At 59.7% G+C, this 55,309-nt stretch carries 58 protein-coding genes (2 of these 58 running past the window's edge); 26 read left to right on the forward strand and 32 right to left on the reverse strand.

Annotation, left to right across the window (positions count from 1 at the left end):
* The 8 genes from FIV03_RS16860 to ttcA form a co-directional block, all read left to right on the forward strand.
* Positions 1-271 carry the 3' end of a DeoR/GlpR family DNA-binding transcription regulator gene (locus FIV03_RS16860; protein WP_031269240.1) on the forward strand. It extends 536 nt beyond the left edge of the window, so the window shows 271 of its 807 coding nt (coding positions 537-807); its start codon lies off the left edge, out of view; its stop codon occupies positions 269-271.
* A gap of 55 nt (positions 272-326) precedes the next feature.
* Positions 327-1,319 carry a rhamnose ABC transporter substrate-binding protein gene (rhaS, locus tag FIV03_RS16865; protein WP_077292528.1) on the forward strand — a complete coding sequence of 331 codons (993 nt, stop codon included), beginning with the start codon at positions 327-329 and terminating at the stop codon, positions 1,317-1,319.
* 101 nt (positions 1,320-1,420) lie between these two features.
* Entirely contained in the window at positions 1,421-2,974 is a 1,554-nt protein-coding gene (locus tag FIV03_RS16870) for a sugar ABC transporter ATP-binding protein (protein WP_152510370.1), read from the forward strand.
* Positions 2,971-3,954: an ABC transporter permease gene (locus tag FIV03_RS16875; protein ID WP_055655090.1), complete on the forward strand. Its 984-nt coding sequence runs from the start codon at positions 2,971-2,973 to the stop codon at positions 3,952-3,954. The genes FIV03_RS16870 and FIV03_RS16875 overlap by 4 nt, the downstream gene beginning before the upstream one ends.
* Positions 3,951-4,967 (forward strand): ABC transporter permease, encoded by a 1,017-nt coding sequence (locus tag FIV03_RS16880; RefSeq protein ID WP_152510371.1) that lies wholly within the window; start codon positions 3,951-3,953, stop codon positions 4,965-4,967. The genes FIV03_RS16875 and FIV03_RS16880 overlap by 4 nt, the downstream gene beginning before the upstream one ends.
* A 3-nt stretch (positions 4,968-4,970) precedes the next feature.
* Entirely contained in the window at positions 4,971-5,285 is a 315-nt protein-coding gene (gene rhaM / locus FIV03_RS16885; protein WP_152510372.1) for an L-rhamnose mutarotase, read from the forward strand.
* Between the two features lie 6 nt (positions 5,286-5,291).
* Positions 5,292-6,674 (forward strand): FGGY-family carbohydrate kinase, encoded by a 1,383-nt coding sequence (locus FIV03_RS16890; RefSeq protein WP_152510373.1) that lies wholly within the window; start codon positions 5,292-5,294, stop codon positions 6,672-6,674.
* Positions 6,675-6,781: 107 nt separating this feature from the next.
* A complete protein-coding gene (ttcA, locus tag FIV03_RS16895) occupies positions 6,782-7,720 on the forward strand; it encodes a tRNA 2-thiocytidine(32) synthetase TtcA (protein ID WP_152510374.1) in 939 nt (312 codons plus the stop codon).
* 463 nt (positions 7,721-8,183) lie between these two features.
* Here ttcA and FIV03_RS16900 read toward each other — a convergent pair whose 3' ends face one another.
* Positions 8,184-9,062 carry a LysR substrate-binding domain-containing protein gene (locus FIV03_RS16900; RefSeq protein WP_152510375.1) on the reverse strand — a complete coding sequence of 293 codons (879 nt, stop codon included), beginning with the start codon at positions 9,060-9,062 and terminating at the stop codon, positions 8,184-8,186.
* 114 nt (positions 9,063-9,176) lie between these two features.
* On the opposite strand from FIV03_RS16900, the gene FIV03_RS16905 reads away from it, so the two are divergent.
* Both FIV03_RS16905 and FIV03_RS16910 read left to right on the forward strand, forming a co-directional pair.
* Complete coding sequence (locus FIV03_RS16905; RefSeq protein ID WP_152510376.1) at positions 9,177-10,172, forward strand: NAD(P)-dependent oxidoreductase; 996 nt, start codon at positions 9,177-9,179, stop codon at positions 10,170-10,172.
* Complete coding sequence (locus FIV03_RS16910) at positions 10,169-11,593, forward strand: aldehyde dehydrogenase family protein (RefSeq protein WP_152510377.1); 1,425 nt, start codon at positions 10,169-10,171, stop codon at positions 11,591-11,593. Before FIV03_RS16905 ends, FIV03_RS16910 begins: the two co-directional genes overlap by 4 nt.
* Before the next feature lie 93 nt (positions 11,594-11,686).
* On the opposite strand, the gene FIV03_RS16915 is transcribed toward FIV03_RS16910, so the two are convergent.
* From FIV03_RS16915 to FIV03_RS16930, 4 genes are all read right to left on the reverse strand, one after another.
* Complete coding sequence (locus FIV03_RS16915; protein WP_152511958.1) at positions 11,687-12,277, reverse strand: L,D-transpeptidase; 591 nt, start codon at positions 12,275-12,277, stop codon at positions 11,687-11,689.
* 79 nt (positions 12,278-12,356) lie between these two features.
* On the reverse strand, positions 12,357-12,821 hold the full coding sequence (locus tag FIV03_RS16920; RefSeq protein WP_173013875.1) for a DUF411 domain-containing protein: 465 nt from the start codon (positions 12,819-12,821) through the stop codon (positions 12,357-12,359).
* Positions 12,814-13,095, reverse strand: coding sequence for a hypothetical protein (locus FIV03_RS16925; RefSeq protein ID WP_152510378.1), 282 nt, complete (start codon positions 13,093-13,095; stop codon positions 12,814-12,816). The genes FIV03_RS16920 and FIV03_RS16925 overlap by 8 nt, the downstream gene beginning before the upstream one ends.
* 118 nt (positions 13,096-13,213) lie before the next feature.
* A complete protein-coding gene (locus tag FIV03_RS16930) occupies positions 13,214-13,567 on the reverse strand; it encodes a hypothetical protein (protein WP_152510379.1) in 354 nt (117 codons plus the stop codon).
* A gap of 177 nt (positions 13,568-13,744) precedes the next feature.
* Between FIV03_RS16930 and FIV03_RS16935 the strand changes: the two genes are divergently transcribed.
* On the forward strand, positions 13,745-15,352 hold the full coding sequence (locus tag FIV03_RS16935; RefSeq protein ID WP_209009686.1) for a DUF427 domain-containing protein: 1,608 nt from the start codon (positions 13,745-13,747) through the stop codon (positions 15,350-15,352).
* A 157-nt stretch (positions 15,353-15,509) separates the two neighbouring features.
* On the opposite strand, the gene FIV03_RS16940 is transcribed toward FIV03_RS16935, so the two are convergent.
* The 4 genes from FIV03_RS16940 to purL form a co-directional block, all read right to left on the reverse strand.
* Entirely contained in the window at positions 15,510-15,791 is a 282-nt protein-coding gene (locus FIV03_RS16940) for an antitermination protein (protein WP_152510380.1), read from the reverse strand.
* Between the two features lie 654 nt (positions 15,792-16,445).
* Complete coding sequence (grxD, locus tag FIV03_RS16945) at positions 16,446-16,781, reverse strand: Grx4 family monothiol glutaredoxin (protein ID WP_023000869.1); 336 nt, start codon at positions 16,779-16,781, stop codon at positions 16,446-16,448.
* Between the two features lie 89 nt (positions 16,782-16,870).
* The gene (locus FIV03_RS16950) at positions 16,871-17,104 is read right to left on the reverse strand and encodes a BolA family transcriptional regulator (protein ID WP_006932469.1); all 234 of its coding nucleotides are present in this window, start codon (positions 17,102-17,104) and stop codon (positions 16,871-16,873) included.
* Between the two features lie 42 nt (positions 17,105-17,146).
* A complete protein-coding gene (purL, locus tag FIV03_RS16955) occupies positions 17,147-19,345 on the reverse strand; it encodes a phosphoribosylformylglycinamidine synthase subunit PurL (RefSeq protein WP_023000870.1) in 2,199 nt (732 codons plus the stop codon).
* Between the two features lie 534 nt (positions 19,346-19,879).
* On the opposite strand from purL, the gene FIV03_RS16960 reads away from it, so the two are divergent.
* Complete coding sequence (locus FIV03_RS16960) at positions 19,880-20,857, forward strand: cyclase family protein (protein WP_152510381.1); 978 nt, start codon at positions 19,880-19,882, stop codon at positions 20,855-20,857.
* Positions 20,858-20,953: 96 nt separating this feature from the next.
* Here FIV03_RS16960 and FIV03_RS16965 read toward each other — a convergent pair whose 3' ends face one another.
* From FIV03_RS16965 to FIV03_RS16980, 4 genes are all read right to left on the reverse strand, one after another.
* Entirely contained in the window at positions 20,954-21,919 is a 966-nt protein-coding gene (locus FIV03_RS16965; RefSeq protein WP_173013876.1) for a calcium/sodium antiporter, read from the reverse strand.
* A 126-nt stretch (positions 21,920-22,045) separates the two neighbouring features.
* Positions 22,046-22,558 carry a hypothetical protein gene (locus FIV03_RS16970; protein ID WP_152510383.1) on the reverse strand — a complete coding sequence of 171 codons (513 nt, stop codon included), beginning with the start codon at positions 22,556-22,558 and terminating at the stop codon, positions 22,046-22,048.
* A gap of 105 nt (positions 22,559-22,663) precedes the next feature.
* A complete protein-coding gene (locus FIV03_RS16975) occupies positions 22,664-23,140 on the reverse strand; it encodes a hypothetical protein (RefSeq protein ID WP_152510384.1) in 477 nt (158 codons plus the stop codon).
* A gap of 23 nt (positions 23,141-23,163) precedes the next feature.
* Complete coding sequence (locus FIV03_RS16980; RefSeq protein ID WP_152510385.1) at positions 23,164-24,675, reverse strand: PLP-dependent aminotransferase family protein; 1,512 nt, start codon at positions 24,673-24,675, stop codon at positions 23,164-23,166.
* A 201-nt stretch (positions 24,676-24,876) separates the two neighbouring features.
* Here FIV03_RS16980 and FIV03_RS31890 point away from each other — a divergent pair, with 201 nt between their 5' ends.
* The gene (locus FIV03_RS31890; protein WP_229597942.1) at positions 24,877-25,017 is read left to right on the forward strand and encodes a DUF1127 domain-containing protein; all 141 of its coding nucleotides are present in this window, start codon (positions 24,877-24,879) and stop codon (positions 25,015-25,017) included.
* Positions 25,018-25,140: 123 nt separating this feature from the next.
* Here FIV03_RS31890 and FIV03_RS16990 read toward each other — a convergent pair whose 3' ends face one another.
* Complete coding sequence (locus FIV03_RS16990) at positions 25,141-25,677, reverse strand: peroxiredoxin-like family protein (RefSeq protein WP_152510386.1); 537 nt, start codon at positions 25,675-25,677, stop codon at positions 25,141-25,143.
* A 107-nt stretch (positions 25,678-25,784) separates the two neighbouring features.
* On the opposite strand from FIV03_RS16990, the gene FIV03_RS16995 reads away from it, so the two are divergent.
* Positions 25,785-26,585 (forward strand): AraC family transcriptional regulator, encoded by an 801-nt coding sequence (locus FIV03_RS16995; protein ID WP_152510387.1) that lies wholly within the window; start codon positions 25,785-25,787, stop codon positions 26,583-26,585.
* A gap of 463 nt (positions 26,586-27,048) precedes the next feature.
* On the opposite strand, the gene FIV03_RS17000 is transcribed toward FIV03_RS16995, so the two are convergent.
* The 6 genes from FIV03_RS17000 to purC form a co-directional block, all read right to left on the reverse strand.
* Positions 27,049-27,303, reverse strand: a complete 255-nt coding sequence (locus FIV03_RS17000; RefSeq protein WP_006932460.1) for a DUF2164 domain-containing protein — start codon at positions 27,301-27,303, stop codon at positions 27,049-27,051.
* Between the two features lie 20 nt (positions 27,304-27,323).
* Positions 27,324-27,989: a phosphoribosylformylglycinamidine synthase subunit PurQ gene (gene purQ / locus FIV03_RS17005; protein ID WP_152510388.1), complete on the reverse strand. Its 666-nt coding sequence runs from the start codon at positions 27,987-27,989 to the stop codon at positions 27,324-27,326.
* Between the two features lie 18 nt (positions 27,990-28,007).
* Entirely contained in the window at positions 28,008-28,115 is a 108-nt protein-coding gene (locus tag FIV03_RS31895; protein WP_023000881.1) for a phosphoribosylformylglycinamidine synthase-associated small membrane protein, read from the reverse strand.
* Between the two features lie 28 nt (positions 28,116-28,143).
* Positions 28,144-28,386 (reverse strand): phosphoribosylformylglycinamidine synthase subunit PurS, encoded by a 243-nt coding sequence (gene purS, locus FIV03_RS17015; RefSeq protein ID WP_031269246.1) that lies wholly within the window; start codon positions 28,384-28,386, stop codon positions 28,144-28,146.
* Between the two features lie 106 nt (positions 28,387-28,492).
* A complete protein-coding gene (locus FIV03_RS17020; protein ID WP_062488383.1) occupies positions 28,493-29,032 on the reverse strand; it encodes a hypothetical protein in 540 nt (179 codons plus the stop codon).
* Between the two features lie 121 nt (positions 29,033-29,153).
* On the reverse strand, positions 29,154-29,918 hold the full coding sequence (purC, locus tag FIV03_RS17025; RefSeq protein ID WP_006932454.1) for a phosphoribosylaminoimidazolesuccinocarboxamide synthase: 765 nt from the start codon (positions 29,916-29,918) through the stop codon (positions 29,154-29,156).
* Positions 29,919-30,225: 307 nt separating this feature from the next.
* Here purC and FIV03_RS17030 point away from each other — a divergent pair, with 307 nt between their 5' ends.
* The 3 genes from FIV03_RS17030 to FIV03_RS17040 all read left to right on the forward strand — a co-directional run bounded on the left by FIV03_RS17030 (position 30,226) and on the right by FIV03_RS17040 (position 31,975).
* Positions 30,226-30,549 (forward strand): DUF1476 domain-containing protein, encoded by a 324-nt coding sequence (locus FIV03_RS17030; RefSeq protein WP_023000884.1) that lies wholly within the window; start codon positions 30,226-30,228, stop codon positions 30,547-30,549.
* Positions 30,550-30,767: 218 nt separating this feature from the next.
* Entirely contained in the window at positions 30,768-31,574 is an 807-nt protein-coding gene (locus FIV03_RS17035; RefSeq protein WP_152510389.1) for an aldolase/citrate lyase family protein, read from the forward strand.
* A 185-nt stretch (positions 31,575-31,759) separates the two neighbouring features.
* Entirely contained in the window at positions 31,760-31,975 is a 216-nt protein-coding gene (locus FIV03_RS17040) for a hypothetical protein (RefSeq protein WP_055655054.1), read from the forward strand.
* 6 nt (positions 31,976-31,981) lie between these two features.
* Here FIV03_RS17040 and FIV03_RS17045 read toward each other — a convergent pair whose 3' ends face one another.
* The 5 genes from FIV03_RS17045 to purB form a co-directional block, all read right to left on the reverse strand.
* Complete coding sequence (locus tag FIV03_RS17045) at positions 31,982-32,536, reverse strand: alpha/beta fold hydrolase (RefSeq protein WP_152510390.1); 555 nt, start codon at positions 32,534-32,536, stop codon at positions 31,982-31,984.
* Positions 32,537-32,776: 240 nt separating this feature from the next.
* A complete protein-coding gene (locus FIV03_RS17050) occupies positions 32,777-33,313 on the reverse strand; it encodes a BA14K family protein (RefSeq protein WP_353622173.1) in 537 nt (178 codons plus the stop codon).
* A 73-nt stretch (positions 33,314-33,386) separates the two neighbouring features.
* Positions 33,387-34,136, reverse strand: coding sequence for a metallophosphoesterase family protein (locus FIV03_RS17055; RefSeq protein WP_152510391.1), 750 nt, complete (start codon positions 34,134-34,136; stop codon positions 33,387-33,389).
* 3 nt (positions 34,137-34,139) lie between these two features.
* Positions 34,140-34,541 (reverse strand): DUF4260 domain-containing protein, encoded by a 402-nt coding sequence (locus FIV03_RS17060; RefSeq protein ID WP_062488387.1) that lies wholly within the window; start codon positions 34,539-34,541, stop codon positions 34,140-34,142.
* Between the two features lie 224 nt (positions 34,542-34,765).
* The gene (purB, locus tag FIV03_RS17065; RefSeq protein WP_023000891.1) at positions 34,766-36,094 is read right to left on the reverse strand and encodes an adenylosuccinate lyase; all 1,329 of its coding nucleotides are present in this window, start codon (positions 36,092-36,094) and stop codon (positions 34,766-34,768) included.
* Positions 36,095-36,252: 158 nt separating this feature from the next.
* On the opposite strand from purB, the gene FIV03_RS17070 reads away from it, so the two are divergent.
* Positions 36,253-36,735 carry an NUDIX domain-containing protein gene (locus FIV03_RS17070; protein ID WP_031269247.1) on the forward strand — a complete coding sequence of 161 codons (483 nt, stop codon included), beginning with the start codon at positions 36,253-36,255 and terminating at the stop codon, positions 36,733-36,735.
* Positions 36,736-36,753: 18 nt separating this feature from the next.
* Here the strand turns inward: FIV03_RS17070 and FIV03_RS17075 are convergent, their stop codons facing one another.
* The 5 genes from FIV03_RS17075 to FIV03_RS17100 all read right to left on the reverse strand — a co-directional run bounded on the left by FIV03_RS17075 (position 36,754) and on the right by FIV03_RS17100 (position 41,904).
* Positions 36,754-38,331, reverse strand: coding sequence for an APC family permease (locus tag FIV03_RS17075; protein WP_152511962.1), 1,578 nt, complete (start codon positions 38,329-38,331; stop codon positions 36,754-36,756).
* 317 nt (positions 38,332-38,648) lie between these two features.
* Positions 38,649-38,948 (reverse strand): GIY-YIG nuclease family protein, encoded by a 300-nt coding sequence (locus FIV03_RS17080; protein ID WP_152510392.1) that lies wholly within the window; start codon positions 38,946-38,948, stop codon positions 38,649-38,651.
* Positions 38,949-39,293: 345 nt separating this feature from the next.
* Positions 39,294-39,965, reverse strand: coding sequence for a ribulose-phosphate 3-epimerase (gene rpe / locus FIV03_RS17090; protein ID WP_077292552.1), 672 nt, complete (start codon positions 39,963-39,965; stop codon positions 39,294-39,296).
* A gap of 121 nt (positions 39,966-40,086) precedes the next feature.
* Positions 40,087-40,869, reverse strand: a complete 783-nt coding sequence (locus FIV03_RS17095) for a DUF2259 domain-containing protein (protein ID WP_152510394.1) — start codon at positions 40,867-40,869, stop codon at positions 40,087-40,089.
* 69 nt (positions 40,870-40,938) lie between these two features.
* A complete protein-coding gene (locus FIV03_RS17100) occupies positions 40,939-41,904 on the reverse strand; it encodes a sodium:proton symporter (protein WP_173013877.1) in 966 nt (321 codons plus the stop codon).
* A gap of 101 nt (positions 41,905-42,005) precedes the next feature.
* On the opposite strand from FIV03_RS17100, the gene FIV03_RS17105 reads away from it, so the two are divergent.
* Positions 42,006-43,274 (forward strand): FAD-binding oxidoreductase, encoded by a 1,269-nt coding sequence (locus tag FIV03_RS17105; RefSeq protein ID WP_152510395.1) that lies wholly within the window; start codon positions 42,006-42,008, stop codon positions 43,272-43,274.
* A 33-nt stretch (positions 43,275-43,307) separates the two neighbouring features.
* Here FIV03_RS17105 and FIV03_RS17110 read toward each other — a convergent pair whose 3' ends face one another.
* Positions 43,308-43,787 (reverse strand): Lrp/AsnC family transcriptional regulator, encoded by a 480-nt coding sequence (locus FIV03_RS17110; RefSeq protein WP_006939550.1) that lies wholly within the window; start codon positions 43,785-43,787, stop codon positions 43,308-43,310.
* 147 nt (positions 43,788-43,934) lie between these two features.
* Here FIV03_RS17110 and FIV03_RS17115 point away from each other — a divergent pair, with 147 nt between their 5' ends.
* The gene (locus FIV03_RS17115) at positions 43,935-47,456 is read left to right on the forward strand and encodes an indolepyruvate ferredoxin oxidoreductase family protein (protein ID WP_152510396.1); all 3,522 of its coding nucleotides are present in this window, start codon (positions 43,935-43,937) and stop codon (positions 47,454-47,456) included.
* 113 nt (positions 47,457-47,569) lie between these two features.
* On the opposite strand, the gene FIV03_RS17120 is transcribed toward FIV03_RS17115, so the two are convergent.
* Positions 47,570-47,800: a hypothetical protein gene (locus FIV03_RS17120; protein WP_152510397.1), complete on the reverse strand. Its 231-nt coding sequence runs from the start codon at positions 47,798-47,800 to the stop codon at positions 47,570-47,572.
* A 450-nt stretch (positions 47,801-48,250) separates the two neighbouring features.
* On the opposite strand from FIV03_RS17120, the gene FIV03_RS17125 reads away from it, so the two are divergent.
* From FIV03_RS17125 to FIV03_RS17150, 6 genes are all read left to right on the forward strand, one after another.
* Positions 48,251-49,336, forward strand: a complete 1,086-nt coding sequence (locus tag FIV03_RS17125) for a DUF2336 domain-containing protein (RefSeq protein WP_152510398.1) — start codon at positions 48,251-48,253, stop codon at positions 49,334-49,336.
* Between the two features lie 162 nt (positions 49,337-49,498).
* Positions 49,499-51,916, forward strand: coding sequence for a mechanosensitive ion channel domain-containing protein (locus FIV03_RS17130; protein WP_152510399.1), 2,418 nt, complete (start codon positions 49,499-49,501; stop codon positions 51,914-51,916).
* A gap of 96 nt (positions 51,917-52,012) precedes the next feature.
* On the forward strand, positions 52,013-52,579 hold the full coding sequence (locus FIV03_RS17135; RefSeq protein ID WP_152510400.1) for a hypothetical protein: 567 nt from the start codon (positions 52,013-52,015) through the stop codon (positions 52,577-52,579).
* Between the two features lie 181 nt (positions 52,580-52,760).
* Positions 52,761-53,636, forward strand: coding sequence for a hypothetical protein (locus FIV03_RS17140; protein ID WP_152510401.1), 876 nt, complete (start codon positions 52,761-52,763; stop codon positions 53,634-53,636).
* Between the two features lie 466 nt (positions 53,637-54,102).
* Positions 54,103-54,876, forward strand: a complete 774-nt coding sequence (locus FIV03_RS17145) for an amino acid ABC transporter substrate-binding protein (RefSeq protein WP_152510402.1) — start codon at positions 54,103-54,105, stop codon at positions 54,874-54,876.
* A 99-nt stretch (positions 54,877-54,975) separates the two neighbouring features.
* Positions 54,976-55,309: the 5' portion of an amino acid ABC transporter permease gene (locus tag FIV03_RS17150; RefSeq protein ID WP_031269252.1), read on the forward strand. Its footprint extends 347 nt past the window's final position; the window shows 334 of its 681 coding nt (coding positions 1-334); the start codon lies at positions 54,976-54,978; the stop codon falls past the right edge of the window.

Below are 55,309 nucleotides of genomic sequence, written 5' to 3' on the forward strand. Positions count from 1 at the left end.
TGGGCCGCTTGGGCTCATGGAGGCCGATCCGTTGCTCATTCAGGCCGAGCAGAAGCTGATCGGCCAGGCGGATGAACTGGTGGTTCTGGCGGATTCATCGAAATTCAGCGCACGTTCCAGCCTGATCCTGTGCCCGCTCGAGCGGATTTCCACCGTCATCACCGATGACAGGATCCCCGACAGCGCGGCCAACATGCTGGAACAGGCCGACATCCATCTGATCGTGGCGGAAACAAGCGCCGCACAGACCAAGGCAACCTCGAACGGGTAGCCGGCACACTGTCCGGACCTTGGGAGGGGCCGGCAGCACTTTAGGGAGGAAGACCATGAAATTGCTCAAGTCACTTCTGGCGGCAACAGCAGTCGCCGCCGTCTGCATCGCCGCACCGGCCAGTGCCGCGGAAAAACGCATCGCCCTTGTCGTCAAGGCGCTCGGCATCGGCTTCTTTGAAGCTGCCGCCAAGGGCGCTGAAGAAGCTGCCAAGGAACTCGGCGATGTCGAGATCATCTACACCGGCCCGACCGACACGACCGCAGAAGGTCAGATCGAGGTCATCAACGCGCTGATCGCCCAGAAGGTGGATGCCATTGCTATCTCCGCCAACGATCAGGACGCCCTGGTGCCGGCACTGAAGAAAGCCATGGACCGCGGCATTACCGTGATTTCCTGGGACAGCGGCGTTGCGCCGGAAGGTCGCCAGCTTCACCTCAATCCGTCGTCCAATCCGCTGATCGGCAACATGATCATCAAGCTGGCCGCCGATCATCTGCCCGATGGCGGTGATGTCGCCGTCCTGTCCGCGTCCGCAACCGCCACGAACCAGAACATCTGGATCGAGGAAATGAACAAGGTGAAGGATAACTATCCGGGCATCAACGTGGTCGCCACCGTCTATGGTGATGACCTTGCCGACAAGTCCTACCGTGAAGCCCAGGGCCTTATGCAGACCTATCCGGATCTGAAGGCGATCATCGCTCCGACGTCCGTGGGCATTGTTGCGGCCGCTCAGGCAGTCTCTGACGCCGAAAAAGCAGGACAGGTCAACGTGACCGGGCTCGGCCTGCCGTCAGAAATGGCTGGCCACATCGAATCCGGTGCATCCAAGTCGTTCGCCATCTGGAACCCGATCGACCTTGGCTATTCGGCAACCATGCTGGCCTACAACCTGTCCACCGGCGCCGCGGAAGCAAAGCCGGGCGCGGAAATCCCGATGGGACGTATGGGCACGCTGACGCTCAACGACAGCAACGAAGGCGCGATGGCGGACCCGTTCGTCTATGACAGCTCCAACATCGACGACTTCAAGGACATTTTCTAAGCTGGTCGCCAGGACCGGACGATAGAAACATGTCAGACCCGGTGCCATGCGCACCGGGTCTTTGAAACCAGCAACGAAACTCCAGGCTCCGGGAAATGGTCATGCTTGCGAACACGCAGGGCATAGCGGACACGCATCCGCAAACGGAAGACGGCACGGGGCCGGTACTGACGCTCAGCGGTATCTCCAAATCGTTCCCGGGCGTGAAGGCGCTTTCCGAAGTATCGCTGGAGCTGTTCCCGGGGGAAGTTACCGCCCTGGTGGGTGAAAACGGCGCGGGTAAATCCACCATCGTGAAGATCCTGACCGGCATCTATCAGCCGGACGAGGGCGCAATCGCGATCAATGGCACGCCGGTTTCCTTTCCCACCGCCCAGGACGCGGGCCGGGCAGGGGTGACGGCGATCCATCAGGAAACCGTCCTTTTCGATGATCTGTCTGTGGCGGAAAACATTTTCATCGGCCATGCGCCGAAAACGCGTTTCGGGCTGATCGACCGCAAGGAAATGCTGCGCAAGGCACAAGCGCTGCTCGACCGGATCGGCGCCAGGATCGATCCGAATGTCACGCTGAAGGATCTCGGTATTGCCAACAAGCACCTGGTGGCGATTGCCCGGGCGCTCTCCATCGACGCCAAGATCGTCATCATGGATGAGCCGACCGCCTCGCTCTCCCACAAGGAAATCGAGGAAACCTACGAGCTGGTGGAACGCCTGAAGGCGGAAGGCAAGGCGATCCTCTTCATCAGTCACAAGTTCGACGAGATCTTCCGCATCGCGGACCGCTACACGGTTTTCCGGGACGGCCAGATGGTCGGCAAAGGCAAGATCGAGGCTGTTTCCGAACAGGAGCTGGTCAAGCTCATGGTCGGCCGGTCAGTCGACCAGGTTTTCCCGAAACGAGCACCGCAACTGGGTGAGGAAGTGCTGAAGGTTGTCGGCTATTGCCACCCGACGGAATTCGAGGACATCGGCTTCACGCTTCGTGCGGGAGAGATCCTTGGGTTTTACGGCCTTGTGGGTGCCGGGCGCAGCGAATTCATGCAGGCGCTGTTCGGGGTGACCAGGCCTTCCAAAGGGGCTATCCGGATCGACGACAGGATCGCCGTCATTCGCGATCCCAACGAGGCCATCCGGCAGGGCATCGTCTATGTCCCGGAGGACCGGGGTAAACAGGGCGCGATCAAGGGCCTGCCCATTTTCCAGAATGTCTCGCTGCCGTCGCTCAAGGAAACCTCACGCAAGGGGTTCCTGCGGCTTGCGGAGGAATTCAAGCTGGCCCGTGACTACATGCGGCGGCTGGACTTGCGCGCAGCAGCTCTTGACCAGGATATCGGCGAACTGTCCGGCGGCAACCAGCAGAAGGTTGTCATCGCCAAATGGCTTGCGACCAAACCTCGGGTGATCATCCTGGACGAACCCACCAAGGGCATCGACATCGGGTCCAAGGCCGCGGTGCACGAATTCATGGCGGAACTGGCCGCCGAAGGTCTGGCGGTCATCATGGTGTCGTCCGAAATTCCGGAAATTCTCGGCATGTCCGACCGGGTGATTGTGATGCGGGAGGGGCGTATCGCCGCCGAATTTGAAGGCGCTGACCTGTCGCCCGAACATCTGGTGCGGGCGGCTGCCGGCATCACGGAGGTGCGCACATGATCCGCTCGCTGATGAAATCGCGCGAGACCATTCTCGCCGGAGCTATCCTGGTTCTGGTGCTGGCCATTGCCACTCGCTTTCCCGGCTTCGTCGCACCGTCCAACCTGGCGAATGTCTTCAACGACACGGCTCCGCTGATCATTCTGGCACTCGGCCAGATGGTGGTGATCCTCACCCGGTGTATCGATCTGTCCGTTGCCGCCAACCTTGCGCTCACCGGCATGGTGGTCGCCATGCTCAACATGGCCATGCCCGGTCTGCCGGTGCCGGTTATCCTGGCCTTGGCGATCTGTCTTGGAGCCTTGATGGGGCTTGCAAACGGACTGCTTGTCTGGAAGCTGGATATTCCGCCCATTGTCGTCACCCTTGGCACGATGACCATCTACCGGGGCATCATCTTCGTCATTTCCGGCGGGGAGTGGATCAACGCCCATGAGATGAGTGACGCCTTCAAGGCCTTCCCGCGTGAGGTCGTGCTCGGTCTGCCGGTTCTGTCGTGGATAGCGATCGCCGTCGTAATCGGGTTCATCGTTCTGGTCGGGCGAACACCACTTGGCAGGGCTTTCTTTGCCGTTGGCGGCAATCCGCACGCGGCGGTCTATACGGGCATCAATGTCGGCCTTACCCAATGCGCGGCCTATGTCATTTCCGGCGCGCTTGCCGGCCTTACCGGCTATCTCTGGGTTGCCCGCTATGCCGTTGCCTATGTCGATATCGCAGGCGGTTTCGAACTTGAGGTGGTCGCAGCCTGCGTCATCGGCGGGATCTCGATTGCCGGCGGCATCGGGTCTGTCGGCGGGGCCCTGCTCGGTGCGCTGTTCCTCGGCATCGTCAAGAACGCTCTTCCGGTCATCAATATCTCCCCCTTCTGGCAGCTCGCGATTTCCGGCAGCGCAATCATCATCGCCGTAGCCTTCAACGCCACGTCCAACCGGACCAAGGGCCGGGTGATCCTGAAAAAAGCGGAGCACGCAGCATGAGCCTCGCCACCCCAGACACCGGCGCGCAGGGGCGTCAGATTCCGGACAGGCTGAAGTCGCCGCTGCAGCGGTTTCTGGTGAGCTGGGAACTGCTGCTACTCGTGGTCGCCGTCGCCGTCTTCACGCTGAACAGCTTTGCCTCGCCTTATTTCCTCGATCCGTGGAACCTCTCCGACGCGACCTTCAACTTCACCGAAAAGGCGATGATCGCCTTTGCCATGGGATTGTTGATCATTTCCGGCGAGATCGACCTTTCGGTTGCCTCGATCATCGCACTGTCGTCCACGGCCATGGGCTTTGCCGTCCAGATGGGGGCCGATACGCCGCTTCTGGTCATGATCGGCCTGGGTACAGGGCTGCTGTGCGGTGCCTTCAACGGCTTCCTGGTGACCGGCTTCGGCCTGCCGTCCATCGTGGTGACCATCGGCACCATGAGCCTTTTCCGTGGCATTTCCTATATCGTGCTCGGCGACAAGGCCTACACCGGCTATCCGTCCGACTTTGCCTTTTTCGGGCAGGGCTACGTCTGGTGGGTGATCTCTTTCGAGTTCGTCCTGTTCGCTTTGCTTGCCATCGTCTTTGCCGTCATCCTGCACAAGACGAACTTTGGCCGCGCGGTCTATGTCGTCGGCAACAACCCTGTCGGCGCGCTTTTTTCCGGTATTCGCGTGCCGCGGGTCAAATTTGCGCTCTTTCTGCTCACGGGGCTTATGTCCGGTGTTGCCGCCATCTGCCTGACCTCGCGCCTCGGGGCGACAAGACCATCGATTGCTTTCGGCTGGGAGCTTGAGATCGTGACAATGGTGGTGCTGGGCGGCGTCAATATTCTCGGTGGCTCCGGCTCCATTCCGGGCGTGGTGATCGCTGCCTTCGTCATGGGCATGGTCACCTTCGGGTTTGGCCTGCTCAACGTACCGGGCATCGTCATGTCGATCTTCATCGGTCTGCTGCTGATTGCCGTCATTGCCCTGCCGCGCATCGCCCACCGGGTTCTCGCAAAGCGGAAGGCCTGAACCATGGAAAAATATGCCTTCAAGATGAAGCTCAACCCGGGCATGGAAGCGGTATACCGGAAGCGCCACGACGAAATCTGGCCGGAACTGGTAGCCTTGCTGAAAGACGCAGGCATCAGCGACTATTCAATTCATCTGGATCCCGAGACCGACATCCTCTTCGGCGTGCTTTGGCGTCAGGATGGCCACAAGATGGACGATCTGCCGAACCACCCGGTGATGCGGAAATGGTGGGCACATATGGCCGATGTGATGGCGACCAAGCCGGACAACCAACCGGTGGCAACACCGCTCACAACCGTCTTTCATATGGATTGAGCGTTGATGGCAGCGATCCGGAATGTGGGCGTCATCGATATCGGCAAGACCAATGCCAAGGTTGCCGTGGTCGATCTGGACCAGCGCAGGGAGCTTGGCGTCCTGACGCGGCCCAACACGGTCCTGCCGGGCCCTCCTTATCCGCATTTTGACCTGGAAGGCCACTGGGATTTCATCTGCGACGCGCTGGCGGAGCTGCACAAGGCCCATGGTATCGATGCCCTGTCGGTGACGACACATGGTGCCAGCGCCGTGCTTCTGGACGCGGAAGGGAACCTTGCCGCGCCGATGCTGGACTATGAATTCACCGGCCCGGACGACCTGGCGGCCGCCTATGATGCGATCCGGCCGGACTTCGCCGAAACCGGGTCACCCAGGCTCGGCATGGGCCTCAATCTGGGAGCGCAACTCCACTGGCAACTGAAAACGGACCCGGGTCTGCTTGACCGGGTGGCGACGGCTCTGACCTATCCGCAATACTGGACCTGCAAGCTCACCGGGGTTCTGTCCAACGAGGTGACTTCGCTCGGCTGCCATACCGACCTCTGGTGCCCGTCCGAAAACCGGTTCTCCTCGCTGGTGAACCGGCTCGGGCTGGAGGAGAAGATGGCTCCCGTGCGCAAGGCGGGTGATCGTCTCGGGTCCGTCCTGCCGGAGGTTGTGACCCGGACCGGATTGCCGAAGGATACTCCGGTCGCCTGCGGCATTCACGATTCCAACGCGTCGCTTTATCCGCATCTGATCCGGCGACAGCCTCCGTTTTCGGTCGTCTCCACCGGCACCTGGGTGATCGTGCTGGCGATAGGAGGCGGCCGGGTGTTCCTCGATCCGTCCCGCGACACGCTGATCAATGTCAACGCTTTCGGGGATCCGGTGCCTTCGGCAAGGTTCATGGGGGGACGTGAGTTCGACATGATCCTGAAGGGACGTGAAAAGGGCTGTTCGGAAGAACAGATTGATACCGTGCTTTCTCGCGAGATCATGCTTTTTCCCGCTGTCGATCCGCGCTCCGGCCCTTTTCAGGGACGGGAGTATCACTGGAGCGTGGATGAGACGCTCCTGAGCGACGGCGAACGCTTTGCGGCTGTGTCCTTCTATCTGGCGCTGGTGACGGCGGAGTGCCTGGCAATGACCAGTGCGGAAGGTCCAATCGTCGTGGAGGGGCCGTTCGCGCAGAACGGGCTTTACCTTGACATGCTGGAGGCTGCGACAGGGCGGCCGGTTGAAGCGTCGGCTGGGTCGCTCACCGGAACCAGTATCGGCGCCGCGTTGCTGGTGGCGGACGGTGATACGGAAAAACGGCAGCAGGCTGGCCCACGCGGAAACGGCGGCGAACGTCTTTCTCGGCTAAAGCGATATGCAGGGAAATGGCAAGAACAGCTCCAGTGAGCGAACTGCCATCCCCTGATACGCACGGCTTTTCCCTTTTCCCGGCAGCCTTGATCCGCTATGTCAGCGCAAAGACAGCGAACCCAACAAGCCGCCGAGCTTCTCAAATGAACGATATTGCCGACAGCACCGACATCGACGTACCCGCATTGCTTCGCAATGCACCTGCGAGCGTCGAATTCAAGAAGCTGCGAAAGCGCCTTTTGCGCCAGGCGCGTGAGGCGATTGCCGACTTCGGGATGCTGCCGGAAGGGGCTTCCCAGGAAAAGCGGCCGAAGTGGCTGGTCTGCCTGTCGGGTGGCAAGGACAGTTACACGCTGCTGGCGGTGTTGATCGAACTGAAATGGCGTGGTCTGCTGCCGGTCGACCTGATTGCCTGCAATCTGGATCAGGCTCAGCCCGGTTTTCCGGCGGACATCTTGCCGAAATTCTTCGAGGACAACGGTATCGAGCACATCATCGTGCGCGAAGACACCTATTCCATTGTCACCGACAAGATCCCCGAGCACCGCACCTATTGTTCGCTGTGTTCGCGCCTGCGCCGCGGAATTCTCTACCGCATCGCACGGGAGCAGGGCTGCGAGGCCATTGTGCTCGGCCATCACCGGGAAGATATTTTGGAGACGTTCTTCATGAACCTCTTCCACGGTGGCCGTCTGGCCTCCATGCCGCCCAAGCTGGTCAACGACGAGGGCGATCTTCTGGTGCTCCGCCCGCTTGCTTATTCGGCTGAAAGCGACATCGCACGCTTTGCCAATGGCATGCAGTTCCCGATCATTCCCTGCAATCTCTGTGGCTCGCAGGACGGTCTGCAGCGCGAGGAAGTCAAACGCATGCTGCAGGGCTGGGAAAAGGCAACGCCGGGACGCCTCGGCGTCATGGCCCGCGCTCTCGGCCACACCCGGCCGTCGCATCTCCTCGACCGCTCGCTCTACGACTTCGTCAACCTGCGCCCGGCTGAGGGCGTGTCCGAGGAGAGCGGTGACGCGGAAGAACCCTGTGGCGCAAGCCTGGCGATGACGGCAAAGCTGTTCGCCGCCGAGTGACCTTCTGAGGCGCATCCGCGGTAACAACGGCGTTCTGATAGCCCCATTCCTTATCCCCACGCTCCCCGTCATTGCCGGACTTGATCCGGCAATCCAATCCCTGGCCATTCCAAATGGATAGGAGTTGCCGTGTCGTGTTGCATCGGCATGGATGCCATGGTCGAGCCATGGCATGACGTGGTTTGGGGAGCGGCATCAGGAAAGTGCTCAGACTCAGCCTGCTCCGTCATTGTCACACGTCCTTGGCTTGTCATCCCGGTTTGTCGCACCAGCGACAAGACCGGGATCCAGTATGCCCAGCGATTGGGCTTCTAAGAAGAAATGTATTTCAATACCCTATCGGGTTTCCGCTGAGGTGAGTGCCTGTGAGCGCGGAGACGTGCATCTATTGAAATCGATATGAGCCTCTTGCCCACTTCCAGCGCGCAGGTGAGCGTTTGACCTCACCGGAATAGCCACCGGCCTATGCTGCAAACAGGTCTCGCAGCCAGGTTTCCACCCGTTGAACCGCCGGTTTTCGCGGTGAGGAATTATCCCGGTTCAGCAGGTAATGGGTGCGCATGGAAGGCAGCCCCGGGTCCAGAGGGGTCGTCAGCCGTCCGCTTCCCGCCAGCCGGGCTGCAACCTTGCCCAGCAGCAGGGCGACACCGCCGCCGGCAGCCGCCAGTTCAACCGCGGCGAGGGAGGTGTCGACGGTGACGCCTGAGTGTCCGGATGGCTGCGTGAGGTACTGAGCTTCGAAAAAACGTGGCCAGTGATCGTCGAACCCCAGAATGTGAATGCGTGGAACATCCATCAGATCCGCCGGTTCCTTCAATCTTTCGGCCAGCCTCGGATGACAGACCGGAACGATCTTTTCCGGTCCCAGCGGTTCTGCATGCGCACCGGGCCAGTTGCCCGTGCCGAGGCGGATCTCGATGTCGGTGCCGGTCTCAAGAGCCGTGTCGGCCCAGATTGCCGACAAGAGCCGGATGTCCAGTTCAGGATTGACCTTCTGAAACTCCGCCAGGGCTGGGGCGATGATGAGAACAGTTTCGGAAATCGGCGCCCGAATGGTTACGGAGCCGGCCGTTCGGTTGCCGAAGAGGCTGTCCGTGGAGACGGCAAGGTCCTGCAAGGCCTTGCGTACCGACGGCAGATAAGCCCGGCCACTGGCGGTAAGCTCCAGCTTTCGTGTCGTGCGTTCGAAAAGCTGATGGCCGAGCTGGCTTTCCAGTGCGCTGATGTGCGTGCTGACAGCGGCCTGGGTGAGGCCGAGTTCCGCGCCTGCTGCGGTGAAGCCACCCAGCCGGCTGACGGCTTCGAAGCTTCTCAGCCAAACGAGATTGGGGAGTGCCGACATTCTCTTCATTCATAAAAATAGTTTGGTAATTGGCTGAATTAATATCATTTCTCTATTTCATAGGCGAGGCGCAAAGTGAGGGCATCAAACCCTGCTTCACGAAAGGCGCTTCTCATGCGGGTCGGTTTCATCGGATTGGGCAACGTCGGCGGCAAACTGGCCGGCAGCCTGCTGCGTAATGGTCTTGACGTCATGGTGCTGGACCTCAATCCGCTGCTCATGGAAAGCTTTGCGGCCAGGGGAGCCCTTCGCGGTGAAAGCCCGAAGGAGCTTGCAGAAAGCTGCGATGTCGTCATCACCTGCCTGCCCAGTCCGGCAGCCTGTGCAGCGGTCGTGGAAGGTCCGGACGGTCTTCTGGAAGGTATTGGCCCGGGCAGGATCTGGGCGGAAATGTCGACAACGGATGCCGGCGAAGTGCGCCGCCTGGCAGGGCTTGTTGTCGCCAGAGGGGCGGAGGCGATCGAATGCCCGGTTTCGGGCGGCTGTCACAGGGCTGCTACCGGAAATATCTCGATCTTTGCCGGGTGTCCGCGGGAAACCTTCGAGCGCATGCTGCCGCTCCTGACCGTTCTGGGGCGGCGCGTGCTGCACACCGGCGAGATCGGCTCGGCATCTGTTCTGAAAGTCGTCACCAACTATCTGGCAACGGCCAATCTGGTGTCTTTGGTCGAAGCACTGACCACCTGCAAGGCAGCCGGAATGGATCTTGGCACGGCATACGAGGCGATCCGGATTTCCTCAGGTAATTCGTTCGTCCATGAAACGGAGAGCCAGGTGATCCTCAACGGCTCGCGCGACATCTCCTTCACCATGGATCTTGTTGCCAAGGACATCGGCCTGTTCCAGAAAATCGCAGACGATCATCAGGTGCCGCTGGAAGTGTCGCCGCTTCTCAACCGGATTTTTGCAGACGGGATCGACCGCTATGGTCCGCGGGAAATGTCGCCCAACATCATCAAACGCCTTGAAGAAGCAACCGGTCTTGATATCCGGGCACCGGGTTTTCCGGATGAGATGGTTGACGAGGAGCCGGAAGAAGCCGGATATGAGGTTACGCCAAGAAGTGGCGACGACATGAATCTGAACAGACGGGAAGCAGCAGGCGGATGATTGAAAAGCGGCAGTTCTATATCGGTGGATCCTGGGTCGATCCGGTCGAGGCAAAAACGCTCGAGGTGATCAACCCGGCGACGGAAAAGCCGGTTGCCGTGATCTCCCTGGGCAGTGCCGCCGATGTGGACAAGGCGGTTGCTGCAGCCAAGGCCGCTTTTGCAGGCTGGTCGGAAACAAGTGTCGAGGAACGTGCCGCGCTTCTTGAGCGTGTCATCGCGATCTACCAACGTCGGTCGGAGGAAATGGACGAGGCGATCCGGCTTGAAATGGGGGCGCCGCGCAGCTTTGCGCGCGGCAGCCAGACGCCTGCCGGATCCGGCCACCTGGAAGCGACGCTGGAAGCCCTGAAGCATCATGTGTTCGAACGTCCCAGCCCGCGTGGCGGCAGCGTGCTGCGGCACGAGCCGATTGGCGTTTGTGGCTTGATCACGCCCTGGAACTGGCCGATCAACCAGATTGCGGCAAAGGTCGCGCCCGCGCTCGCTGCCGGTTGCACCATGGTGCTGAAGCCAAGTGAAATTGCGCCGCTCTCCGGGCTTCTCTTCGCCGAGATCCTGGATGAGGCCGGCTGCCCGGCTGGTGTTTTCAATCTGGTAAATGGCGATGGGCCGGGTGTCGGATCTGCAATGTCCTCGCATCCGGATATCGACATGATGTCCTTTACCGGTTCGACCCGTGCCGGCGTCGCGGTCAGTCAGAATGCTGCACCGACCGTCAAGCGTGTTGCGCTGGAGCTCGGCGGCAAGTCGGCCAATCTGCTCTTTGCAGATGCGGACCTGGAAACGGCCCTGCGCACGTCGCTGTCGGGCTGCTTTTCCAACACGGGTCAGTCCTGCGATGCTCCGACCCGTCTACTTGTCGAGCGAAGCGTCTATGACGAGGCTATTGCGCTTGCCGGAAAGATTGCGGCGGAAACCAAGGTCGGGGATCCGGCGGAGGAAGGGGATCACATCGGGCCGGTGATCAGCGATCTGCAATACGAAAAGATCCAGGGCCATATCGAGCGCGGTCTGGCAGACGGCGCTCGCCTTGTTGCCGGTGGTCCAGGCAAACCGAAGGGGTTCGAGACAGGGTATTTCGTTCAGCCGACAGTGTTTGCCGATGTTACCAACCAGATGTCGATTGCCCGTAACGAGATCTTCGGGCCCGTGCTGGTGATGATCCCGTTCGAGACGGAAGAGGAGGCTGTCGCGATTGCCAACGATACGCCTTACGGCCTTGCCGCCTATATCCAGACCGGCGATCCGGAACGGGCGAAGCGCGTAGCCCGCAAACTGCGTGCGGGCAGCGTCTATATCAACGGCAACAGTCCGGACTGGGATGTGCCGTTCGGCGGGTACAAGCAGTCCGGCAATGGCCGCGAATATGGCGAATTCGGCCTGGAAGACTTTCTGGAACTGAAAGCCATTACAGGCTGATACCAGGCAGCGGACGCACCAGCCATTGCTGACGGCTGGAGATGGCGAAGGGACCGGCTGGCCGGCCCCTTTTCCGCAAGCGTGTCTTGAACCTTACAAAACGACGATCTGGGATCCGTCAGCAACCCGGCCGTAAAGATCGATGACGTCCTGGTTGATCAGGCGGACACAGCCACTGGAAACGGCAGAACCGATTGTCCAGTATTCGCTCGTGCCGTGGATACGGTAGAGCGTGTCCTTGTTGCCCTGGAAGATGTAGAGCGCTCGTGCACCCAGCGGGTTTTCGATGCCCGGGGGCATGCCGCCGTTACGCCAGCTCCATTTTTCCAGTTCCGGCTGCCGCTGGATCATCTCTTCCGGCGGTGTCCATTTGGGCCAGGCGGCCTTGCGGGCGATCCGCGCACGGCCGGACCATTCGAACCCGGCACGACCAAGGCCGACGCCGTAGCGCATCGCCTTGCCGTTTTCCTGGACGAGGTAGAGGTAGTAGTTGCTGGTATCGACGACCAGCGTACCGACCTTCTCGCTGGTCTGATAATCGACCTGTTTGCGGTAATAGCGTTCCGGTACCTTCTTCAAATCCGGAGCAGGGATCGGAAACTGCTCTTCCGGCATCGCACGGTACATGGCAAGGACGGACGGATCCTGCCAGGGGGCGAGTGGTTGCTGGGGAGCGGTCGTCATACAGCCGCTGACGGCGAGCCCTGTAAGGCTCGCCGACCCGGCAAGAAATGATCTTCTTGTAAGGTTCGTCATTTGAAGGCTACTGGCCTGTTTCTAGATAAGGGACGGGAGGATCGGCCGGATTTTGGCCGAGGGTGTAAACCGTGTATTGCGCCGTCGGGTCGTCGCCCATGCCGAGCGACCCCTGGGGCATGCCCGGAACCGCGATGCCGCGAATGTCCGGACGCTCCGACAGCATTTTTTCAACCGCTTCCAGCGGCACATGTCCTTCGATGATGTATTTCCGGTCACCACCGGTCACCGCCGTGTGGCAGGCCTGCATGTCATCGGGAATGCCTGCCTGCGCCTTGATGGAGCTCAGGTCTTCCATATCGTGAACGGCGACCTTGTATCCGGCAGCCTCGACAGCCTCGGTCCACAGCTCGCAGCAACCGCACCAGGGTGTCTTGTAGACCGTGATCGTGTTGTCTTCCGCAGCCCAGGCGACCGAGGACAAGGCCAGGAACCCACCGGCAAGTGCAAAAGCGAAAGGTCTCCTAGACATGATCGGCCTCCTTTCGTGCGTGCGCATGGCATGGCTTGCCCATGACACGATGCAGAATCACATGCATGGCGACGCAGCCGAACATCGGCACGGCCAGCAGCAACGCTTCACCAGCCGTCAGTCCGGTCGGTGCGGACACGATCAGGAGACCGGTCACCACCGCCATCAGCAGGCAGCAGCCGAGCATGAAGAGCTTGTTCCTGTTCAGATTTTTCCGAGTTCGATATGCAGGCGCCGCATAGGATGCCTGTGTACCGTTTTCCTGAAGACTCATGATTTTTTCCTGTCTTTCAGGCGAACTGTTCTCATGCCGGTCAAATGTGCCCCGGCAAGATATCGTTCAACCTTCCAATAGTGTTGGCTAAGCCGGAACATCGTGTTCCGTTGGATTGTCAGCCTTTAATGGGAGGTTGATCTTCCGCAGACGGCAGAGCGTCCGTCAGGACGGGAGGTGACGTGGTTTCCGGCCCGGTCACCGTGGATTGGAATTGCAGTGCCACATTGGAGAAATGAGACAGGCAATCCGGGCCGCACCCGAAGGGTTTGGTGGTTTTTCCAGCCTGGCTGTCCGGTTGGCAACATTGGGCATGATGCGCGGTAAATTGCACCGTCTTTGCGACCAGGTCCGTTTCCACCGCCATCGAGCGTTCCAGAGCGCGAATGCTCTTTGGAACATGCGTGTAGGCTGCGGCGGTTGTGACCCCGGCAAAAAAGCAGATCAACAATGTGATCAAGACGTTGCGCATTCAATCTCAGTACCCGACAGGGGGCTCAATTTCCATACCTTGGCTGCTCACAAGCGCGTAATCGCGAATTGAGGTCAAACCGTGGCTTGCCCCGAAGTCTGCCCCGGGTACCACCTATGCGTTTTTTGCAAGTGTCGGCGGCTGGGGGCGCCACACAGGTGTGAGCAGGGGAGGCGCATGCAAGTGCACTGGACAGCTCGCCATGTGTTCCATATCTCTTTTTTCATGACCGTGCGAGCGCAGCAAACCTCGAACGACTACGGGATCCTTGTGGAACCGCTTGCCGGCGAAGTGACAGCCTGGCGGGGGGACCAGTTGCTGGCGCGGTCTTCAAAGGCGCGGGTGATGTATGAAACCCGGCTTGCACCTGCGATCTATTTCCCGCGCAACGACGTTCTGGCAGACCTCGAACCTGCTCCGGAGCGCAGAACCTTCTGCCCGTTCAAGGGAACGGCTAGCTACAGCCACGTCCGGGTCGGCAATGAGACGCTGGAGAACGGCGCCTGGAGTTATCTCAATGCGTTGCCTGAAGGTAAGGCGGTTGATGGCCTTGTGGCCTTCATGCCGGGTGTGGCGAGCCGGGTCGATTTTCAGGGTGCCCCGATTGATCCGCTGCCTGTCGGGAACATCACGGGGCCGACGGTCGATTGGCTGCTGCGCGAAGCCTGGGCTGCGAAAACGCCAGAAGAACTTACAGCCGCCCTTGGCCGAAAACTGGTGGAGGACGGGATAGCTGTCTGCCGAATCAGCATCCTGATCTGGTCACTGCACCCGATGATTGCCGGCCGTCATTATGTGTGGACGCGCGACGACGATACCGTGCAGAGCTTTGCTCCGTCCTACGAGACACTGGAGAGCCCGGCCTTTCGCCTGAGCCCGCTTCAGCATGTGGCCGACGGTTTGGGAGGCATTCGGCAAAAGATCGATTCGAACCCCGACGAGTTCAATTTCCCGATCATGGAAGACCTGAGGCAGCAGGGCGTTACCGACTATGTCGCCATGCCGCTGCCTTTTTCCGACGGGCGGATCAATGTGATGACCCTCGCTTCGGATCATCCTGCCGGTTTCACCACGGCAAACCTCGGACTGGTGTTCGAATGTTCGGCCCTTATCAGCCGGCTATTCGAAGTATTTGCACTGACCTCCAATGCGACATCCCTTCTGGAAACCTATCTGGGCAAGCGGACAGGCGCGCGGGTTCTGGGCGGCGATATCCGGCGTGGGGACGGCGATGTCATCGACGCGGCGATCCTGTTCTGCGACCTCAGGCATTCCACCAGGCTGGAAACGGAGCTTGGCCGGCAAGTCTATGTCGGTGAACTCAACCGGTTCTTCGAGGTCACGACCGACATCGTCAATGCGCATGAAGGCGAGGTCCTGAAGTTCATTGGCGATGCAGTGCTGGCGATTTTCCCCGCGGGCGTCGGCCTGGATGAGGCCTGCCGGCAAGCAGTTGCCAGTGCCGAGGAGATCGTTCGCCGTCTGAAGGTGCCGGACCCGGACACACAGGGCATCTCCATGCACTGTGCCATCGGCATCGCCTTTGGCGAGGTCACCTACGGCAATGTCGGGTCAAGGGAACGGCTTGATTTCACGGTGATCGGCCATGCAGCCAACATCGCGGCGCGACTTGGGGATTACGGCAAGGTTATCGGTCAGGAGATCGTTGCGACGGAGGAAGTGGCGCTGGAAGCAGGGCTGCCGTCGATCCCGCTCGGATCGGTCGACCTGCACAATGTCGCCGGGCCAGTGGCTGCGCATGCGGTCACGACGCTGGATGACTGAGCAATAGACCTGAATTCCTCAAGTCGGCCAGCTTACAAAGACCTTTGCCGCTCTTGTTTCGAAGATTTTTTCGGGATGCAGCAACGTTTCAGGGGATGCCTGTCGCCATCTGCCAAGCGCTGAGCGAGCGAACGCTCAGCCTGAAGCACGCCGGAATTCAGCGGACGGTGTGTTCTCCGTCAAATCCGCCCATCGGCTGGTTGCGGACAAGGATTACGAGGCCTTCCTTGCTGGGCTCGGCATCCTTCAACGCAACACCGCCGTAGTTGGCGCAAAGTTCTTCGGCGCTCTTGGCTTTGGCTGGTGTGAACATGGTGAGCGCCTGGCAATCGACGCGGCGCAGTTCTCCGTCGGTCTTCACGCTACCGGACATGACGATGCCGGCTCCGACAAGTGCCAGAACGAAAGTGGAGGTGGCAGCAACTGCAATCTTGTTCATTGTCCCCGGTCCCATTTCCCGGCTCCGTTGTTTGATGGAGCCCTGCGATATGGTCGGAGAATGGCGGAACGCACCTGTACTCACCCTGAAATCCGCATTCACCTTGCGTTCAGCTTAGGTGATTCGGCAATTTTTGCCGAGATGGCGCCTGCATTCGACCGCAACTGATTCCGGTTAACATTGGATAAAGTGCAAGTCTAAGTGGTTTTGACGGGGTGGGAAGGCTGATTTGTGTCATTCCGGACAAGTGCAGCGAAACTGCGCGCTGATCCGGAAACCAGATGTCATCGTGAGCTAAGCGAACTCTTTATTTCAATGGAAGGCTGCACCTCCGGCGCGAAATATGTCTGGATTCCGGATCGGCGTTCGGCGTTGCCTCACTTGTCCGGAATGACGTGAGGGGACGAAACTCAACACGCCCGAAAAGAGCATCTTCCACCATCGCCCGGCTCGTTCCCTCACCATCGTCATACCGGACAAGCGAAACGCGAGCCGGGATCGGATAGCCGCCTGCGGCCAGGGATCCTGGTCGTTTCAAGCCGGAGCCTGGCTCTCCAATTCCCGATAATTACGCTCGTTGGGAACCCCCGCAGACACGAAAAAGGGGCGGTAGAACCGCCCCTTGGAAAGCTGTCTTCAGAAATCGATTCAGGCTCAGGCGGTCTGCTGAGTGGTCTCGATGCCTTTTTCCGTGAGAAGGCCCTGCAGTTCCTGGTTCTGGAACATTTCGCGGATGATGTCACAGCCGCCGACGAATTCACCTTTCACGTAAAGCTGCGGAATGGTCGGCCAGTTGGTGAATTCCTTGATGCCCTGGCGCAGATCGTCGTCTTCCAGAACGTTGATGCCTTTGTAAGGAGCGCCAACATAGTCAAGGATCTGTACGACCTGACCGGAAAAACCGCACTGCGGGAAGTTCGGCGTGCCTTTCATGAAAAGCACAACGTCGTTGGTGTCGACTTCGTTCTTGATCCAGTCCTGGATGCTCATGGGTCCGTCCTTTGTCTCTTTGCCGCCTATCTGGCGAGATCCGGCGGCAGATTCAAGTGCTCGCGCTGCCTGCGCGGCAATGTGTCAACTCAATCCGGTGCCTTGGTCTGAAGGGCGAGGGCGTGCAAAGCGCCGCCCATGTTGCCTTTCAGTGCCTCGTAAACCAGCTGATGCTGCTGCACGCGACTCTTGCCGCGGAAGGATTCCGAGACAACATTCGCTGCGTAGTGATCGCCGTCTCCAGCCAAATCCCGGATCTCGACCTGAGCATCGGGCAAAGCCGCCTTGATCAGGGTCTCGATCTCATTTGCGTTCATCGGCATCGTGCGTCCGTCCTGTTGTTAAGTTCCTGAAGGTCAAACGGCTTATGCCGTTGCCATGTAATTCGGGAACCAATCTTCGTGCGCTTTTTTCAAGTTTGCAACGGATATGGTGAGTATGCCTTCAACAGTCAAATCCGTGCCACCGGTGGTGCCGATTTGTTGAACGTCGATACCGCCGTCCAGAATGTCTTCCAGAACGGCTTCCACCTTGTCCTGGGAAACAGTGACGACGTAGCGTCCCTGGTCTTCACCGAAGAGCGCGGCATGGGCCGGCCCATCGATCTTGACCGTTGCGCCGATGCCGCCGGACATCGCCATCTCGGCGAGAGCGACACCCAGGCCGCCGGAAGAAATATCGTGTACAGCCGTCAGACGGGCTGCGCCGATGAGCTGGCGAACCAGCGTGCCGCGGCGCTTTTCTGCCGCCAAGTCGACCGGCGGCGGAGCGCCTTCCTCACGACCCAGAATATCCGCGAGATATTGGGATGCGCCCAGATGGGTGCCCTTGCCACCGATGAGCAGGATTGCGTCGCCTTCGTTTACGAAGGCTGCGCCCGCACGCACCGTGACGTCCGGCAGCAGGCCGACACCGCCAATGGCCGGGGTCGGCAGGATCGCTTCGCCATGGGTCTCGTTATAGAGCGACACGTTGCCGGAGACTATCGGGAACTCTAGCTCCCGGCAGGCTTCGCCGATGCCTTTGATGCAGCCGACGAACTGGCCCATGATTTCCGGCTTTTCCGGGTTGCCGAAATTCAGGTTGTCGGTTGCAGCCAGCGGTTCGGAGCCGACGGCGGTCAGGTTGCGCCACACTTCGGCAACGGCCTGCTTGCCACCTTCAAACGGGTCCGCCTCGCAATAGCGCGGTGTCACGTCAACGGAGAAGGACAGGCCTTTGCGGGTGCCTTCCACGCGGATGACACCGGCATCACCGCCCGGCGTCGCGGCCGAATTGCCCTGGATCAGCGTGTCGTATTGTTCATAGACCCAGCGGCGGGACGAGCCGTTGGCGTTGCCGACCAGGGTCTTGAGAGCTTCGGCATAGTCCGCCGGTTCCTCGATTTCGGACGCCGACAGAACGGGGCGCTTTTTCGGCTCGACCCAGGGACGATCATATTCGGGGGCTTCGTCACCGAGTTCCTTGATCGGCAGATCGGCGACGACTTCGCCTTGGTGCTTGACGATGAAACGCAGCGTGTCGGTGGTCTTGCCGACGATGGCGAAGTCGAGGCCCCATTTCTTGAAGATGGCTTCGGCTTCGTGTTCCTTTTCCGGACGCAGGACCATGAGCATGCGCTCCTGGCTTTCCGAAAGCATCATTTCGTAGGCGCTCATCTGTTCTTCGCGCACCGGAACCTTGTCCAGGTCCAGCTCGATGCCGAGGTCGCCGCTGGCGCCCATTTCAACGGCAGAACAGGTAAGACCGGCCGCACCCATGTCCTGGATGGCGATGACCGCACCGGTCTCCATGAGCTCAAGGCAGGCTTCCAGCAGGCACTTTTCGGTGAAGGGATCGCCAACCTGAACGGTGGGGCGCTTTTCTTCGATCGTATCGTCGAATTCCGCCGAAGCCATGGTCGCGCCGCCGACACCGTCACGGCCGGTCTTGGCGCCGAGATAGACGACCGGCAGGCCGACGCCTTCGGCCTTCGCCAGGAAGATCGCATCCGATTTTGCAAGGCCTGCCGCAAAGGCGTTGACCAGGCAGTTGCCGTTGTAGCGGGCGTGGAACTCGACTTCGCCGCCGACTGTCGGAACGCCAAAGGAGTTGCCGTAGCCGCCAACACCGGAAACGACGCCGGAGACGAGGTGACGGGTGCGCGGATGATCGGGTTCGCCGAAGCGCAGGGCATTCATGGCCGCAACCGGACGCGCGCCCATGGTGAAGACGTCACGCAGGATGCCGCCGACACCGGTTGCAGCGCCCTGGTAAGGCTCGATGTAGGACGGGTGGTTGTGGCTCTCCATCTTGAAGACCACGGCTTGGCCATCGCCGATATCGACCACACCCGCGTTTTCACCCGGGCCCTGAAGCACGCGCGGACCTTCGGTCGGCAGGGTCTTCAGCCATTTCTTGGAGGATTTGTACGAGCAGTGCTCGTTCCACATGGCTGAAAAGATGCCCAGCTCGGTGAAGGTCGGCTCGCGGCCGATCAGTTCCAGGATGCGCTCATATTCATCCGGCTTCAGACCGTGGGAAGCAATCAGGTCGGGCGTGATCTTGATGTCGTTCGGGATCATGACGTTTCACTGTTTTTGGCCAGTGTTTCTGGCCAATGGGTGGGGCCGCGACGGCACGGGCAGACGATGATGCCGCCGTTTAGCAGATTGTCCCCCAATTTGGGAGCCTTGCGGTGCAAAGAAATTCGACAAATTTGATCGCGGGCGATGCGATTGGCCTTGCAGACGTTCTTCCACCTGACAGCGCAGTGCATTCCAACCGGCGCAAGTTCGAATTCAAGCCCGGTATCAAGGGAAAATAAGGTTCGTAAAAGTCTCACCGGCAAAGCGGAGATGGCTGCAATACGGGTGTTTCAGTGCATTTGGTTGCAGTCTTGACAGATTTGGACGATTGTCCTAATTCGATTTTAGGGCAATTGTCCTAATCGTGCCGGGCGCGTTCGAATGCGCCTGTTCTGAAAACCGAAAACCCTGTCAGGCAATCCGTCCTGCTGAAACGTGGAGGAGCAATCCTCCGCGAACGGAATCGCCTTGCCGGTCGTTCCTGCATGCACGGGGTTTTGAGAGGAAGGAATTCCACTGGTGCAAGACTTGATGAATCAGACCCGTAAGCTTTTTGCAGCCACGCTCATGGCCGCGACCCTCGCCGGTTCACCGGTTTTCGCGGAAGGCGATCAGGTGGGTGAAAGTCCATGGGGACCGGAAGACGAGATCGGCACACTCAACATGATGAGCGATGCCTCCCGGTTGGAGATCTTGCAGCGCATCGATGCCGGCAAGATTTATGATCTCGGCGTGGATCTCTTTGTCGGCATGCCCGATTGTTGCAGTGCCGCCTTTGGAGATCCGACTTACCAGATGATGATGCTTCATACGCCGGCGCGCGGGGATGGCAGCAAGGAGCTCCTTTCGCATTCCAGCGAAGCGATTTCGATGAATACCCACACGGGAACCCATATCGACACGCTCAGTCACTTCGGGCTTCACGGGAAAATCTGGAACAACGTTAGCGCCGACGAGGCGCAGGGTGCGCGCGGGTGGGCGAAATCGGGTGCGGACAAGTATCCACCCATCATTGCGCGCGGCGTGCTGATCGACGTTGCGAAGGCCAAGGGTGTGGATGTGCTGCCGGCGTCCTACGCCATTACGGTGGATGATCTGAAAACCGCGCTGGATGCGCAGGGAACCAGCTTGCAGGAAGGTGATGTGGTGCTCATCCGTACCGGCCAGATGCAGCATTGGCCGGACAAGTCAAAACTGGCGCTGTTCAGCCAGTCAGGGCTTGGCCTTGATGCCGCAAGGTGGCTGGCGGAGGAGCAAAAGGCGATGGTGCTGGGCGCGGATAACCTGGGTCTGGAAAGTTTCCCGTCCACCAACCCGGACAATTTCGCACCTGTTCATTCCTATCTGCTGGCGCAGAAGGGTGTCTCGTTTATCGAGCTCTTGTGGCTGGAAGACCTGGCAAGGGACGAGGTGCATGAATTTGCCTTCATTACCTCGCCGCTGAAACTGCGTGGCGCCACCGGCTCACCGATCCGCCCGATTGCGGTCCCCGTCAGAAGCAGTCGCTGAAACTGTCCTTCTGGCCGGCGGAGTAAAGTCTCCGCCGGTTTGGGCAGGCAGGAGAAGATCTCCCCTTTGCGCTAGGTCCGACTTTTCTGAGGAGGTTCATCCGAGGGCGTTGTGGAGGACGTAACCTGTATAGCCGGCATAGGCCAGGAGCATGATGGCGCCCTCGCGCCGACAGATACGGCCGCCCGTCATGGCAAAGACCAGAAGGATCACTGTAGCCCCCAACAAAACCCAGATGTCGAAGCTCATGATTTCCTGCGGGACCTGGAGGGGGGTGATAACCGCGGTAATGCCCAGAATGCCCAGGATATTGAAGAGGTTGGAGCCAAGGATGTTGCCAAGGGCAATATCTGTCTGACGCTTGAGAGCTGCGATCACCGAGGTGACCAGCTCAGGCAGGGACGTGCCGACCGCGACGATGGTGACGCCGATAACCGCGTCGCTGATGCCCGCTGCCTGCGCAAGGCTGGTTGCGCCGGACACCAGAAAGTGTGCTCCGCCCAGGATCATTACCAGTCCGCCAAATGCCATCGCCAGATTGAGCAGCAGGTTCAGCTGTCCGGTTTTTTGAGCGACAAGCTGGACTTCACCCCTGTGCAGTTCTGCCGAAGGCGTTTGCGTGCCTTTTTCCATCCGGTAGGTGACAACAAGATAGACCGCCAGGGTGAGTATCAGGACCAGGCCTGCTTCCCGTCCAATCAAGCCGGACAATGCAAGGCCCGTGAAAGCGAGGGCTGCCAGAGCGTTGGCCGGACCGTCGCGAAGCAACGCTTTGGGGTCGACCAGCAACGGTGAGATGACGGCCGTCAGCCCCAGAATGAGCAGGATATTGGCGATGTTCGAGCCGGCGACATTGCCGACAGCCAGGCCGGCAGACCCGTTGAGTGCCGCCAGCACGCTCGTCATCAGTTCCGGTGTCGAAGTGCCGAAGCCTACAAGGACCAAGCCGATCAGAAGTTCGGAGATGCCGAAGCGTTTTGCAAGGCCGACAGAACCGCGCACAAGCACGTCACCACCGGCCACGAGGAGAACCAGGCCGAGCGCAATTTCAAAGACAGTCATTTTGGAGATCCCGAGGACACGTCGCTGGCAGATGGTGTGCCGGATTGCACCGGACAATGGCTTTTAAGGTGCCGCGCAAACTTTTTTCGCGCGATAGCAAAAGAACTTCCCACGACGGCTAACGGTCTAGCCCTTTGGTGCCGGCCGGATATCCGGATTGACGTGATACCCGGGGCCGATGGTAAGCGGTTTTGCCGGCATCGCCTTCGGCGCGACACTGGATTTGAGACCCTTTTCGTGGCGCTCTATTTCCTCGCCCGTCTTTGCGTCGATGACATGAAGAACTGCCGCATAGGTGCGTTCGGCTTCAACATCGCTGAGGGATGGTGTCTCGAAACTGTAGTTGCGCTTGGCATGGGAAACGGCCTTTTCGACCTCGATCTTGCCACCTTGCGGGCTTTCAAACTCGGCAATGAGCCGGGTGCCAAGCGGCAGGGGTTTTACGAGGCCAACCGTGATGCCCGCCCGAATGTCGGCGATGCGGTAGTTGTAGATGAAGCCACCGCCGGTGATTTCGGCGAAGCTGGCGCTTTCCAGGATGGACTGATTGTAGCGGTAGACGGTTCCGAAGACGGCGATGCAATAGACAGCCGCTGCCACGCCGGCCAGTTTCACCCACAAAGGCACAGACCCTGTCATCACAACCTCCCGGTAGTCAGTTCACATTGTCAGCAGCGCAGGTGAAGGACAAGGAAAACGTGTTTCCGTATCGAGCGATATGAGGCAGTCAAACCGGTGGTTTGCTTACCTGCGGAGAGCGTTGCCGTTGCCGTTGCCATTGCGCCTCAGACAGTCCTCGATCGCCTCGACGAACTCCGCACCGTAGAAGGACACCCGTCTTTCATTGCCGTTTCCTGTCACAGGGACTGAAAGCGTCAGCGTCGGTGAAAACCAGAGATCGCGGCGATGTGCGTCCGTGACCGCGGTCCACGGAATGAGTATCGGCTTGTGGCCGATCCTGAAGACAAAGATCGGGTACATGTGGAGACCTGCATCGGACAGGGTTACATCCACGCTGTTGCGGTAGTTGCCGAAGAGACCGAACCGGATGGTGCGCCAGTTCCAGGTGCGGCCTTCCGGTTTCCGGTTTGCCGGGTAGGCTTTTGCCAGTCCCGCCCAGCCACCTGTATGGGCGATGACAAAGACGATCAGCGACCAGAACAGGGCGAAGACGACTGCGAAGGCTGGCAGGATCAAGAAGAGCAAGCTGGTTTCAGACATATTTCTCCGCCTTCAAAGGGTCGCTATTCGAAACTGTCGTAGCAGGCGCCGCTGTCCTCCAGCAAATTTTGCAGGATAAGCAGACCCTTCGCGGTTTCCTGCCGGGTCATCGGGTTGGTGATGCCGATGCGAACGCGGTGATAGACCTTGCCGGATCGGCCGGTCTTGAACTCGTCTTCATCGTCGATCAGCACATTGGCGGCAGCGGCCGCCGCCTTGAAGGTGCCGGAGAGCCAGGGTTCGGGAAGCTTCAGCCAGAGAAACGGCGCGTCGGCAGCGGCAAACATGTCGTAGGCACCGAGATAATTCTGCACCAGTTCGAAACGGGCGGAGACTTCCGCGAGGATTTTCTGACGGAATTCGTCGGCAGCGCCGGAAAGAACCAGCCGGGACGACAGTTCCGACAGGAGAAAGGATATGCCGCCGGTCAGCATCTTGTGGGCGGTGTAGATCCGCTGTGCGTGAGACAGCGGGCTGGAAACCCAGCCGCCACGCACGCCTGCCGTCACGGACTTGGACAGCGAGCCGACATGAAAGGTACGCTCCGGTGCCAGTGCGGCGAGCGGGGGCGGCGAGGTTTCGCGCAAGGAACCGTAGACCTCGTCCTCGATGATCCAGAGATTGTACTGGCGGGCGATGGTTACAATGTCCGCACGGCGCTGTTCACCCATCATGCCGAGCGTCGGATTATGCATGGTCGGCATCACGAACAGCAGCTTCGGGTGTTTCTGCGCGCAGACCCTTGCGAGATCTTCGGGTAGGGGACCTTCGTCGTCCCTTGCAATCTGCACCGGCCGGCGGCCGGAGAGAGCCGCGCCACGGGCAATCGAGCTGTAGGTCAGTTCCTCGAAGGCGACCTGATCGCCAGGCGCTGTCGTTGCCGCGATGATTGCCATGATTGCCGCCTGGGCGCCTGTCGTCGGCACGATGCTGCCTTCCGGCGGCTGCCAGCCGGCACGGGACAGCCAGATCCGCCCGGCCTGGCGCCAGCTTTCAGGCACGGAGCGGGTGTAGCTGGCAATTTCGTACGGCGCATCACGGGTGATGTCTGCCGTCAGCCGTCCGATGACACCGGCCTGGCCGATCTCGGGAGCGGATGTGCTGTCGAAGCGGATTGCCTCTGGCGAAGGCACCATGACCCGGGTGCCGCCAAAGGCGACATCCTTAGGCATGTGCATCGCCCCTTGCGTCCAGGAAGAGGCGGCCATGTCATGCGCGGCTGAGCCGTTGGTCTGCTGTGTCGGCCGGTCAAGGTCCGGTTTGGTGTCTTCTTCGAGTGACGGTTCATAGGTGCTGCCGAGCACGAATGTGCCGCGCCCGACTTCGCCACTGACGAGGCCACGCTGACGGATCAGGGCGTAGGCGCGTCCTATGGTGCCGACAGTGACACCCAGATCATACGCAAGATCGCGCTGCGGCGGCAGTTTGGAACCGGCGCCAAGCGCGCCAGTGGCAATATCCTCGGCGATGCGGTCCGCCAGCCGGATGTAGAGGGGCCCTTGGCCCTCGGGAATCTCTGGGTGCCAATTTGTCATGGTGACAATTTAATATATTGCATCCCGAATGGAGTCAATTCATATGATTGTAGCGCAACAATGCGCCCAATTGATGCAATTGTCACCCTGGAGATGTCTCAAATGAGTTCAATCGAAACAATATCCGGGCGCCCGATATCGCGGCTCCGGATTCCCGGCGGTTTTACCAAAACGGCTTTCAGCTATCTGAAGGATTGGTTTGTGAGGCGCCGGACCCGCCTGGAACTTCTGGAATTGTCAGACGCGGCCCTTGAGGACCTTGGACTGACCCGGGAAGCTGCGCTTGCCGAGGCAATGCGCCCCTTCTGGGATACCGAAAGCCGGCGCAAGGGCCGGTATTGATGCGGAGATCTTTGGCGATCCCCCATAACAAGGACCTGCTACCCCTGGCTAGTCTTTGTTGATGCCGGACACGATGCAGCCCGTGTCCGGCATCCTTGTTTTCAATTCCGTATCAAGGTGCCGTCAGACTGTACCGGTATATTCGCCGCGTGCCGGATAGTCGTTCTTCTGAACGAAATCGAGTGCACCGACCATTTCCTGGAAGTGCGGACGCACGAAAGGCATGGTCTGGACGGAGGCGAAATAGAGCGTGCCGTCCGGTCTGACAAGAAAGACACCCGGCTCGGAAAACAGCGCAGGTTCCTCGATGCCGATCGAGGTGGTGCCGCGGCTGGTTGAAACATAAAGTCCCCATTCCCTCGCAACGTTAAGCGGCAGGCCGTAGCCAAAGCGCAGATCAGCGTGGCCGACCTTTTCCGCCATCTTTTCCGTACGGTCCTTGTCGTCCGACGAAATTGCGATCGTCTTGACGCCCTTGGCCGCGAAGTCGGCAGTCAGACGGCCGAGTTCCTTCAGGTAAGTGGCGCAGATCGGACAATGAAGGCCGCGGTAGAACACGACCAGCGTTGCAAAGTCGGCGTTATCCTTGGACAGATCAAAGGTGCCGGAGCTGAGGGTTTCGACCGTGAGGCCGGGTACCGGTTGGCGTGGAACGAGCATGTTTTCCTCATTTGGCTAGGCAAGGCTTCACATTTCCCTGCAGATGGCTGTAAGGTAGTGAACGCAAGCGCTATAAACATTCAAAAAATATGCTCAGGAGTACGGAAATGTCGGTCCCATATCGCACGTCCTTTAATGGAAGGCTGGACCGGCTGTCTTCGCTCATCGACCGGCTCCGCGTGCAGGTGGACATTTCACTGGCAGCGGACGGGAGCGAAAGCGATGCCAACCTGAGGGTCTATGATAGCCCTGAGAGAGGGCAGAGACTGGTTTTCTGCCCGGAGCGGGACGGATCTGCCGTACTTGCCGGCATGGAAGCAGCCCCCGACGAAACGTCGCTTGTCGCTGCCCGGATCAAGATATCAGGTGTCGGCAGGCAATTGGTCAGTGCCTTGCCGGACTGCATTTCCGTGCCCATGTCGGAAGATCCATATCTCACCGCTGTCGTGACGCCGCTGATCGAGGAGGCGACAATGCCCAGGTGCGGCGGGCAGGCTGCCTTCCAGCGTTTGTGCGAAGTGGTGGTGATCCGCCTGCTGCGTCATGCCATGGAAGAGGGCAAGGCCGATACCGGCCTCCTGAACGGTCTTGCAAACCCGCGGATCGCAGCCGCCCTGGTGGCAATCCACGAGGTGCCCGGAGAACACTGGACGCTGGAAAAACTGGCCGAGACCGCCGGCATGTCGCGCACCCAGTTCGCGGTGACGTTCAAGGAACTCGTCGGGACGACACCCATGGGTTATCTCTCGAACTGGCGGTTGGATATTGCCCGCTCGGAGCTGGAAACCGGCAGGCAGGTCAAGGCCGTCGCGAGCCTCTGCGGCTTCGCAAGTCCGGCGGCCTTTTCCAGGGCCTTCTCCCGCCGGTTCGGCTACTCTCCCAAACAAAAGCGCAGCCAGGCGGCCTGAACCGTCTGTTCGCTGAACCTCTCTAGGCCCCGTTTTTGTCATCCCGGTTTGGTGCACAACGCCAAGACCGGGATCCAGTAGCCATAAGGGCCAAAGGGATGGGCAAAGCGGTCGAGGCAGCCGGTTACTGGATCCCCGCCTTCGCGGGGATGACAAGGGAGGTGAGGGCGGCTTTGGTTCGTGAGGTTCTGGCGGATTGGAGCGCGTGTAGGTACCGCATTCATACTTCGATGGTCAGGCGACTGCGTCTTTCCCAACCCTCTTGTCATCCCGGTTTGGCGCAAAGCGCCAAGACCGGGATCCAGTAGCCTTCAGGGCTGACGGGATGGGTAAAGCGGTCCAGGCGGCCGGTTACTGGATCCCCGCCTTCGCGGGGATGACAAGGAGGGTGAGGGGGGGAAGACTTCTAGCCTGCGGAATTCCAACTGGACGGCACTAACCACGCCACGTCGCCCAGTGCAGCTCAACCGCGATCCTGTACCGGTTTTTCCAAGGCGTAGAGTTCGTCGTTGATGTCGTCGACCTTGCGGGCGAGCAGCGCCTGGGCGTCCTTGAGTCCGAGGTTGTAGAACCTGGCCCCGAGAGATGGTGTCAGGAAATCGATCAGCAATTCGGCATCCATGTTGCCGATGTCGATGTCCAGGTCTGTTTCGAGATAATGCTTGATCTCGGAGGCGAGGCGGGTTCTGGCGTCCTTGTCGAGTGTCAGGTCCGTCATGTCCGCCTCCCGGATGATTTTCAGGCTGCTTCCAGCAGGCTTTCGAACAGGATCCGCCCGTCGAGGCCGCCATTGAGCGGCTCGATCAGGTTTTCCGGGTGCGGCATCATACCGAGAACGTTGCCTTTGGCATTCATGATGCCGGCAATGTTGTTGATGGAGCCGTTCGGATTTGTGTCGCCCGCATAGCGGAAAACGACCTGGCCGTTGTCTTCGATCTGCTTCAGCGTGTCAGCGTCGGCGAAGTAGTTGCCGTCGTGATGGGCAACCGGGCAACGCCAGACCTGGCCTTTTTCGAACTTCGAGGAAAACCGCGTCGCGGTGTTGACCGTTTCCATCAGGACTTCGCGGCAGACGAACGTCAGGCCGGCGTTGCGCATCAGGGCACCGGGAAGCAGGCCGGCCTCGGTCAGGATCTGGAAGCCGTTGCAAACGCCAAGGACGGCGACGCCGCTGTCGGCCTTGGCAACAAGATCCTTGAGGATCGGGGAGCGGGCTGCAATTGCACCGGAGCGCAGATAGTCGCCGTAGGAAAAGCCGCCGGGAACAACCACAAGATCCACATCCGGCAGGGTGCTTTCCGTGTGCCAGACGCTCTGCGGCCTGGTGCCGGTGATCAGTTCCAGTGCGTGGAACATGTCGCGGTCGCGGTTGGAGCCGGGGAAAACGATGACTGCGGTTTTCATGTGTGCAATCCAGTCGGTTCAGAGCAGAACAAGTACGGCTATCAAGGCCGCGATTGCGGGCACCAGGATGAATATCGCCGCTTTGGTGGCCATGAAGATCAGGGCCGTGCGGGTATCGTCATCCATCGGTGGTGCCCCGGTGTCGAAGTTTCGGTCAGGCGATCTCGATCGCGTAGTTCTCGATGACAGTGTTGGCGAGCAGCTTTTCGCACATCTGCTCCAGTTCAGCCTTGGCGGCTTCCTTGTCGGTGCCGGTCAGTTCGACATCGAACACCTTGCCCTGACGAACGGAGCCGACGTCGCCGAAGCCGAGGCCGCCGAGCGCGCCTTCGATGGCTTTTCCCTGAGGATCGAGAACACCGTTTTTCAGGGTGACGATCACACGTGCTTTCATGATTGGGATCCCCGCAGCAGACTGCAGATTCTGCAGTTGAATGACTTTGGGGCTCCCCATACACGAGGAGCCCCATTTGCGAAAGGCCTGTGTGCAGAAAACCTGCGATTTACGGCAGGCGTTTGATCGTTGTCTGCTTCAGGAAGCGGTCGAGATTTGTCTTTGCCCTGGAGCTTGATGTCGCAAAGGAGGCAACGGTGCTGCCGCGGTCGTTTTGAATGATGATGCGTGCGGCAACATAGACGTTGCCTTTGTCCGTCCGGTACCTGGCAGTCATGTCGAAGCCGGAATAGGATTTGGTGACGACACGGCGATTGGTTTTGAGACGGACCTGCCCCTTCGAGGCCACGTTCGCAATGTTGCCGACGGCATTCATCAATTCGGCAGAGATCAGGTTTTGCCGGATGGCTGTTTCCGTGTCGCCCTTGACCTCGATCGGACCCACAACGACAACTTCAGGCGATTTGCAGGTGGATGGCAGACAAACATAGACGGCCTTGTTGCCGTTCTGCTTGCTGGCCCAACCCTTGGGTGCAAAGCTGGAGGATATGCTGCCGGGCTTCAGGCCCGTGGTTTGACAGGCTGCAAGAAAGCCGCACAGAAGTGCAATCGATACGGCTTTGAAAATGAAAGAAAATCTAAAAGACATGACGCCCCCTCGTTGAACAAGGGGGCGTCATAGTTTGCAATACCTTTGGTTGCAATACTGACGTTAGGGCCGTTAGCGGCGATTGCGCCGGCCTGTGTCAATACTGCATCAGCAGCGGGTTTTACTTGACCAGGGTCGGTCCGGAGCCTGCCGGACGTTCGCTGGTGATCATGATCCCCAGCCGCTTGGCAACTTCCTGGTAGGCTTCCAGCATGCCGCCCATGTCGCGGCGGAAGCGGTCCTTGTCCATCTTGTCGTTGGTTTCGATGTCCCACAGGCGGCAGCTGTCCGGGGAAATCTCGTCGGCGACGACGATGCGCATCATGTCGCCTTCGAACAGACGGCCACATTCGATCTTGAAATCGACAAGACGGATGCCGACGCCCAGGAACAGGCCGCACAGGAAATCGTTGACACGGATGGCAAGCGCCATCATGTCGTCCAGTTCCTGCGGGGTGGCCCAGCCAAAGGCGGTGATGTGTTCTTCGGCGACCATCGGGTCGTTGAGCTCATCGTTCTTGTAATAGAACTCGATGATGGAGCGCGGCAGCTGCGTGCCTTCTTCCAGGCCCAGACGGGTGGCGATGGAACCGGCGGCGACGTTGCGCACGACCACTTCCAGCGGAATGATCTCGACTTCCCGGATCAGCTGTTCGCGCATGTTGAGGCGGCGAATGAAGTGAGTCGGGATGCCGATGGCATTCAGATGATTGAAGATATATTCGGAAATCCGGTTGTTGAGCACGCCTTTGCCGTCAACAATCTCGTGTTTCTTGTTGTTGAAGGCAGTCGCGTCGTCCTTGAAGTGCTGAACCAGGGTTCCCGGTTCCGGACCTTCGTAAAGGATCTTGCCCTTACCTTCGTAAATGCGCCGGCGGCGGTTCATAGGCTATACCGTATCTTTTAGAGAAACCTTTGACGGAACATGCTTACCTTGTCTGAAAATCCACCGGGACGTTTGTCGTCAACCGGCCGATGCTTGAAGGCAGCAGGCCCTGTTTTGCGGCGCGGAACTTAACCGAAGCCGGGCAAAAGTACAATCTTATGTTTCCGGAGAGTTCGCAGGGCGGTTATGCTTTTGACGCATGAGTGTACGTACTGCGTTGATTTGATCGGCTTGCGGGGATATGCAAGAGACCAAATCAGCCCCATATGGGGGGAAGTGCATCAGCGCAGTTCAGGAGACGATGAGTATGAGCACATTCGACAAGCGCGAGCAGGGGTTTGAAAACAAGTTTGCGCATGACGAGGAGCTGCGGTTCAAGGCAACCGCACGCCGCAACAAGTTGCTGGGTTTGTGGGCGGCAGGTCTTCTGGGCTTTGAAGGCGAGAAGGCCGACGAATACGCCAAGGAAGTTGTCCGGGCCGATTTCGAAGAGCCGGGCGAGGAAGACGTTTTCCGCAAGCTTCGCGAAGATTTCGACGCAAACAAGGTCGAGCAGTCCGATCATCAGATTCGTCGCACCATGGACGAACTGATGCACACGGCTGTCGACCAGTTGCAGAAAGAAGGCTGATCGAAGCTTTCTTCGATTGTCAGTTTCAAACGCCCGCCGGAAACGGCGGGCGTTTTTTTTGACGGGCATGATGATCGGCAAGTTGGGGCTTTTCCGGCCTGGAAGAAGAAAATCCCCATCTCCCTTGGCGTCAACCAAGCTCCCAGAATTGCAAAAACAGCGCTTGCGGTTGTGTCGGCGGACGGATTTGATACCTCCTCTATCGGAGGAGACGACCCGTGTCAGATAATGCCTTTCTTGCCGACAAGTTGCGTTCCGGAAAAGCCGTCATTACCGGCTGGTCCCAATTGTCCGCGCCCATGGTTCCGGAGTTGTTTGCGCGCTCGGGATACGAGGCGGTTACGCTCGATCTTCAGCACGGCATGTATGATTTTGCATCGGCGTGCGAGGCGATGGCAGCCATTGCTCTTGCCGGGGCACACCGCATTGCCCGCATTCCCGTCGGTGACAACGCCCTGGCGGGACGGCTGATCGACATGGGGGCCGATTGCATCATCGCGCCGATGATCAATTCCCTTCGCGACGCGGAAACCTTTGCGCGGGCTGTCAAGTATCCGCCGATCGGCGAACGCAGCTGGTCGCCGTTCCGGGCAGCCATGCTGAGCGGCCAGACGCGGGACCAGTATCTCGAAAACGCCAATGCACAGACCCTTGCCTTTGCCATGATCGAAACCCAGGACGCGATCGACGCGCTGGACGAGATCCTGAGCGTCGACAGTCTTGATGGCGTGTTTGTCGGTCCGAGCGATCTTTCCCTTGCGTTGTCAAAAGGCGCTTCGCTCGATCCGAACGGGGCACATACCGGCGAAGTTGCCGGTGAGATTGCGGAAAAGGCGCTCGCGGCCGGAAAACTTGCCGGGGTTTTCTGCCTCAACGCCGACAAGGTCGAGGAAGCCTATAATCAGGGGTTCCGGTTGATGTCACACGGCGTCGACACGCTCTTTCTTGACCATTCCGCCCGGGCGGCGCTCAAGGAAGTGGCCTGGCTGGCGGAGCAGGGCACAGGACCCGCCGCCGGATATTGATTTGCTCTTCTTGCGGAAGCTTGACCTGGGTCAATGTCATAATTTCGATATTGCGAAAGTATTCAGATATCGAAACCGCGACGGTTCTGAGCTTCAACAACAAAGTTGATTATGTCTCATAATCAACCACTGTTGCCGCTGTAGCTCAGGACGGAGAACCGCCGCTTTCCCGATGGGAGATCCTCATGTGGAAACTGGCAATGATCCTGTTCATCATCATCGGCCCGACGCTTGCCGGCCTTGGTGCACTGGTTCCGTTATCGATCTACGGTGTCGGCACATTCAATGCTCTGCTGCTGGTCGGCGGTGCGGCGACAGGCGCCGCTATCGCCATTCCGGTGAGCTATTGGGTGGCCACGCGCCTCGGAGCGTTGATGGACGCTTCCTCTGCACGGACCTGACAGCCGTCAGCCGAGCTTCTTCATGAAATGGGCAAAGGACATCATGCCTTCCGGCCAGGGGCCGTGGCCGCTTTCCAGGTTGATGTGGCCGGCGGCTCCGGCGTCCTGGAAGGTGGTGCCCCAGACCTTGGCGAAATGCTCGGCACGGGCGTAGTCGCAATATGGGTCGTCCCGGCTGGCGACAAGGTGCGCAGGGAAGGGCAAGGGATGTTCGGGAATGGGCTTGAAGTCGCCGCCATCGAATTCCGCCACCAGCTCCTCGCGGTCCCAGTCGGAAGGAGCGACGAGATAGGCGCCGGCAATCTTGTCCTTCAGCGCATGGGCGCCGTGGGCGACCAGGATGCAGCCAAGCGAATGTGCGACAAGCACAACGGGCCGTTCGGCGGAAGCAACCGCTTTCACCAGCGTTTCCAGCCATTCCTTCTTGCTCGGACGATGCAGCTCTGCCTGTTTCACGACCCGGGCCGTCGGCATCTTGTCGCGCCAGCGCAACAGCCAATGGCCCGGCAGCGTCTGACCGTAACCTGGAACAAGCAGAATATCGGTGTCTGAAATTTTCACGGGGTACACCTTTTGCGTGGCTGTCGAAGATGTGCCGCTGTCTCGCAGTTTTTCCGGGCGCTTGTCAATCGCGGCAAGGAAGGTGCCGGATGTTTGGTAGGCTGGAAGAATCAGCTGGCAAGGTATCGGCCTTCGGATCTGAGCGCCGTTTGCGTTTCTCAGCCTTCGGGGTGACGGCTGGGGCAAACTAAAAGAGCCGGCCCAAAGGACCGGCTCGATGTTTGTCGGCTTCAGCTTGAATCACGGCCCATAGGGCGAGACGCATACACGGCGTGGTCCGTGATAGGGCTGGAAGCTGTTGTCGCCAGGGCGGTAAGACCGATAACGCTGACCACACCACTGATAGTGCGCCGGGCTGTAGCCACGGCCGTAGCGAGGCGGGGCGGCGTAGCGCGGGGGGGCTGCGTAGCGAGGTGGGGCCGCATAGCGGGGGCCCGGAGCAACGCCGAAGCCGAAGGCAAAAGCAGCCGGCGGGAACCACCAGCCGTTGTAACGCCGGTAGCCCTGACGATATTTCCGGTAACCCCGGTGCCCGTTGTAATAGTGGCGTCCGTTACGATTGTTGTAGCCGCGATGCGGGTTATGGCCTCTTCTGTGGTCGACCTTGAGGACGTTCGCCGGGGCTTCCGAGTGCGTCTGAACCGGCACCGGCGCGGTCTTGAGCAGCGGTAGCGGAGCGGCGAAGGCCGGCAAAGCCAGGCTCACTGCAAGACCGCCAATGGCGGCGTGACTTAAAACGGATTTCCAGATCGACATCACATACTCCATGCTAATCATGGATATAAAACGTGGAGCGCCCGGCTTCGTTCCCCGAAATGGTCATGCTCCGTCATTTGTGATCGCGAAGATCTCAGGAAAGTGGGCCGTAAAATCCGTGTTTCAGGGCACGGGCCCAACCCGGACGCCCGTTCTTTTCCGCTTCGGCGGCTGCCGTATCCCAATCATATGTCAGGATCTTTTCCTGAAAGTTCCATGCTCCGTGATTGTTTGTCATCAGGGCATAGCGGGCATGCGGACTGCCGGCTTCCATGACATGCCGGTGCGGATGGTCGTCTTCGTAGGACGGCAAGCCGACGCTGCCCGGATTGAGCAGGATCTGCCCGGTTTTCTGAAGACGGATGACCCTTGGAATGTGCGTGTGACCGCAACAGATGACGGGAGCGGTTTCGCCCTTCAACTCGTCCAGCAAGGTCTGTTCGTCCGGCAAGTGTCCCTTCGGCCCATCCACCTTTTCAGTCAGGTAGCGGTCATCGTTGTCCGGGGTGCCGTGACACAGGAAAATCTCGTCCGTCAGGCGTATGGTCGGCTGGCTTGTTGCCAGCCAGTCGCGGCTTGCCTGGGAAAGACGCTCTGCGGCAAAGACGTCGGTCGGTCCCATTTTGTCGATCGGATCGTCCAGGACGACACGGTCATGGTTGCCGCGAACGGTCGGCCAGGCAGTCTCACGCAGGATGGCAGCAGTTTCCTCCGGCCAGAGCGGACCGGAAATGCAGTCACCCAGATTGACGATCAGGTCCGGTGCTTCCAGTTTCAGGTCTGCAAGCACGGCCTCAAGGGCCAGGACATTGCCGTGAATGTCCGAGACGACGGCGATTTTCATGATTCAGCTATCCTGACGGCCGATCCGGCCAAGGTGAGTGATCTTGAACCCTTCAGGGCTCTTCAGGCCGTAGCCCAGAACCCGGTCGAACGCAATGTGGGCGGTCCAGATGATCGCGATCGGAGCAAAATCCCAGAAGGCGTAGGGATCCAGATCATAATCCGTGAGCAGGACGCCAAGCCCCATCAGGAGGGCCGGGCCGATGTAGGTGTGAAAGAGATTGTAGATCAGGGCGCCAACGCGTGGATTGGCCAAGTAGCCCAGCATCGACAGGTCGGGCACCAGAATGAGGATGACAAACGTCAGCCACGGTGCCCCTGTCCAGAAATAGAGGACCAGCGAAGCAATCAGGATGAAAAGCGCTTCGATGCGCTGCCAGGCAACAAGGGATTTTTCGCCGGACATGTGCAATCTCCCGACCAAAGAGGAAAGGGAGGCGAATACCTCCGGTCCTCGCTGCCTTCGTTTTATCTTCCGGGGCCATCCCGGCCAACCGAAGTGCGAGCCGGGATTGGAGAGCCACAGGTTTTGCCGTGGCTCTCCCAATGTCGTTACGACCTGGTTCTCCGATCCCGGATCTTCGCGTCGCTGCGTCCGGGATGACGAACCCACCGCGTTTCGGTGGCGCCTTAAGCTTCGCCGAACACCCGTTCGAAGATTACATCGACATTCTTGGTGTGGTAGCCGAGGTCGAAGCGGTCGCGGATTTCTTCTTCGGACAGATATTTGCGCACATCCGCGTCGTTCAGAAGTTCGGTCAGGAAGTCGACCGAGGCAGCACCGGCCACCTGGTAGCTGTCCCAGACCTTCATGGCGTTGCGCTGGACCAGACGGTATGCGTCCTCGCGGGAGGAGCCTGCCTGGGTGAGGGCGAGCAGGATACGCTGGGAATGCACAAGGCCACCGAGACGGTCCATGTTGCCGATCATGCGCTCCGGATAAACCAGCAGCTTGTCGATAACGCCCGTCAGGCGGGCCAGAGCAAAATCCAGGGTGATGGTCGCGTCCGGGCCGATCATGCGCTCGACGGAAGAATGCGAAATGTCGCGCTCGTGCCAGAGAGCCACGTTTTCCATTGCGGGAATGGAGAAGCCGCGGACGATACGGGCAAGACCGGTCAGGTTTTCGGTCAGGACGGGGTTGCGCTTGTGCGGCATTGCCGACGAGCCCTTCTGGCCCTTGGAGAAGAATTCTTCCGCTTCCAGAACCTCGGTGCGCTGCAGGTGGCGGACTTCCGTTGCCACGCGCTCGATGGAGGAGGCGATCACGCCGAGGGTCGCGAAATACATTGCGTGACGATCACGCGGGATCACCTGGGTGGAGACCGGTTCGGCCTGGAGGCCCATGGCCTTGGCGACGTGTTCTTCCACGGCAGGGTCGATATTTGCGAAGGTGCCGACCGCACCGGAAATGGCGCAGGTGGCGATTTCCTCACGAGCCGCCAGCAAGCGCTTCTTGCAGCGGTCGAACTCGGCATAGGCTTCGGCCATCTTCAGACCAAAGGTTACCGGTTCGGCATGGATGCCGTGGGAGCGGCCGATGCAGACGGTGTCCTTGTGTTCCATTGCCCGGCGCTTGATCGCGGCAAGCAGGGCGTCCATGTCGGCCAGCAGCATGTCGGTTGCCTTGACCAGCTGGACGTTGAAGCAGGTGTCGAGCACATCGGAAGAGGTCATGCCCTGGTGCACGAAACGGGCATCCGGGCCAACGATTTCCGCCAGATGAGTCAGGAAGGCGATGACGTCGTGTTTGGTCTCGCGCTCGATCTCGTCGATGCGGTCGATGTCGAACGTGGCGCTCCCACCCTTTTCCCAAATGGTCTTTGCCGCTTCCTTCGGAATGACCCCGAGCTCGGCCAGTGCGTCGCAGGCATGGGCCTCGATCTCGAACCAGATGCGGAACTTCGATTCCGGCGACCAGATGGCAACCATGTCGGGACGGGAATAGCGCGGGATCATCGGCGAATGGACCTCGTATGTGGAAAATCTGGCTGCGGAATAGCAGAGGGGCGCTGCCCCTTCAATGCGGAGACGCGGTTTTTGCTTGCAGCAAAGTGCCCGAATGTGAATTTTACGGTGCACATGAGAGCGATGCGACTGTCTTTGAGGAGACACGGATGACAATCTGGCGGCCGGCTAACACGATTGCGGTCAAGGCTCTTGCCCTGATCTGGCAGGATGACGCGCTGCTTCTGTCCGACGTGCGGAACGATACGGGGCGTATCACCGGCATGAGGCCGCTTGGCGGCACCGTGGAGTTTGGCGAGCCCTGGCGCGATACGCTCCAGCGTGAGTTCCTGGAAGAACTGGGAGCAAGGATCACTCTGCTCGACGAGTATATCGTCATGGAGAACATCTACGATCATCATGGCGTCGCAGGCCACGAGATTGTTTTCCTGTGCCACGCCCATTTTACCGACAACAGCTACTACCGGACCGATACCATCGTTTACGAAGTGAACGATGACACGGTCGGGACGGCACGCTGGATCACGCTTGACGAACTGGCCGCCAAAGGGCTTGAGCTCTATCCCTCGGGTTTGAAGGACAAGCTGCCAGGGCAGGCGGGGAAACCCGTGCCTGGCCGTCGTTTCAGCTAGGCTGGATCTTGAACAGCCTCACGCGCCGTCGCCGTATTCCATCCGCTCGTCAGCCTTTTCCTCGGCCATGTAGAGATCGAACTTGTCCTGGCGAAGGCGCAGACGCACCGCCAGGATGTAGACCGCGACTGCCAGAGCAGAAACCACGGCGATATCCGGTCCGACCGGCAGGTAGCCCGCACCGCCGCCGAAGGATCCAAGCCAGGAAATGAGCACAAGACCTGCAAGATAGGGAGCAAGCCAGGCCGCCTCGCGCCAGTCCAGGCTATCGAAGCCGCCTCTGCTGTTGCGGTAGATCATCAGCAGGAAACCGATGAGCAGGCAGACGCCCAGATGCAGCATGGTGTCCCAGCCGCTCCAGTAGATGATCAGGCTGGCGACTACGAAGGCAAGACACCCGGTGACAGGCGCAGCCGGCAGCACGAAGGCGCGCGGGGCGTCGGCCATCAGCTGGCGGAAGGCCAGCACGGCGACAGGGCCGACGACGAAAGACAACACGATGGATGACGTGTTGAGGGCGAGCACTTCGTTGAATGGCAGAATGAAGAAGAACAAAGCCGAGACAACGAAGTTGATCAGCAAAGCGAACAGCGGCACGCCGCGCGCCGAAAGGGTTTCCATGAACTTCGGAAAGAGACCGTTCTGGGCCATGGCAAGGCCGAGGCGGGCATTCGAGCCGACGGAAACTAGCGCCGAGGCAAAGCTGGAGATGCGGGCACTGCTGTCCAGAATGCTGACGATCCAGAGCGCGCCGACGGCGGTCGCAAGGGCCGCCATGGGGCCCAGCTCGCCCGGGAAGCTGAGCGCCGCCCAGCCTTGCTTGAGCTGTGACTGATCAAGGGCGCCCAGGAAGGCGAGCTGCAGGCCGCCATAGATCAGCAGGCAGACGACCAGACTGATCACCAGCGCCAGCGGCACGTTCACCTTCGGATTGCGGGCTTCCCCGGCCATGTCGATCACGTGGCGGAACCCGATCAGGGCGAAGATCACGCCACCGGTGGAGATCGCCGAAAGAATGCCCTTCAGCCCCTCGGGGGCAAAGCCGCCGTATTCGCTGAAGTTGGCATATCGGAACTCGGAGGTGAGGATAACGGCGGCCAATCCGGCCGGGACAAGGATCTTGACCCAGGTGAGCGCCGTGTTGAGACGGGCAAAGAAGCGGACGCCAAAGGCATTGAGAACCGTGAAGACCGCCAGCAGGACGCAGGCAACCGCCAGTCCGGCAGCGCTGAGCAGCCCGTCTGACCCGTAAAGCCAGGGGGCAAGGCTCTTGGAGTAGCGCAGTACTGCCTCCACCTCGATGGTGGCGGTGGTATTGTAGCCAACCCAGGCCGTCCAGCCCATTGTCATGGAGACGACTGACCCGTGGGAGAAATGCGGCACACGGCCGATGCCCCCTGCAACCGGCAGGATCGCCGCGATCTCGGCGAAGGTGGCGGCAAGAAGCAGCATCGCGAAGCCGCCGATCATCCAGGCGATGAGTGATGACGGCCCGGCAGCTTGCGCAGCCATCAAGGGCGCGAACAGCCAGCCAGATCCGAGAATTCCACTGATCGCCACAAAGGTGAGGCTCAGCAGACCGATACTGCGTTGCATATGCGCCAAGACGATTCCCCCAGTCTTTAACGGGGAGAGCTTAACCGAGGGATTGTCTTAACGGAAAGACGCGATGCGGAAGTATTTGGTGTGCGCCAGCCTGGCGTGGGGAAAATGTGCCTTGGGCCCATCTTTCGAGACGGACCTGACGGTCCTCCTCAAGATGAGGGTGTTTGTGTGGGGAGTCTGAGGTGAAAGTTGTCTCAGAGCCTGAGAACATCAGGGCCTCATGGCCTCTAAGCTTCAGAACATCAGAGGTTCCCACCACCTCATCCTGAGGAAGCGCGAAGCGCTGTCTCGAAGGATGGGCCACTTGCTCAATTTTTTGATGCGGTTTCACCCCGTTTCGACAGCGCGGGAAGCAGGTCGAACTCACCTTTGATCAAGGCTTCTTTCTTGTCACGCCGCCATCCCTTTACCTGCCGTTCACAGGCAATTGCGTCAGTGAGCTGCTCGAACTCGCAATTGAACACCAGTTCAACCGGTCGGTAGCGCGCTGTGTAACTGTCGTACGTTCCTTGCTGATGTTCACTAACTCGGCTCGCGAGATCCTTTCGCGTGACGCCTGTGTAATAGCTGCCGTTCGAACATCTGAGGATATAGAAAGTAACCTTCATCGATGCTGGATATCATGGCTTGGACAAATAATGGACGGGCCGGTTGGGGGTGTGGCCCATCCTTCGAGACGGACCTAAAGGTCCTCCTCAGGATGAGGGTGTTTGTGTGGGAAGTCTGAGGTGCAAGATGCCTCCCAGCCTCCCAGCCTCCCAGCCTCCCAGCCTTCCAGCCACCCAGCCTTGATACCTCCCGCCACCTCATCCTGAGGAAGGCCAAAGGCCTGTCTCGAAGGATGGGCCGCTTGCTCAGCCGGTGGCAACGTTTCCGCCAAAAACAGCGTTTGCCTTAAAGGCGCTTAGCCCATGACGTATGACCCGGGCACTCTAAAAGAGCTCGCGCCGCCTTCAAGCCTCTTCCGCGGCCTTGCGGATCGCCGAGATATTGCCGGCATAGCTTTCGACCGTGCCGCCCTTGAAGACTGCGGACCCTGCCACCAGAACATTGGCACCAGCCGCTGCAACGAGGGGGGCGGTTTCGGGGGTGACGCCGCCGTCGATTTCGAGATCGATCGGGCGGTCGCCGATCATCTGGCGGATGCGGCGGGTCTTTTCGACCTGCGACTGGATGAATTTCTGACCGCCGAAACCCGGGTTGACCGTCATCACCAGAATGAGGTCCAGCCGGTCGAGAACATATTCAATGACGCTTTCCGGCGTCGACGGGTTCAGCGAGACACCGGCCTTCTTGCCCAGATTGCGGATTGCCTGCAGAGACCGGTCGAGATGCGGGCCGGCCTCGGCATGAACCGTGATGATGTCGGATCCTGCCTTTGCAAAGGCTTCCAGGTAGGGATCGCAGGGCGCGATCATCAGGTGGGTGTCGAAGATCTTGTCCGTGTGCGGGCGCAGCTTGGCGATGACATCCGGGCCGAAGGTGATGTTCGGCACGAAGTGGCCGTCCATGACATCGAGATGGATCCAGTCGGCTCCCGCTTCCACCACGTCGCGGACTTCCTGGCCGAGTTTGGAAAAATCGGAGGCGAGGATGGAGGGGGCAATCTTGATGTCGCGCGGCATGGCAAACTCCCGGACAGGCCAGACGGGCCGTTATCGTCCCGTTTTCTGATGTTGCCGCCGCGCTAGCACTTCTGATGCGACTGGGCAAGATACCCGAGCCGGCCTCAATCGGTTTAGAAGCTCAAAGACGTCCCGTTATCGCCAGATATCTGCGGTCCGGCCCTTCGAAGCCAAGGCTGTCCATCTGGATGAGCACGGCAAAGACGGGCGGGGCTTCATCGGGGAAATGGGTGACGATGCGCTCGATCCGGTAAGCCAGCGGGCAACGGCGGCTTTCAGGCACGCTGTTGTCCTCGTTGAGGATGCGGGTGATACCATTGTGGACCATGGTCAGGCGGAACCCCTTGGTCTCGGCGCCGTAGCTCTGGCACTGGGTATTCGGCAGAGAGTATTCCGACAGGGTGAGGTCTATTGGATCGTCACCGGACAGGAAAGTGACGCGCGGGGCAACCAGCATCTTGTGGGGATCGGATGTCAATTCGGTGCGTGGATTGAAGCCGACGGTCTGGCCTTTACCGGCAATGGCCTTGTCCTGGAGCAGCGGCTGGGCGGCAAGACGGTTCTCCGCCCTGGTCTCCGACAGGGCATTGTCGGCCGCTTCACCCGGGCCGGTGTCGACATCCTTGCGCAGGCGGAAGGGAGACGGCGGCACCCAGGTATCGCCGATCACGTCGACAACGAAGATCTCAGAATAGGGGAAGCCGGATCCGTCCTGGACGCCGAACTGCTCAAAGGCGAAGAAATCGCCGTTCCTGGAAAAGCCGAGAAGCTGAAGCTCTGCGGTGTCTCCAGCCATTGCAACCGGGGCGAAGCTCGCGCCGGCAAGCAGGAGCGTTGCGGCACACAGAAGACTGCGGCCCGCCGATGAGCACAGGGATTTGACGGTGGCTGGCAGAACGGACACGGCACTTACCTCACGCGAAGTGTTTGACCTGGCAAGTGGTAAGCCTAGCACGTTCGCCTGTCAGGTGTGCTACGTCACAGTTTTCACGTTCAGACGGCAGAACACCCGTACAAACGGTTTCAGGAACAGGGGCAGGATGTAGATCGGAAACTGGCCGACAGCGAACCAGAGCCAGGTGAATTCGGGCAGGGTGCCACCGAAGGCGGCGACCATCAGCCCCATGTTTCTGGTGCCACAGGTATGGGCGATCGCGTAGGCGTCTTCTCGGCTCGCCGGTGAGAACAGCAGCAGGCTTAGAGCAATCTGTACCAGTGCGAGGCAGAAGGTGATGGCGGTAAGGCCCAGCGTGAACAGTGGTTTTGCGGCAAAGCTCGCGGCGACACCGTCCATGGCAGCTATGGCAAAGACCAACAGCAGCAGCACATTGAGACCGCTGATGTGGTGGGAGGAGCGAGCCAGGCGCTCTTCACCGGCCAGTTTGCGAAAGGCGATCGAGACCGCAAAGGCGCCTGCGAGCAGCAAGGAGAGCTGGATGGCTAGCCCGCCGACGCTGAGAGGCAGGGCGGGCCCGAGCATCAACTCGCCGATGAAGGGGGCCGTCAGCGGGGTGATGATCAGAGCGGCAACAGAAAGCGCGAGACTGAGGGTGCCATCAAGGCCGAGCAAATAGATGAAGGCAGGAGCCGCCATCACCGGGGGAGCGGCGGTTGCGATGAAAAGAGCCAGCATCACATCGGGGCCAAGGGCCTTCAGGCCGGAGAGGTCGATCAGCAGCCACGTCAGCAGGGGCGCGCCGAGCATCATCCACAGGAGGGCGGCAATCAGAAGCGCGGGGCGACGCAGGCGCATGCGGATCGCGAAGGTGTCGACCCGCAGAAAAGCCAGGGTCAACAGGCTGAAGACGGCAACGGTCAGGTAGGGCCGCAGATAGGCGGACAGCGCCGGCAAGGCCATGCCGATGAAGATACTCACAGCAAGGGCGGCCGTTCCGTTGCGCCCGATCCATGCCAAGCCTGCACCACACCATCGAATCATCTTAAGTTGTCCTTTGAACCGCGAGTTGTGGCAGGCACTTCCGCGCCTCTTAAAGGATCCGGACCTCGGACGCCAGTATTAGGGCACCGTCCGGAACAGGCATGACAGCAAAAACCAGGCAAACGCAATCCTTCGACGTGATGGTGCTCGGCGCCGGTATCGTCGGCGTGTCGACGGCACTGCATCTGCAGCGGCTGGGCCTGTCTGTTGCGCTGATCGACCGCAAGCACCCGGGCGAGGAAGCTTCCTTCGGCAATGCCGGGATTGTCCAGCGCAATGGCTTCGTGCCGCATGCGGTGCCCACGCATCCGCTCACGCTTCTGGCGATCCTTTTCGGCCGCTCCAGTGCCGTTTCGCTGGATATGGCCACCGTGCTGCGCATGTTGCCGTGGCTGCGCCAGTTCCACGCAGCAGGCAATGCCCGCGGGGTCGAGACCTATTCGCGGGCGATTGCTCCGTTGAGAGCCTTCGCCGTCGAGGAGCATCTGGACCTGGCGCATGCGACCAATGCCAACCGCTTTTACCGCCAGGGGGGCTGGCTGCATCTTTACCGCTCGGAGACTGCCTTCCAGGCAAGCGAAACCGAACGCCAATACGCACGAGTGTTTGGCGTTTCCTATCGGGAAATGTCGGCTGGTGAGATCGGAACGCTGGAGCCTGGCCTGACGGCGCAGGGGCTGAGAGGCGTTCATTGGCCGGAAAGTTGTTCGGTCTCCAATCCCGGTGCCGTGGTCGATGCTTTCTGGCGGGGGTTCGTGCATGACGGGGGCGGATATTTCCGTGCCGATGCGATGAAGCTGAAGCAGGAGCGTGGCGGCTGGCAAATCGAGGGGGAACGCGGCACATTGTTTTCCCGTCAGGCAGTGGTTGCCCTCGGAGCCTGGTCCGCGGATCTGCTGGCACGCCTTGGAGAAACCTTTCCGCTCGCGGTCAAGCGTGGCTACCACATGCATTATCGTCCGTTATCCGGGGCGTCCCTGTCACGACCGGTTGTGGATGTCGAAAACGGCTTCGCCCTGACACCGACGGATAATGGCATTCGCCTGACCACTGGCGTCGAACTGGCCGAGCGCGATGCCCCGCCCAATCCGGCGATCGTCAAGCTGGCGAAACGACGGGCCGAGGAAATTTTTCCGCTTGGGCGGTCGTTGCAGGAACAGCCGTGGATGGGAAGCAGGCCGTGTCTGCCGGATTCGCTGCCCGTGGTTGGTCCGTCTGCAAAGATACCGGGCCTGTGGCTCAACTTCGGCCATGCCCATGACGGTTTCACGCTCGGACCGGTGACGGGACGGCTGCTGGCCAGCATGATTGCGGGCAAGCAGCCTTTCCTTGACCCGGCGGGGCTGTCTGCGTTGCGGTTCGCCACCTGAACGTCTAACCTGGTGGTCGTTCAAGGTCGGATGTCAGCTCTCGCGCAAGGGCAGGGCGACGGTGTCCTTCACCGTATTGACGACGATGCGAGACTGCACATCGGACACGAGCGTATTGTCCAGCAGCTTCAGACGCAGAAAATTGTCGTAGGTTTTGATATCATCCGTCACAACCTTGATAAGATAGTCGACGGCACCGGTGATGCGCTCGCACGTCACGACCTCGGGCCAATGGTGTACCAGCTTGTCGAAGGTTTCCATGTTCTCGCGGCTGGGAACCGCAAGCTTGACGAACGAGTAGGCCACGAAGCCAAGACCCACGGATTCGCGGTCGATGATGGCAGTGATCTGGCGGATGATTCCCTGTTCCTTGAGGCGCTTGATCCTGCGCCAGCAAGGTGTCTGGCTCATGCCCGCTTCCTTTGCCACTTCGGCAATGGAGAGCGACGCATCCCGTTGCAGTACACGCAGAACACGTATGTCCGACGGGTCGAGAAGATATTTATCTGTCATTGGATATTTTAGGAATTTTTATTCTGCCTCTGGGTGATTGGCCGTGACGATAGCACAGAAATTGCCTGAGAAAAGGATGATATTACCTATTATGTGAGGTTGCCGCCGGGGGACATTGCCCCAGATGTCGGTTGAGGAGGAATTCGGATGAACGTGCACATGCCAACCGTTACCCTGGAGGACAAATACGTCGCCACGGAAGGACGGGTCTATCTGACAGGCATACAGGCGCTTGTCCGGCTGGCGCTTGATCGGGCGCGCATGGACCAGTTGGCCGGCCTGAAAACGGGCGGCTTCATTTCCGGCTACCGGGGATCGCCGCTAGCCGGTTACGACACAGAGCTGATGCGGGCTCATCGCCACCTCAAGGGGTATGACGTCGTCTTCAAGCCGGGTGTCAACGAAGAGCTGGGCGCGACCGCAGTGTGGGGCAGCCAGAAGCTGCGCGGCGAGGGTGGCGTTGGACGGGCGACCGCTTACGACGGCGTCTTCGGCATCTGGTACGGCAAGGCGCCGGGCGTCGACCGTGCCGGCGATGTGCTGCGTCAGGCCAACGCTTCGGGCACCGATCGCAACGGCGGGGTGCTTGCCTTGGCCGGTGATGACCACCTTGCTAAATCCTCCATCCTGCCGGCGCAGAGCGAGTTCTATTTCGAGCATGCGGAAATTCCGGTCCTGAACCCGGCCGATATCCAGGATGTTCTCGACTACGGCCTGCACGGCCTGGAAATGTCCCGCTTCACCAGCCTCTGGACGGCCCTGATCTGCGTTGCCGACACGATGGATGCTTCGGCAACGATCAATATCTCTCCGAACAGGCTGCGCATGGTGCGTCCGCTGGAAGGCGATCCGCGCAAGGACTATCACCAGAACCGCGATCTTCTTCTGGGCAACCGCCTGGAGACCGAGCGTCTGGTGCGCGATCTTCGTATTCCGGCCGCTCAGGCCTATGTGCGGACCAACGGTCTGGACCGGGTCACCTTCGGTACGAGGACCAATCCCAAATACGGCATTGTTGCTTCCGGCAAGGCCTACCGGGACCTGCTGCAGGCACTCGACCTGATGGGCATTACCGAGGACTTTGCCAAGGCGCTGGGCCTCGGGGTCTACAAGGTGGCAATGAGCTGGCCTCTGGAGCCGCTCGGCCTGCGTGATTTCGCCCGTGGCACAGAACGTTTGTTGGTGGTGGAGCACAAGCGCGCGTTCATGGAATCCCAGATCAAGGACATCTCCTACCACTGGCCGGAAATGAGCCGGCCGGAAATCTGGGGCAAACGCCGTCCGGACGGGACGCCGTTCCTGTCCGACGTTCTGGAACTGTCCGTTGCCGAGCTTATCGAAGGCCTCATGACCTGGCTGCCGGGCGACGTGGTTTCGGAAGAAATGCGCGCCGTTGCCAACCGGATGACCAAACAGGCCATGTGGGCCCAGGGCCATGCGGAACGCGCTGCCCGAATTCCCTACTTCTGCTCCGGCTGCCCGCATTCCACGTCGACCAAGACACCGGAAGGTTCCCGCTCGCTGCCGGGCATCGGCTGCCACGCGATGACGGAAATGGCCGGCCGGACAACGGAAGGCCAGATTGCGATGGGCGGCGAGGGTGTCCTGTGGGTCGGGCAGCAGCCCTTCTCCGGCGACAGCCACGTTTTTGCCAACGTCGGCGACGGCACCTACTTCCACTCCGGCATCCTGGCGATCCGGCAGGCGCTCGCCTCCAATGTGCCGATCACCTACAAGATCCTCTACAACGACGCGGTTGCCATGACCGGTGGCCAGAAGGTGGACGGCCAGCTGACCGTTCCGCAGATCACCCGTCAGCTGGAAGCCGAAGGCGTCGAGCGGATCGCGGTGGTTTCGGAGAACCCGGACAGCTACGGCTCCTGGACACCGCTGGCCCCGGGAACCAAGATTCACCACCGCGACGAACTGATGGAGGTTCAGGAAGAGTTCCAGACCTTCAAGGGTGTGTCGGTGATCGTTTACGACCAGACCTGTGCCGCGGAAAAGCGCCGCCGGCGCAAGCGCGGGCAGTTCCCCGATCCGGACATGCGCCTCTTTATCAATGACCGGGTGTGTGAAGGCTGCGGAGACTGTTCCGTGCAGTCCAACTGCCTGTCGGTGGAGCCACTGGCGACCCCGTTCGGTGAAAAGCGCGTCATCAACCAGTCGAGCTGCAACAAGGACTTCTCCTGTATCAAGGGGTTCTGCCCGTCCTTTGTCGAGATCAACGGTGCTGCACTGAAGAAGCCGAAGAAGGCGGATGTCGATATCGACATCCTGGTGGAAACCCTGCCGCTGCCGACGCTTGCCTCGCTTGACCGCACCTGGAACACGCTGGTGGCCGGTATCGGTGGCATGGGCGTGACCACGATCAGCGCGATCCTGGCTATGGCGGCCCATGTGGACGGCAAGCAGGCCTCCACGCTGGACATGACCGGCCTTGCCCAGAAGGGTGGCCCGGTGACGTCTCACGTGCGTTTTGCGGCGGGCAACAGGTCGATTGAAGGTCCGCGGGTTCCGGCAGCCAGCCTCGACCTTCTGATCGCAAGTGATATGGTGGTGGCCGCGAACGCGGATCAGCTCGCGCTCGCCCATCGTGGTCACACGATGACTGTCGCCAACACCAAGGTGGCCCCGACTGCGGAATTCGTGCTGAAGCAGACGCTTTCCTTCGATGAAAAGCAGATGGACAGCGCCCTGCGCAAAGCCTCCGGCACATATCTGCCCGTCAATGCTGCAGACATTGCCGAGAAGCTTCTGGGCGATGCCATCTATGCCAACATGCTGCTGGTCGGCATGGCGTTCCAGAGCGGCGCATTGCCGGTCTCGGACTATGCCATCGAAACCGCGCTGGAGCTCAACGGCGCGTCGGTGAAGAACAACATCAAGGCGTTCCGTGCAGGCCGCGTGCTGGCCGCAGATCCGGAAAAGCTGCTCAAGGCGCTGCCGTCGGAAGCCAAACAGCGTGTCTTTACCGTCGACGAGAAGATTGCCTTCAACGCCCAGGAGCTGACCGCCTATCAGGATGCGGCCTACGCGCAGCGTTATCTGGATCTGGTCGGCAAGGTCAAAGAGGCTGACGAAGCGCATGGTCCGGGCACGTTCCGCCTGACGCAGACAGTGTCCGACATGCTCTTCAAGCTGATGGCCTACAAGGACGAATATGAAGTCGCGCGGCTTTATAGCGATCCCGCCTTCAAGGAGAAGATTGCGCAGCGCTTTGAAGACCCGAAGAAGCTGAAGGTTCATCTGGCGCCGCCATTCCTCGCGCATCGCAAGGATCCGAAGACCGGCCGTCCGCAGAAGATTGCCTTTGGGCCCTGGATCTTCTCCGCGTTCAGCTTCCTGGCGAAGTTCAAGGGCATGCGCGGCAAATGGTACGACCCGTTCGGCCGTACGGCGGAACGCAAGACCGAGCGCGCGCTCATCAGCCAGTATGAAGGCGATATTGCCGAGATCCTGAAACGGCTGCAGGAAGGACACTACGGCCTGTTGGTCGAGCTCGCCCGGGTTCCGGATCTCATCCGCGGGTTTGGTCCGATCAAGGATGACAACATCGAAAAGGCGACTGAAAAGCGCCGGGTGCTTCTGGAGCAGCTCGACAGAAGCAATGACGGCGGCTCGGACAACAAGACCGGCACCAAGGAGTTTCTGGCAGCAGCCGAGTAAAGGCTGATCAGGAACAGCAAAAAACCGGCACCGCAGGGTGCCGGTTTTTTTATGTCCTTTGTTCCGGGTGAGGGCGCTGCAATCCTGAAACCGAACACAGGTCCATGGACGAGCTAGCGCCAGGGGCCGCTAATGATCGGCCGCCGCCGGTTTTCTTCGCGGGCTCTCAAATCGTTGTCACTGAGGACATCGAAAAGAAGATCGTCCGGAATGGATTGATGGCTGGATCGGCGGAAAAGGGCCTTGCCGAGTTTCCGTCGCAGGAGGGCCGCCAGTTGATAGAGACCGCGGGTGCGGGAGGGCGGTATGGCGGCGACACGGGGAAAACGGACGACGGAGGACATGGCTGGCTCCAATAAAGAAATATATTTCTTTCTTTATTTAGATCGCGCCTGGTGAAGGGTCAATAAGGAAAGAGAAATATTTCTTTATCTCGTGCGCTGCTGACGGGCACGTCCCTCTCCAGGGACCTTGCGGCGCAGCGAATGTATTTAAACCAGTCGCGATTTCTGACCTTCGGAGGCTACTGAAACGGCCCTTGAAAATCTTTTTTCGAAAAAAATATTCGGATTTCAACGGGATAAAAAAGTGACTTCGAGCGGGGGGCGACGCGGTCAAAATTGTTACATTTCAATGACATGTAATGAATACATGCGATATAGTTAGAATTGTTCTCAAGTTTTAAAAAAAGACAATTACATTCTGGAAAAGCGCGTTTCGACCTTCTTTAAAACTCATCGTCATTTTCTGTACCAACGCCAAACCGGCACACTTGTGAAAATTGGTAATGGAACATGACTGAAGCGTTGAAAACAGAACTGGTGAACTTCTCGGAGCTGACCGGTGAAGCTGGCAGCGCCCGGAGGGCCGAACTGGCCCGGCATGTCGCAACCCTGTTTGCCCTGACCTCCGATCGGTGCTCCGACGAGCAGGTCGATATTTATGACTCCGTCCTCTTGCGGCTTGTCGACATGGTGGAAGACGAAGTTCGCCGTTATGTCGCTGACCAGATGTCCAGCCTGAGACGCGGTCCGGAAGAAACCATCCGCCGTCTGGCCGATGACGAAATCGAGGTGGCCGAGCCGATCCTGCTGCGCTCCACCGTGCTGCGGGAGGCTGATCTGATCAAGATCGCCGAAAAGCGCGGCAATGCGCACCGGTTCGCCATTGCACAGCGTGAGGTTCTGTCTGAAGAGCTGACCGATGTGCTGGTGCGTCGTGGTGATCTGAAGGTCAAGCGCAAGGTGGCCAGCAACGACGGTGCTTGCCTGTCGGATGCATCGATCATGGCCCTGATCAGCGATGCTGCCTCCGATGCGACGCTGCAGCTTTCCTTGAGCGAGCGTGCGGATCTTGCCGAAGCGCATATCGCCAGCCTGATCTCGGTTGCCAGCGAGGAAGTCCGGCGGAAGCTGCATGCAACCGGCCGTGGTCACGAAGCCGAACGTGTAGAGGAAGCGGCCGATATCGCGGCACAGCGCATGTCCAACCAGTACTGGCTGGGCCGCTACGACTTCGAAACAGCGCGCAGCCGGGTCCTGCTGCTGGCCAAACGCGGGATGGTCAATGAGGCCGCCCTGCGCCGGTTCGCTTCGGAAGACCGGTTCGCAGAAGCGGTTGCCACCTTTGCCTGGCTGGTGAGATGCGGTGTCGAGGAAGTCAGCCACTGGATGGTGCGCCCCGATCCGGAGCCGTTTGTCATCCTTGCCAAGGCTTCCGGCTTCTCCTCCATCACCGTGGGTTCCCTGCTGGCCATCGGCCCCTGGCGTCACCGCCTGACACCGGATGTGCGCAGCGACGCCATGGCCATGTTCGAGCGCATGACGATCGCCGAAGCCAAGCGCAAGATGGCTCATTGGAACAACAACGTGCTGCACTGACACAATTAAGCAAGGCGCCTCCTGCCTGCATGTAAGGCCCGGTTCGAAAGGATCGGGCCTCTTCTTTTTCAGCTCCTTGCGAAGAGCCGGCTTTCTTTCAAATGGCACAGATCCGTGCCAAGAAAGACGGGGATCCTTTTCGCGACTCGTCCTGGGGCTGACATGCGCTTTTCACATCTAACCAATCGCCGATCCTGTCTTGCCGATGGCGGCCGCAAGAGGCCAGGCAAGACGTTGCTTCTTCTGTCAGGTGTGCTTGCACTCTTTCTGTGTCTGGGTGGTTTGCCCTCAGGGGTACAGGCACAGGGAATACCCGGGCTGTTTTCCGGAAAGGGGTCTACCAAGACCGAGACCGGTACCGTGGCTCCTGACGCTGAAACAACGGCAGATGGAAATGTGCAGCCGGAAGCGGCTGGCTCTGCAGTGGCGCCCGCCGAGGGCGCGGGTGAAGGCGCAAGCCTTCTTCAGACCGTGGACGAGTTCACCGAAGATGCCGTCGAGGCCCGGGATGTCCTCAAGTCCATCGTTCAGAAAATTCCGGAGATCCAGGATGTGATGGTGGAGACCTTGCGGGCCCAGGGGGGCGAACGGGGTCTCAACTGGATGTCGTCGACGCTGGTGGACATTCTGATTGCCGTTGTTCTCGGCCTTGTGGCCTGTGCCCTGGTGAACCGGTGGGGCCGCCGGCAATTCGCGTCCTGGTACCAGCCGGACGCGACGACACGGGCTGACAAGATTATCTATCTATATGCCCGGGCGATCCTGATGTTCGTCGGTGTCGGGCTCTTCTTTGCCGTTTCGGCCGGGGTTTTTCTTCTGGTTGGAACGGGCATTGATGCATCCAACAAGACCGCACTTGTGGTTGTCGGCACCATGGCGGTGTTTCTGGCGCTCCGTGTCGTCTGGCTGAATGTGCTGGCACCCGACGCGGAGAGCCACCGGTTGCTGGCGCTTTCCAATCAGGAAGCGACCGGGCTCTACAGGACGCTGCTTGTCGGCTCCGCCATTTCCCTTGCGGCGGTTGCCTTCTGCCTCTGGATGGAACGACTGGGTCTGTCGTCTGACGTTCACAAGCTGGCATTGATTGCAGCCTCCGCGCTGTCGATGGTCATCCTGTCCGGCATCGCGATTGTCTATCGCAGGGTAATTGCGCGGCTGATCCGGGGAAAGAACGGGGCTGAAGCGCCAATCTGGCGCAGGGTTCTGGCCAGCGGCTGGCACTTTGTTGCCGTTGCCTATTTCTTCCTGGCCTGGGGGATTTCGGCAGTGCGTATCCTGCTCGACTTGCCGGACGCGATCGGTCTGGTCGGTGCACCGCTGGAAGTGCTGCTGATGGCTGCGGTTGCCTATGGTCTGCTGATCCTGCTCATCGACCGGGTTCTGTTGCCGCGGCTGGACACGGCCGCCGCACAGGAGAAGATTGCCGAGGACATCAAACGTGCCGAAGCAGGCGAGGGCGGCGAAGAGGATGTTGCCAGCACATTGGCCCAGGCACGCGCGGAAGCTGCCGAGCGGGAAGCGCGGCGCTCGCCCTTCCGGGATCTGTTCGACCGGGGCGCTACTATTCTGGTCGTGTTCACCTCGCTGGACCTGCTGGCTTCCAAATGGGGACTGCCGCTTGCGGGCAGCGGCTCGCTGATCGGTTCCTTCGTCGAGGTGCTTCTGGTCATGTTCCTTGGCTACATGGCCTATGAGGCCGTGAAAATCGTCATTGACCGGGAAATTGCCAAGGAAGCGCCTGCCGAGAAAGACGAAGAGGCGGAAGTCGGCGGAACCGGTGAGAGCCGGATTTCCACCTTGCTGCCGATCTTCCGCAATTTCCTGCTCATCACGATCGTGGTGATCGCCACGATGGTGATCCTGTCGCAGCTGGGCGTAAATATCGCGCCGTTGTTCGCCGGTGCCGGCGTCGTCGGTCTGGCAGTTGGATTCGGGGCTCAAACCCTTATCCGGGATATCTTCTCCGGAGCTTTCTATCTGATCGACGACGCCTTCCGGAAAGGGGAATACATCGATATCGGCAGCGCCAAGGGCGTTGTCGAAAAGATCTCGATCCGGTCGATGCAACTGCGGCACCACCGCGGTGCGCTTACGACGGTACCCTTTGGCGAAATTCAGAAAGTGGAGAATTTCTCACGAGACTGGGCGGTGATGAAACTTGCGTTCCGCGTTACCTACGACACCGACGTGGAAAAGATGCGCAAGATCATCAAGAACTTTGGCAAGGAATTGCTGGAGGACGAGTATTTCGGGCCCATGTTCCTGGCGCCGCTGAAGTCTCAGGGCATCATGTCGATGGAAGACAGCGCCATGATCGCGCGCGTCAAGTTCACGACCAAGCCAGGCAAGCAGTTCGAGCTTCGCAAGGTCGTTTATGCAGGTTTGCGCGATCTGTTCGAAAAGAACGGGATCCGCTTTGCACATCGCCAGGTGACCGTGCGTGTTGCCGGGACCGACGACGAGGAAGAGGCAATGCCGCCTGCTGCCAAGGAAGCTGCTGCCGCAGGAGCTGCTGCGGCTGGAATGCTGGGTGAGGGCATTGGTGACGGGACCGGAAGCAGCGCCGAGGACCAGCTTTAGCACCCGCTGCGTCGCAGCGCCGGATCCTGGACTTGCGGCGAGACCGCCATAATGGTGTGCTTCACTTCTCGGATCGCAAATGTGAAGGGGGAGACTATGCTGAAACCAATGTTTCTGGGAACTGCGCTTGCGGTTGCCCTGTCATGCCAGGCCATTGCGGGACCGTTGCAGGACAAGACGGCTGAAGCGGAGGCCGCGCTTGATGCCGGCAAGGGCGGGGAAGCCATCTCTTTGATGCGCGAGGCCCTCTTCGACGTTTGGTCGAAAGCCACCATTTCCATTCCAACCGCCTTGTTCGTGACGGCCCCCGCCGACGGCTTCGGCATCTATAAACCCAGGGGAGATGCAGCTTTCGGAGCGGACGAGCCGTTGCGCATCTATCTGGAGCCGGTTGGCTTCGACTGGAAACAGCAGGATGGCCTGTTCACATCCCTTCTGACCGTCGACTTCGACCTCGCGTCGCCCGATGGCAAGGTGCTGGCCGGGCAAAAGGGCTTTGGTCGGTTCGACTTCAAGAGCCACGTGCCCAATACCGAATACATGGCCAACCTGACCCTGAATGTCAGCGGGGCTCCGGCGGGCGACTATGTACTGGAACTCACCGTCAACGATGAATTCAGCGGCAATTCCGCGAAAGTCCGGATGCCCTTTTCAATCAAGTAGGTACATCGGCAACAGGGTGAGGGGCGGTCTATTCGCTTTTGTGCGCGAGGTCCGTGGACCTCTTGACTGAAATCCGATATCGGTCCCGGCAGGCACCAGGAAGAGGTTTGCCATGACTTGAGCTGCCAACCGGCAGCCGGGATGCGCCACCCTTCGCTGATCGAGGAAACCGGGCCCAGGCATGAAGCTCTACGACTGTTTTGTCTTCCATAACGAATTCGACCTTCTGGAAATCCGCCTTCGGGAGATGGGGAACCATGTCGACAAGTTTGTCCTGGTGGAAGCGAACCAGACCCAACGCGGTGGTCCAAAGCCGTTCTACTTTGCGGAAAATCGCGAACGGTTTGCGCCCTGGGCCGACAAGATCATCGATCTTCAGGTCGAGTTTCCCGATGAATTGCCGCCGGCACTCGGCGTCTACAAGAACCGCCGGAAGGCGGACTGGGAACGCGAGAACTATCAGCGCAATTGCATTGCACGGGGACTGGAAGCCTGTGCGCCGGACGACGTCATCCTTCTGTCGGATGTCGACGAGATCGTGCGGGCAGATGTTCTGAAGAAGGTGCTGGACGAGAAACTCTACAAGGGGCGGCTTCTGGTGTTCGAACAGAGCCTGCACAAACACCATCTAGACCGTATCGTTCCCGGCAAGACCTGGCTGCTGGGGTCGAGGATGATTGAAAAGAAGTACCTGACCACGCCGCAGCAGCTGCGCCGGACAAAGGCACGTATGACGAAAAAGTCCTACGTGCCGGGTTTTGTCGCGCAGCCGCTTCTCAGGATCCGCAACAACAACCTGTCGGGCATCAGCTGCCCGGTGAAAATCCTGCCCGATGCAGGCTGGCATTTTTCATCCATGGGCGGCGTGGAAGCCTTCCGGACCAAACTGGCATCCGTCGTCCATGGCCAGACGGTCGATACCAGCGATATTGAAAGGCTCTACGCGAAAGAGCTTGTCGGCACCGAGATCATCCCGCGCGAAGGTCTGCCGGGCTGTGTGCGTGAAGGGCGCTTCGATCACATGCTGGATCAAGGTGCCGTGCCCGCCGAAAGCTGACGAGTTCAGCCGAAATCGGACTTTGGCAATCGGAAACCTGATCCGTTCGGGAGGGCACGCTCAAGGATCGCAACCACGTGACTATTCCGATCGAGGTTCAACACGAAGCGGGCTGGATGCTTCCTCGCCCAAGGCGAAGGTTTCGTCATCTTGTGGAAAATATTCACATGAAGCCGATTTGGAGCCTGATCTGGAGAACGTATCCACGAACCTTCAGCCGCTTTAGCGAATGCCGGCAACCTTAGGAGCGGTCACGGGAACAGTTTCCGTGGCGGACGGTTGCCGCCAGGACACTTCCAGAGAGGGGGGGCGGGGCTTCAGCCGGTGTTGTGTCGTGTGCTGCCGATCCGCGATATGAGAGCAAAATATTCTCCCTCTTTCTGCATTTTTGCTCTTTCTTCTCCTGCAATCGCTTCCACATTCCGGCACTAAGGCCACTCACTCATCATGCCGGAAAGGAATTGATATGAGCTGGTTCAAAGCGATTGCCACGGCCGCAGTGCTGCAGGTACTTACCCTTTCTCCCTCGCAGGCGGGTGAAAACCTCGATGCGATCAAATCGGCAGGTGTCCTGAAGATCGGAACCGAAGGCACCTATGCGCCTTTCACCTTCCACGACGGGGAAGGCAAACTGGTCGGTTTCGATGTGGAAATCGGCGAGGCCGTTGCCGAAAAGCTTGGCGTGAAGGCCGAGTTCATCGAAGGCAAATGGGACGGACTGATCGCCGGCCTGGACGTCAAACGCTACGACGTGGTCATCAATCAGGTCGGCATCACCGACGCCCGCAAGCAGAAATACGATTTCTCCGACCCCTACATCGCCTCCAAGGCAGTGCTGATCGTTCGCGCCAGCAATGACGACATCAATGGCTTCGAAGACCTCGCCGGCAAAAAGGCGGCTCAGTCCTTGACCAGCAATTTCGGCAAGCTGGCGGAAGAAGCCGGAGCGGAACTGGTCGGCACCGACGGGTTCGACCAGTCCATCCAGCTGGTGCTGACACGCCGCGCCGATGCGACCATCAACGACAGCCTGTCCTATCTGGACTTCAAGAAGCAGAAACCGGATGCGCCGGTGAAGGTTGTCGCCGAGAAGGCAAATGCCGACTATTCCGGCATTCTGGTGCGCAAGGGTGATCCGGAACTGGTTGCCGCCCTGAATTCGGCGCTGGCCGACATCAAGGCGGATGGTACTTACCAGGCAATTTCCGACAAGTACTTTGGTCAGGACGTGTCCAACTGACATGATGAAGGCCGGTCCATGCAGATCTAGACCGGCCCTTCTCACCTAAACGAAAAGCGCCGGGCGTTCGCGCCGGGCGCGTTTTTTTGGAGCTTTATCGTGCCTCACTGGCTTCAGTTGATGATCGATTCCCTGCCGACACTTCTGTGGGCGGGGGTCAAATTCACCATTCCGCTCACGCTGTTGTCCTTCGCACTGGGGCTCAGTCTTGGTCTGACCACGGCTGTCACACGCCTGTTCGCGCCGCTGCCGCTGGTGCTGGTCGCGCGCTTTTATGTCTGGGTCTTCCGGGGAACGCCGCTCCTGGTACAGCTCTTCGTGATCTTTTACGGCCTGCCCAGTATCGGTATCTTGCTGGATGCGTTTCCAGCCGCCCTGATCGGCTTTACGCTCAATGTCGGTGCGTATTCGTCGGAGATCATCCGGGCTGCCA

The organism is Labrenzia sp. THAF187b (assembly GCF_009363375.1).
GTDB lineage: Bacteria > Pseudomonadota > Alphaproteobacteria > Rhizobiales > Stappiaceae > Roseibium > Roseibium algicola.

Excerpts from the sequence above, each read along its gene's own strand:
- rpe (WP_077292552.1), bottom strand. The coding sequence starts at position 39,965 with ATGCCGCGCGACATCAAGATTGCCCCCTCCATCCTCGCCTCCGATTTT.
- FIV03_RS17020 (WP_062488383.1), bottom strand. The coding sequence starts at position 29,032 with ATGTCTTTTAGATTTTCTTTCATTTTCAAAGCCGTATCGATTGCACTT.
- FIV03_RS16920 (WP_173013875.1), bottom strand. The coding sequence starts at position 12,821 with ATGTCTAGGAGACCTTTCGCTTTTGCACTTGCCGGTGGGTTCCTGGCC.
- FIV03_RS16990 (WP_152510386.1), bottom strand. The coding sequence starts at position 25,677 with ATGCTCGTTCCACGCCAACCGGTACCCGGCCTCACGGTCGAAACCCTC.
- FIV03_RS16980 (WP_152510385.1), bottom strand. The coding sequence starts at position 24,675 with ATGACAAATTGGCACCCAGAGATTCCCGAGGGCCAAGGGCCCCTCTAC.
- purL (WP_023000870.1), bottom strand. The coding sequence starts at position 19,345 with ATGATCCCGAACGACATCAAGATCACGCCCGACCTGATTGCTTCCCAC.
- FIV03_RS16995 (WP_152510387.1), top strand. The coding sequence starts at position 25,785 with ATGTCGGTCCCATATCGCACGTCCTTTAATGGAAGGCTGGACCGGCTG.
- FIV03_RS17135 (WP_152510400.1), top strand. The coding sequence starts at position 52,013 with ATGCTGAAACCAATGTTTCTGGGAACTGCGCTTGCGGTTGCCCTGTCA.
- FIV03_RS17080 (WP_152510392.1), bottom strand. The coding sequence starts at position 38,948 with ATGAAGGTTACTTTCTATATCCTCAGATGTTCGAACGGCAGCTATTAC.
- grxD (WP_023000869.1), bottom strand. The coding sequence starts at position 16,781 with ATGAGCATCCAGGACTGGATCAAGAACGAAGTCGACACCAACGACGTT.
- FIV03_RS16905 (WP_152510376.1), top strand. The coding sequence starts at position 9,177 with ATGCGGGTCGGTTTCATCGGATTGGGCAACGTCGGCGGCAAACTGGCC.
- FIV03_RS17055 (WP_152510391.1), bottom strand. The coding sequence starts at position 34,136 with ATGAAAATCGCCGTCGTCTCGGACATTCACGGCAATGTCCTGGCCCTT.
- FIV03_RS16880 (WP_152510371.1), top strand. The coding sequence starts at position 3,951 with ATGAGCCTCGCCACCCCAGACACCGGCGCGCAGGGGCGTCAGATTCCG.
- FIV03_RS17120 (WP_152510397.1), bottom strand. The coding sequence starts at position 47,800 with ATGTCCTCCGTCGTCCGTTTTCCCCGTGTCGCCGCCATACCGCCCTCC.
- FIV03_RS17115 (WP_152510396.1), top strand. The coding sequence starts at position 43,935 with ATGAACGTGCACATGCCAACCGTTACCCTGGAGGACAAATACGTCGCC.
- FIV03_RS16965 (WP_173013876.1), bottom strand. The coding sequence starts at position 21,919 with ATGACTGTCTTTGAAATTGCGCTCGGCCTGGTTCTCCTCGTGGCCGGT.
- ttcA (WP_152510374.1), top strand. The coding sequence starts at position 6,782 with ATGAACGATATTGCCGACAGCACCGACATCGACGTACCCGCATTGCTT.
- FIV03_RS16975 (WP_152510384.1), bottom strand. The coding sequence starts at position 23,140 with ATGTCTGAAACCAGCTTGCTCTTCTTGATCCTGCCAGCCTTCGCAGTC.
- FIV03_RS17140 (WP_152510401.1), top strand. The coding sequence starts at position 52,761 with ATGAAGCTCTACGACTGTTTTGTCTTCCATAACGAATTCGACCTTCTG.
- rhaS (WP_077292528.1), top strand. The coding sequence starts at position 327 with ATGAAATTGCTCAAGTCACTTCTGGCGGCAACAGCAGTCGCCGCCGTC.
- FIV03_RS17100 (WP_173013877.1), bottom strand. The coding sequence starts at position 41,904 with ATGATTCGATGGTGTGGTGCAGGCTTGGCATGGATCGGGCGCAACGGA.
- FIV03_RS17030 (WP_023000884.1), top strand. The coding sequence starts at position 30,226 with ATGAGCACATTCGACAAGCGCGAGCAGGGGTTTGAAAACAAGTTTGCG.
- FIV03_RS17125 (WP_152510398.1), top strand. The coding sequence starts at position 48,251 with ATGACTGAAGCGTTGAAAACAGAACTGGTGAACTTCTCGGAGCTGACC.
- rhaM (WP_152510372.1), top strand. The coding sequence starts at position 4,971 with ATGGAAAAATATGCCTTCAAGATGAAGCTCAACCCGGGCATGGAAGCG.
- FIV03_RS16910 (WP_152510377.1), top strand. The coding sequence starts at position 10,169 with ATGATTGAAAAGCGGCAGTTCTATATCGGTGGATCCTGGGTCGATCCG.
- FIV03_RS16970 (WP_152510383.1), bottom strand. The coding sequence starts at position 22,558 with ATGACAGGGTCTGTGCCTTTGTGGGTGAAACTGGCCGGCGTGGCAGCG.
- FIV03_RS17105 (WP_152510395.1), top strand. The coding sequence starts at position 42,006 with ATGACAGCAAAAACCAGGCAAACGCAATCCTTCGACGTGATGGTGCTC.
- purB (WP_023000891.1), bottom strand. The coding sequence starts at position 36,094 with ATGATCCCGCGCTATTCCCGTCCCGACATGGTTGCCATCTGGTCGCCG.
- FIV03_RS17070 (WP_031269247.1), top strand. The coding sequence starts at position 36,253 with ATGACAATCTGGCGGCCGGCTAACACGATTGCGGTCAAGGCTCTTGCC.
- FIV03_RS16940 (WP_152510380.1), bottom strand. The coding sequence starts at position 15,791 with ATGAACAAGATTGCAGTTGCTGCCACCTCCACTTTCGTTCTGGCACTT.
- FIV03_RS16935 (WP_209009686.1), top strand. The coding sequence starts at position 13,745 with ATGCAAGTGCACTGGACAGCTCGCCATGTGTTCCATATCTCTTTTTTC.
- FIV03_RS16930 (WP_152510379.1), bottom strand. The coding sequence starts at position 13,567 with ATGCGCAACGTCTTGATCACATTGTTGATCTGCTTTTTTGCCGGGGTC.
- FIV03_RS31895 (WP_023000881.1), bottom strand. The coding sequence starts at position 28,115 with ATGGATGACGATACCCGCACGGCCCTGATCTTCATGGCCACCAAAGCG.
- FIV03_RS17050 (WP_353622173.1), bottom strand. The coding sequence starts at position 33,313 with ATGATTAGCATGGAGTATGTGATGTCGATCTGGAAATCCGTTTTAAGT.
- FIV03_RS17040 (WP_055655054.1), top strand. The coding sequence starts at position 31,760 with ATGTGGAAACTGGCAATGATCCTGTTCATCATCATCGGCCCGACGCTT.
- FIV03_RS16875 (WP_055655090.1), top strand. The coding sequence starts at position 2,971 with ATGATCCGCTCGCTGATGAAATCGCGCGAGACCATTCTCGCCGGAGCT.
- FIV03_RS17130 (WP_152510399.1), top strand. The coding sequence starts at position 49,499 with ATGCGCTTTTCACATCTAACCAATCGCCGATCCTGTCTTGCCGATGGC.
- FIV03_RS16960 (WP_152510381.1), top strand. The coding sequence starts at position 19,880 with ATGAATCAGACCCGTAAGCTTTTTGCAGCCACGCTCATGGCCGCGACC.
- purQ (WP_152510388.1), bottom strand. The coding sequence starts at position 27,989 with ATGAAAACCGCAGTCATCGTTTTCCCCGGCTCCAACCGCGACCGCGAC.
- FIV03_RS17110 (WP_006939550.1), bottom strand. The coding sequence starts at position 43,787 with ATGACAGATAAATATCTTCTCGACCCGTCGGACATACGTGTTCTGCGT.
- FIV03_RS17145 (WP_152510402.1), top strand. The coding sequence starts at position 54,103 with ATGAGCTGGTTCAAAGCGATTGCCACGGCCGCAGTGCTGCAGGTACTT.
- FIV03_RS17075 (WP_152511962.1), bottom strand. The coding sequence starts at position 38,331 with ATGCAACGCAGTATCGGTCTGCTGAGCCTCACCTTTGTGGCGATCAGT.
- FIV03_RS17000 (WP_006932460.1), bottom strand. The coding sequence starts at position 27,303 with ATGACGGACCTGACACTCGACAAGGACGCCAGAACCCGCCTCGCCTCC.
- purC (WP_006932454.1), bottom strand. The coding sequence starts at position 29,918 with ATGAACCGCCGCCGGCGCATTTACGAAGGTAAGGGCAAGATCCTTTAC.
- FIV03_RS16890 (WP_152510373.1), top strand. The coding sequence starts at position 5,292 with ATGGCAGCGATCCGGAATGTGGGCGTCATCGATATCGGCAAGACCAAT.
- FIV03_RS16915 (WP_152511958.1), bottom strand. The coding sequence starts at position 12,277 with ATGACGACCGCTCCCCAGCAACCACTCGCCCCCTGGCAGGATCCGTCC.
- FIV03_RS16870 (WP_152510370.1), top strand. The coding sequence starts at position 1,421 with ATGCTTGCGAACACGCAGGGCATAGCGGACACGCATCCGCAAACGGAA.
- FIV03_RS17060 (WP_062488387.1), bottom strand. The coding sequence starts at position 34,541 with ATGTCCGGCGAAAAATCCCTTGTTGCCTGGCAGCGCATCGAAGCGCTT.
- FIV03_RS16950 (WP_006932469.1), bottom strand. The coding sequence starts at position 17,104 with ATGCCGATGAACGCAAATGAGATCGAGACCCTGATCAAGGCGGCTTTG.
- FIV03_RS16900 (WP_152510375.1), bottom strand. The coding sequence starts at position 9,062 with ATGTCGGCACTCCCCAATCTCGTTTGGCTGAGAAGCTTCGAAGCCGTC.
- FIV03_RS16925 (WP_152510378.1), bottom strand. The coding sequence starts at position 13,095 with ATGAGTCTTCAGGAAAACGGTACACAGGCATCCTATGCGGCGCCTGCA.